This window comes from Caulobacter sp. 602-1, from assembly GCF_003931565.1.
In the GTDB taxonomy this organism is placed as follows: domain Bacteria; phylum Pseudomonadota; class Alphaproteobacteria; order Caulobacterales; family Caulobacteraceae; genus Caulobacter.
In genome coordinates this window covers 1-56,000 of record NZ_RRYI01000011.1, presented here as the reverse complement: position 1 = coordinate 56,000, position 56,000 = coordinate 1, and the positions used below count along the sequence as shown (strand labels likewise).

Annotated in this window: 55 protein-coding genes and 1 pseudogene; 40 read left to right on the top strand and 16 right to left on the bottom strand. The window is 68.4% G+C overall.

Going from position 1 to position 56,000, the window contains the following annotated elements:
• The first annotated feature begins 78 nt into the window (after positions 1 to 78).
• From EIK80_RS23455 to EIK80_RS23430, 7 genes and pseudogenes are all read left to right on the top strand, one after another.
• Positions 79 to 1,266, top strand: coding sequence for an amino acid aminotransferase (locus EIK80_RS23455; protein WP_125159430.1), 1,188 nt, complete (start codon positions 79 to 81; stop codon positions 1,264 to 1,266).
• On the top strand, positions 1,263 to 2,324 hold the full coding sequence (gene hppD / locus EIK80_RS23450) for a 4-hydroxyphenylpyruvate dioxygenase (protein WP_125159429.1): 1,062 nt from the start codon (positions 1,263 to 1,265) through the stop codon (positions 2,322 to 2,324). Before EIK80_RS23455 ends, hppD begins: the two co-directional genes overlap by 4 nt.
• Positions 2,321 to 2,452 (top strand): annotated as a pseudogene (locus tag EIK80_RS26765) (hypothetical protein); the annotation flags it as partial. The gene hppD and the pseudogene EIK80_RS26765, both read left to right, overlap by 4 nt.
• A gap of 24 nt (positions 2,453 to 2,476) precedes the next feature.
• A complete protein-coding gene (gene hmgA / locus EIK80_RS23445) occupies positions 2,477 to 3,754 on the top strand; it encodes a homogentisate 1,2-dioxygenase (RefSeq protein WP_125159428.1) in 1,278 nt (425 codons plus the stop codon).
• 26 nt (positions 3,755 to 3,780) lie between these two features.
• Positions 3,781 to 4,788 (top strand): fumarylacetoacetate hydrolase family protein, encoded by a 1,008-nt coding sequence (locus tag EIK80_RS23440; protein WP_125159427.1) that lies wholly within the window; start codon positions 3,781 to 3,783, stop codon positions 4,786 to 4,788.
• Positions 4,785 to 5,159 (top strand): Rieske (2Fe-2S) protein, encoded by a 375-nt coding sequence (locus EIK80_RS23435; protein ID WP_125159426.1) that lies wholly within the window; start codon positions 4,785 to 4,787, stop codon positions 5,157 to 5,159. Before EIK80_RS23440 ends, EIK80_RS23435 begins: the two co-directional genes overlap by 4 nt.
• Positions 5,160 to 5,233: 74 nt before the next feature.
• Positions 5,234 to 5,428, top strand: a complete 195-nt coding sequence (locus EIK80_RS23430) for a hypothetical protein (protein WP_125159425.1) — start codon at positions 5,234 to 5,236, stop codon at positions 5,426 to 5,428.
• Positions 5,429 to 5,599: 171 nt separating this feature from the next.
• On the opposite strand, the gene EIK80_RS23425 is transcribed toward EIK80_RS23430, so the two are convergent.
• The 3 genes from EIK80_RS23425 to EIK80_RS23415 all read right to left on the bottom strand — a co-directional run bounded on the left by EIK80_RS23425 (position 5,600) and on the right by EIK80_RS23415 (position 8,173).
• A complete protein-coding gene (locus tag EIK80_RS23425; RefSeq protein WP_125159424.1) occupies positions 5,600 to 6,082 on the bottom strand; it encodes a RidA family protein in 483 nt (160 codons plus the stop codon).
• Between the two features lie 82 nt (positions 6,083 to 6,164).
• On the bottom strand, positions 6,165 to 6,560 hold the full coding sequence (locus EIK80_RS23420) for a cytochrome c (protein WP_125159423.1): 396 nt from the start codon (positions 6,558 to 6,560) through the stop codon (positions 6,165 to 6,167).
• A gap of 14 nt (positions 6,561 to 6,574) precedes the next feature.
• Positions 6,575 to 8,173: a flavin monoamine oxidase family protein gene (locus tag EIK80_RS23415; RefSeq protein ID WP_125159422.1), complete on the bottom strand. Its 1,599-nt coding sequence runs from the start codon at positions 8,171 to 8,173 to the stop codon at positions 6,575 to 6,577.
• Between the two features lie 270 nt (positions 8,174 to 8,443).
• On the opposite strand from EIK80_RS23415, the gene EIK80_RS23410 reads away from it, so the two are divergent.
• Complete coding sequence (locus EIK80_RS23410; RefSeq protein WP_125159421.1) at positions 8,444 to 8,989, top strand: GNAT family N-acetyltransferase; 546 nt, start codon at positions 8,444 to 8,446, stop codon at positions 8,987 to 8,989.
• 60 nt (positions 8,990 to 9,049) lie between these two features.
• On the opposite strand, the gene EIK80_RS23405 is transcribed toward EIK80_RS23410, so the two are convergent.
• A complete protein-coding gene (locus tag EIK80_RS23405; protein ID WP_125159420.1) occupies positions 9,050 to 11,680 on the bottom strand; it encodes a TonB-dependent siderophore receptor in 2,631 nt (876 codons plus the stop codon).
• Between the two features lie 296 nt (positions 11,681 to 11,976).
• Positions 11,977 to 12,327 carry a hypothetical protein gene (locus tag EIK80_RS23400; RefSeq protein WP_125159419.1) on the bottom strand — a complete coding sequence of 117 codons (351 nt, stop codon included), beginning with the start codon at positions 12,325 to 12,327 and terminating at the stop codon, positions 11,977 to 11,979.
• A gap of 98 nt (positions 12,328 to 12,425) precedes the next feature.
• Between EIK80_RS23400 and EIK80_RS23395 the strand changes: the two genes are divergently transcribed.
• The 4 genes from EIK80_RS23395 to phaH all read left to right on the top strand — a co-directional run bounded on the left by EIK80_RS23395 (position 12,426) and on the right by phaH (position 16,332).
• Positions 12,426 to 13,409, top strand: coding sequence for a YafY family protein (locus tag EIK80_RS23395; protein ID WP_125159418.1), 984 nt, complete (start codon positions 12,426 to 12,428; stop codon positions 13,407 to 13,409).
• 10 nt (positions 13,410 to 13,419) lie between these two features.
• Positions 13,420 to 14,241: a 23S rRNA (adenine(2030)-N(6))-methyltransferase RlmJ gene (rlmJ, locus tag EIK80_RS23390; RefSeq protein WP_125159417.1), complete on the top strand. Its 822-nt coding sequence runs from the start codon at positions 13,420 to 13,422 to the stop codon at positions 14,239 to 14,241.
• A complete protein-coding gene (gene chrA, locus EIK80_RS23385) occupies positions 14,238 to 15,521 on the top strand; it encodes a chromate efflux transporter (protein ID WP_125159416.1) in 1,284 nt (427 codons plus the stop codon). The genes rlmJ and chrA overlap by 4 nt, the downstream gene beginning before the upstream one ends.
• A 91-nt stretch (positions 15,522 to 15,612) precedes the next feature.
• A complete protein-coding gene (gene phaH / locus EIK80_RS23380; RefSeq protein WP_125159415.1) occupies positions 15,613 to 16,332 on the top strand; it encodes a phasin PhaH in 720 nt (239 codons plus the stop codon).
• Here the strand turns inward: phaH and meaB are convergent.
• Together meaB and EIK80_RS23370 are read right to left on the bottom strand one after the other, a co-directional pair.
• Entirely contained in the window at positions 16,329 to 17,309 is a 981-nt protein-coding gene (gene meaB, locus EIK80_RS23375; RefSeq protein ID WP_125159414.1) for a methylmalonyl Co-A mutase-associated GTPase MeaB, read from the bottom strand. The genes phaH and meaB overlap by 4 nt on opposite strands.
• A 9-nt stretch (positions 17,310 to 17,318) precedes the next feature.
• Positions 17,319 to 17,636, bottom strand: a complete 318-nt coding sequence (locus EIK80_RS23370) for a YbjQ family protein (protein ID WP_125159413.1) — start codon at positions 17,634 to 17,636, stop codon at positions 17,319 to 17,321.
• A gap of 182 nt (positions 17,637 to 17,818) precedes the next feature.
• Here EIK80_RS23370 and EIK80_RS23365 point away from each other — a divergent pair, with 182 nt between their 5' ends.
• Entirely contained in the window at positions 17,819 to 18,283 is a 465-nt protein-coding gene (locus EIK80_RS23365) for a DUF4112 domain-containing protein (protein WP_125159515.1), read from the top strand.
• A 43-nt stretch (positions 18,284 to 18,326) separates the two neighbouring features.
• Positions 18,327 to 18,788 (top strand): DUF4112 domain-containing protein, encoded by a 462-nt coding sequence (locus EIK80_RS23360; protein ID WP_125159412.1) that lies wholly within the window; start codon positions 18,327 to 18,329, stop codon positions 18,786 to 18,788.
• Here EIK80_RS23360 and EIK80_RS23355 read toward each other — a convergent pair.
• Genes EIK80_RS23355 through EIK80_RS23345 form a run of 3 tightly spaced genes read right to left on the bottom strand, consistent with a single transcriptional unit; the run spans position 18,785 to position 22,950 of the window.
• Positions 18,785 to 19,360 (bottom strand): Uma2 family endonuclease, encoded by a 576-nt coding sequence (locus EIK80_RS23355; RefSeq protein ID WP_125159411.1) that lies wholly within the window; start codon positions 19,358 to 19,360, stop codon positions 18,785 to 18,787. The two genes, EIK80_RS23360 and EIK80_RS23355, sit on opposite strands and share 4 nt — an antisense overlap.
• A 44-nt stretch (positions 19,361 to 19,404) precedes the next feature.
• Entirely contained in the window at positions 19,405 to 21,555 is a 2,151-nt protein-coding gene (gene scpA, locus EIK80_RS23350; protein ID WP_125159410.1) for a methylmalonyl-CoA mutase, read from the bottom strand.
• Positions 21,556 to 21,558: 3 nt separating this feature from the next.
• The gene (locus EIK80_RS23345; RefSeq protein ID WP_125159514.1) at positions 21,559 to 22,950 is read right to left on the bottom strand and encodes a methylmalonyl-CoA mutase subunit beta; all 1,392 of its coding nucleotides are present in this window, start codon (positions 22,948 to 22,950) and stop codon (positions 21,559 to 21,561) included.
• A gap of 256 nt (positions 22,951 to 23,206) precedes the next feature.
• Here EIK80_RS23345 and EIK80_RS23340 point away from each other — a divergent pair, with 256 nt between their 5' ends.
• The 5 genes from EIK80_RS23340 (at position 23,207) to EIK80_RS23320 (ending at position 29,996) form a co-directional block, all read left to right on the top strand.
• Positions 23,207 to 24,214, top strand: coding sequence for a nitronate monooxygenase family protein (locus EIK80_RS23340; protein ID WP_125159409.1), 1,008 nt, complete (start codon positions 23,207 to 23,209; stop codon positions 24,212 to 24,214).
• Positions 24,215 to 24,308: 94 nt separating this feature from the next.
• On the top strand, positions 24,309 to 25,061 hold the full coding sequence (locus EIK80_RS23335) for a DUF2793 domain-containing protein (RefSeq protein WP_125159408.1): 753 nt from the start codon (positions 24,309 to 24,311) through the stop codon (positions 25,059 to 25,061).
• 241 nt (positions 25,062 to 25,302) lie between these two features.
• Positions 25,303 to 25,878 (top strand): TMEM165/GDT1 family protein, encoded by a 576-nt coding sequence (locus EIK80_RS23330; protein ID WP_125159407.1) that lies wholly within the window; start codon positions 25,303 to 25,305, stop codon positions 25,876 to 25,878.
• Positions 25,879 to 25,923: 45 nt separating this feature from the next.
• Positions 25,924 to 29,514 carry a hydantoinase B/oxoprolinase family protein gene (locus EIK80_RS23325; RefSeq protein WP_125159406.1) on the top strand — a complete coding sequence of 1,197 codons (3,591 nt, stop codon included), beginning with the start codon at positions 25,924 to 25,926 and terminating at the stop codon, positions 29,512 to 29,514.
• Positions 29,499 to 29,996 carry a low molecular weight protein-tyrosine-phosphatase gene (locus EIK80_RS23320; RefSeq protein WP_125159405.1) on the top strand — a complete coding sequence of 166 codons (498 nt, stop codon included), beginning with the start codon at positions 29,499 to 29,501 and terminating at the stop codon, positions 29,994 to 29,996. The genes EIK80_RS23325 and EIK80_RS23320 overlap by 16 nt, the downstream gene beginning before the upstream one ends.
• Here EIK80_RS23320 and EIK80_RS23315 read toward each other — a convergent pair.
• The 4 genes from EIK80_RS23315 to EIK80_RS23300 form a co-directional block, all read right to left on the bottom strand.
• The gene (locus tag EIK80_RS23315) at positions 29,993 to 30,478 is read right to left on the bottom strand and encodes a hypothetical protein (RefSeq protein WP_233586923.1); all 486 of its coding nucleotides are present in this window, start codon (positions 30,476 to 30,478) and stop codon (positions 29,993 to 29,995) included. The two genes, EIK80_RS23320 and EIK80_RS23315, sit on opposite strands and share 4 nt — an antisense overlap.
• A 144-nt stretch (positions 30,479 to 30,622) precedes the next feature.
• A complete protein-coding gene (locus EIK80_RS23310) occupies positions 30,623 to 31,261 on the bottom strand; it encodes a DUF1190 domain-containing protein (RefSeq protein WP_125159403.1) in 639 nt (212 codons plus the stop codon).
• 11 nt (positions 31,262 to 31,272) lie between these two features.
• Positions 31,273 to 31,686, bottom strand: coding sequence for a DUF350 domain-containing protein (locus tag EIK80_RS23305; RefSeq protein ID WP_125159402.1), 414 nt, complete (start codon positions 31,684 to 31,686; stop codon positions 31,273 to 31,275).
• 12 nt (positions 31,687 to 31,698) lie between these two features.
• The gene (locus tag EIK80_RS23300) at positions 31,699 to 32,346 is read right to left on the bottom strand and encodes a YjfK family protein (RefSeq protein WP_125159401.1); all 648 of its coding nucleotides are present in this window, start codon (positions 32,344 to 32,346) and stop codon (positions 31,699 to 31,701) included.
• A 214-nt stretch (positions 32,347 to 32,560) separates the two neighbouring features.
• Between EIK80_RS23300 and EIK80_RS23295 the strand changes: the two genes are divergently transcribed.
• Genes EIK80_RS23295 through EIK80_RS23285 form a run of 3 tightly spaced genes read left to right on the top strand, consistent with a single transcriptional unit; the run spans position 32,561 to position 35,178 of the window.
• Entirely contained in the window at positions 32,561 to 33,232 is a 672-nt protein-coding gene (locus tag EIK80_RS23295) for a YjfI family protein (RefSeq protein WP_125159400.1), read from the top strand.
• A gap of 24 nt (positions 33,233 to 33,256) precedes the next feature.
• Complete coding sequence (locus tag EIK80_RS23290; protein ID WP_125159399.1) at positions 33,257 to 34,015, top strand: PspA/IM30 family protein; 759 nt, start codon at positions 33,257 to 33,259, stop codon at positions 34,013 to 34,015.
• A complete protein-coding gene (locus EIK80_RS23285) occupies positions 34,015 to 35,178 on the top strand; it encodes a glutathionylspermidine synthase family protein (protein ID WP_125159398.1) in 1,164 nt (387 codons plus the stop codon). The genes EIK80_RS23290 and EIK80_RS23285 overlap by 1 nt, the downstream gene beginning before the upstream one ends.
• A 62-nt stretch (positions 35,179 to 35,240) precedes the next feature.
• Here EIK80_RS23285 and EIK80_RS23280 read toward each other — a convergent pair whose 3' ends face one another.
• Positions 35,241 to 35,978, bottom strand: coding sequence for a copper homeostasis protein CutC (locus tag EIK80_RS23280; RefSeq protein ID WP_125159397.1), 738 nt, complete (start codon positions 35,976 to 35,978; stop codon positions 35,241 to 35,243).
• 55 nt (positions 35,979 to 36,033) lie between these two features.
• Between EIK80_RS23280 and EIK80_RS23275 the strand changes: the two genes are divergently transcribed.
• The 9 genes from EIK80_RS23275 to EIK80_RS23235 all read left to right on the top strand — a co-directional run bounded on the left by EIK80_RS23275 (position 36,034) and on the right by EIK80_RS23235 (position 46,358).
• The gene (locus EIK80_RS23275) at positions 36,034 to 37,062 is read left to right on the top strand and encodes a N(4)-(beta-N-acetylglucosaminyl)-L-asparaginase (RefSeq protein ID WP_125159396.1); all 1,029 of its coding nucleotides are present in this window, start codon (positions 36,034 to 36,036) and stop codon (positions 37,060 to 37,062) included.
• Between the two features lie 64 nt (positions 37,063 to 37,126).
• Complete coding sequence (locus tag EIK80_RS23270) at positions 37,127 to 37,990, top strand: dienelactone hydrolase family protein (RefSeq protein WP_125159395.1); 864 nt, start codon at positions 37,127 to 37,129, stop codon at positions 37,988 to 37,990.
• A 214-nt stretch (positions 37,991 to 38,204) separates the two neighbouring features.
• A complete protein-coding gene (locus EIK80_RS23265) occupies positions 38,205 to 39,206 on the top strand; it encodes a purine nucleoside permease (protein ID WP_199743602.1) in 1,002 nt (333 codons plus the stop codon).
• 202 nt (positions 39,207 to 39,408) lie between these two features.
• Complete coding sequence (locus EIK80_RS23260; protein WP_370450257.1) at positions 39,409 to 39,777, top strand: MarR family winged helix-turn-helix transcriptional regulator; 369 nt, start codon at positions 39,409 to 39,411, stop codon at positions 39,775 to 39,777.
• Between the two features lie 12 nt (positions 39,778 to 39,789).
• The gene (locus tag EIK80_RS23255; protein ID WP_125159392.1) at positions 39,790 to 41,808 is read left to right on the top strand and encodes an FUSC family protein; all 2,019 of its coding nucleotides are present in this window, start codon (positions 39,790 to 39,792) and stop codon (positions 41,806 to 41,808) included.
• Positions 41,805 to 42,014, top strand: a complete 210-nt coding sequence (locus tag EIK80_RS23250) for a DUF1656 domain-containing protein (protein ID WP_125159391.1) — start codon at positions 41,805 to 41,807, stop codon at positions 42,012 to 42,014. The genes EIK80_RS23255 and EIK80_RS23250 overlap by 4 nt, the downstream gene beginning before the upstream one ends.
• Before the next feature lie 12 nt (positions 42,015 to 42,026).
• Entirely contained in the window at positions 42,027 to 42,908 is an 882-nt protein-coding gene (locus tag EIK80_RS23245) for an efflux RND transporter periplasmic adaptor subunit (protein ID WP_125159390.1), read from the top strand.
• A complete protein-coding gene (locus tag EIK80_RS23240) occupies positions 42,905 to 44,323 on the top strand; it encodes an efflux transporter outer membrane subunit (protein ID WP_125159389.1) in 1,419 nt (472 codons plus the stop codon). Before EIK80_RS23245 ends, EIK80_RS23240 begins: the two co-directional genes overlap by 4 nt.
• 55 nt (positions 44,324 to 44,378) lie before the next feature.
• Positions 44,379 to 46,358, top strand: coding sequence for a TonB-dependent receptor (locus EIK80_RS23235; RefSeq protein ID WP_125159388.1), 1,980 nt, complete (start codon positions 44,379 to 44,381; stop codon positions 46,356 to 46,358).
• On the opposite strand, the gene EIK80_RS23230 is transcribed toward EIK80_RS23235, so the two are convergent.
• Positions 46,355 to 47,101 (bottom strand): Crp/Fnr family transcriptional regulator, encoded by a 747-nt coding sequence (locus EIK80_RS23230; RefSeq protein ID WP_199743601.1) that lies wholly within the window; start codon positions 47,099 to 47,101, stop codon positions 46,355 to 46,357. The two genes, EIK80_RS23235 and EIK80_RS23230, sit on opposite strands and share 4 nt — an antisense overlap.
• A gap of 33 nt (positions 47,102 to 47,134) precedes the next feature.
• On the opposite strand from EIK80_RS23230, the gene EIK80_RS23225 reads away from it, so the two are divergent.
• The 9 genes from EIK80_RS23225 to EIK80_RS23185 all read left to right on the top strand — a co-directional run.
• The gene (locus tag EIK80_RS23225; protein WP_125159386.1) at positions 47,135 to 49,147 is read left to right on the top strand and encodes a toll/interleukin-1 receptor domain-containing protein; all 2,013 of its coding nucleotides are present in this window, start codon (positions 47,135 to 47,137) and stop codon (positions 49,145 to 49,147) included.
• 17 nt (positions 49,148 to 49,164) lie between these two features.
• Complete coding sequence (locus EIK80_RS23220) at positions 49,165 to 49,581, top strand: hypothetical protein (RefSeq protein ID WP_125159385.1); 417 nt, start codon at positions 49,165 to 49,167, stop codon at positions 49,579 to 49,581.
• A gap of 11 nt (positions 49,582 to 49,592) precedes the next feature.
• Positions 49,593 to 51,332 carry an adenylate/guanylate cyclase domain-containing protein gene (locus tag EIK80_RS23215; RefSeq protein ID WP_125159384.1) on the top strand — a complete coding sequence of 580 codons (1,740 nt, stop codon included), beginning with the start codon at positions 49,593 to 49,595 and terminating at the stop codon, positions 51,330 to 51,332.
• Positions 51,333 to 51,617: 285 nt separating this feature from the next.
• The gene (locus EIK80_RS23210; RefSeq protein WP_125159383.1) at positions 51,618 to 51,812 is read left to right on the top strand and encodes a hypothetical protein; all 195 of its coding nucleotides are present in this window, start codon (positions 51,618 to 51,620) and stop codon (positions 51,810 to 51,812) included.
• Positions 51,813 to 51,988: 176 nt separating this feature from the next.
• Complete coding sequence (locus EIK80_RS23205; protein ID WP_125159382.1) at positions 51,989 to 52,339, top strand: hypothetical protein; 351 nt, start codon at positions 51,989 to 51,991, stop codon at positions 52,337 to 52,339.
• Between the two features lie 78 nt (positions 52,340 to 52,417).
• Complete coding sequence (locus EIK80_RS23200; RefSeq protein WP_255414610.1) at positions 52,418 to 54,232, top strand: PAS domain-containing hybrid sensor histidine kinase/response regulator; 1,815 nt, start codon at positions 52,418 to 52,420, stop codon at positions 54,230 to 54,232.
• A 163-nt stretch (positions 54,233 to 54,395) separates the two neighbouring features.
• Positions 54,396 to 54,719: an STAS domain-containing protein gene (locus EIK80_RS23195; protein WP_158624752.1), complete on the top strand. Its 324-nt coding sequence runs from the start codon at positions 54,396 to 54,398 to the stop codon at positions 54,717 to 54,719.
• Entirely contained in the window at positions 54,719 to 55,084 is a 366-nt protein-coding gene (locus EIK80_RS23190; RefSeq protein ID WP_125159379.1) for a response regulator, read from the top strand. The genes EIK80_RS23195 and EIK80_RS23190 overlap by 1 nt, the downstream gene beginning before the upstream one ends.
• On the top strand, positions 55,081 to 56,000 hold a 920-nt coding region (locus tag EIK80_RS23185; protein ID WP_199743600.1), incomplete at its 3' end, for an Hpt domain-containing protein. The genes EIK80_RS23190 and EIK80_RS23185, both read left to right, overlap by 4 nt.

Sequence of the window (56,000 nt, the reverse complement as noted above, 5' to 3'; positions counted from 1 at the left end):
TTCATCAAGGTCATCATCGCCACGTTCTGACTTGGGTCCCGCGATAAGCTGCTTTCCGTCGTCCATCCGGAAAGCGCCATGACCTCCTCCGTATTCACGGGCCTGACGCCTCAGGCCCCGGACTCCCTGCTGTCGCTGATCGGCCTCTATCGCCGCGATCCGCGTCCGGGGAAGATCGACCTGGGCGTCGGCGTGTTCCGCGACGACCATGGCGCGACGCCGGTGCTGGAGGCGGTGAAGGCCGCCGAGCGGATCCTGTTGGATACGCAAGCCACCAAGTCCTACCTCGGTCCGGAGGGCGACATCGGCTTTCTGGACCTGCTGAAGCCGATCATCTTCGGGGACGCGGTCTCCCACGAGATGTTCGGCGTCCAGACGCCCGGCGGCACCGGCGCGGTGCGTCTGGCCTGTGAACTGCTGAAGGCCGCCAAGCCGGATATCCGCATGTTCATCGGGGCGGCGACCTGGCCCAACCACACCCAGATCCTGGACGAGCTGGGCATCGAGACCGTCACCTTCCGCCACTACGACCAGCGCGCTCAGCGCATCGGCTTCGACGACATGATGGCGGCGCTGGAGACCGCCCGGGCCGGTGACGCCGTGCTGATGCACGCCTGCTGTCACAACCCGTCGGGCGCCGACTACAGCCTGGAGCAATGGGCGGCGATCGCCGCGGTGGTGGCCCGCAAGGGGATCACGCCGCTGATCGACCTGGCCTATCAGGGCCTGGGCCTTGGCCTCGAGGAGGACGCGGCGGGCATGCGCCTCGTTCTGGCCGCGGCCGAGGATGGCCTGCTGGCCTATTCCTGCGACAAGAATTTCGGCCTCTATCGCGAGCGGGTCGGCGCGCTCTACACCCTGACTCGCGATGCCGCGACGCTCGATCTGGCGGCCAGCAACATCCGGGCCCTGGCGCGCACCAACTGGTCGATGCCGCCCGATCACGGCGCCGCCACGGTGCGTATCATCCTTGAATCCGAAGCCCTGACCACGCTCTGGACGTCGGAACTGGACGCCATGCGCGCGCGTGTCGCCGACTTGCGTCAACGTCTGGCGAAGGCGGTTCCGCTGCTGGCGCCGCTGGCCGGCCAGCACGGCCTGTTCGCCCTGCTGCCGCTGTCGCCGGCCCAGGTGGCGCGCCTGCGCGACGACCACGCGATCTACATGGCGGGTTCGGGCCGCATCAATCTGGCCGGCCTGACCGTTGACACCATCGACACATTCGCGCGGGCGCTGAACGCCTGCCTGCAGGGAGAACCGGCATGAGCGTGACTCAAGACAATCCCCTCGGCCTCGACGGCTTCGCCTTCGTCGAGTTCACCAGCCCCGACCCGGCCGCCATGAAGGCGCTGTTCGAGCAGATGGGCTTCGTCGCCGCCTCGACCCACCCGACCAAGGCCGTGACCCGCTACAAGCAGGGCCGCATCAACCTGCTGGTCAATGACGAGGCGACCGGCCAGGTGGCCGAGTTCCGCGCTGCCCACGGCCCTTCGGCCAATGGCATGGCGTTCGGCGTCGCCGATGTCGAGCAGGCCTATGCCGAGGCCCTGAAGCGCGGCGCCGTGGCGGCCGACGCCTCGGCCACGGTGCTGGGCGAGGGCGCGCGGGTGCTGGAAGGCATCGGCGGCTCGATGCTTTATCTGGTTCCTGGCGCGGACGCGGTGTTCGCCAGCTGGACCCCGGTGGCCGGTGCGACGGAAGCCGAAGCGGCCAATAATGTCGGCCTGGATCTGCTCGACCACCTGACCCACAACGTCAAGCGCGGCCAGATGCGCACCTGGTCGACCTTCTATCGCGACGTCTTCGGCTTCGAGGAGCAGAAGTATTTCGACATCAAGGGCCAGGCCACGGGCCTGTTCAGCCAGGCGATGATCGCGCCCGACAAGGCCATCCGCATCCCGCTGAACGAGAGCCAGGACGACAAGAGCCAGATCGAGGAGTTCATCCGCCAGTACAACGGCGAGGGCATCCAGCACTTGGCCCTGACCACGGACAATATCTACGACACCGTCGAGAAGCTGCGCGCCCGGGGCGTCAAGCTGCAGGACACCATCGAGACCTATTACGAGCTGGTCGACAAGCGCGTGCCCGGCCACGGCGAGGACCTGGAGCGCCTGAGGAAGAACCGCATCCTGCTGGACGGCAATGTCGGCGACGAGGGCCTGCTGCTGCAGATCTTCACCGAGAACCTGTTCGGCCCGATCTTCTTCGAGATCATCCAGCGCAAGGGCAACCAGGGCTTCGGCAACGGCAACTTCCAGGCCCTGTTCGAGAGCATCGAGCTGGACCAGATCCGCCGTGGGGTAATCACGGTGGAGGCTTGAGCCTAGGGCTCGAAATTACCGTTCGTTGTGACCCCGGCCGAAGCGTAGCGTAGAGCCGGGACCCAGGGGCGACCGCAGTGCGCCGGCCCCTGGGTCCCGGATCGTCCTTTCAGGGCGTCCGGGATGACAAGAAAATTGGGTTCGAAACGCACATGGACCTCCGCTACCAAACCGGCTTCGGCGCCCACTTCGCCACCGAGGCCGTGGCCGGCGCTTTGCCGGTGGGCCAGAACTCACCGCAGCGCGTGCCGTTCGGCCTCTATGCCGAGCAGCTGTCCGGCACGGCCTTCACCGCGCCGCGCCACGAGAACAAGCGCAGCTGGCTTTACCGCCTGCGGCCAAGCGCCGGGCATGGGCCGTATCAACCCTATGCCCAGGACAGGCTGGTTTCGGCGTTCCACGGCCCGGTGACGCCGAACCGCCTGCGCTGGAGCCCGCTGGAGATCCCGGCGGCCCCGACCGACTTCGTCGATGGCCTGGTCACCCTGGCCGGCAACGCGGATGCGGCGACGCTGAACGGCCTCGGCGTGCATCTCTATCTCGCCAACACGTCGATGAAGAACCGGGTGTTCTACAACGCCGACGGCGAGCTTCTGCTCGTGCCGCAGTTGGGCGTGCTGACCCTGGTCACCGAACTGGGCGTGCTGACGGCGGGCCCTGGCCAGATCGCCGTGATCCCGCGCGGCGTGCGGTTCCGCGTCGAGGTCGGCGGCCCCTCGCGCGGCTATGTCTGCGAGAACTATGGCGCGGCGTTCAAGCTGCCGGACCTGGGGCCGATCGGCTCCAACGGCCTGGCCAATCCGCGTGACTTCGAGACGCCCGTGGCGGCGTTCGAGGACGTCGATGAAGCGACCCTGGTGATCCAGAAGTTCCAGGGGGCGCTGTGGGCCGCCGCGTGGGATCACAGCCCGCTGGACGTGGTGGCCTGGCACGGCAATCTCGCGCCGTACCGCTACGACCTGTCGCGCTTCAACACGATCAACACCGTCAGCTTCGACCACCCCGATCCGTCGATCTTCACGGTCCTGACCTCGCCCAGCAACACGCCGGGGACGGCCAATTGCGACTTCGTGATCTTCCCGCCGCGCTGGATGGTGGCCGAGCACACGTTCCGACCGCCCTGGTTCCATCGCAATGTGATGAGCGAGTTCATGGGCCTGGTCCACGGCGCTTATGACGCCAAGGAGGGCGGCTTTTCGCCGGGCGGCGCGAGCCTGCACAACTGCATGAGCGACCACGGGCCCGACGTCGCCAGCCACACGAAGGCGACCGAGGCCGAGCTGGGACCGCACAAGATCGACGGGACCATGGCCTTCATGTTCGAGAGCCGCTGGGTGATCCGGCCGACGAAGTTCGCTCTGGAGACTTCCGCGCTTCAGGGTGACTATGACGCCTGCTGGACGGGTTTCCCCAAGGCCCGCCTGCCTTAACTAGAACTGGGAAAGAGGAAGCGTCGATGAAGCTCGCGTCTCTCAAGGGCGGCCGTGACGGCAGGCTTGTGGTGGTCTCTAACGACCTGGCCTGGTTCACCGACGCCGGGACCATCGCGCCGACGCTGCAGGCCGCGCTGGACGACTGGGCGCGTTGCGGGCCGATGCTGCAAGGGCTGGCCGACAGCCTCGAGCACGGTTCGGTGCCGAAGGAGCGCTTCCACGAGCACGACGCCCTGAGCCCGCTGCCGCGCGCGTTCCAGTGGGTCGACGGCTCGGCCTATGTGAACCACGTCCAGCTGGTGCGTCAGGCGCGCGGCGCCGAGATGCCCGAGAGCTTCTGGACCGATCCCCTGATGTACCAGGGCGCGTCGGACGGTTTCCTGGCCCCGCGCGACACCATCCCCCTGGCCGACGCCAGTTGGGGCTGCGATCTGGAAGGCGAGGTCGCCGTGATCGTCGACGACGTGCCGCTGGGCGCGACCCGCGAGGAGGCCCTGGCGGCCATCCGCCTGGTCATGCTCTGCAACGACGTCTCCCTGCGCAACCTGATCCCCGGCGAACTGGCCAAGGGCTTTGGTTTCGTACAGTCCAAGCCGGCCAGCGCCTTCTCGCCGGTGGCGGTGTCGCCCGACGCGCTGGGCGAGGCCTGGAGGGACGGCAAGCTTCACGGCGCCCTGCTGGTCGAGCTGGACGGCCAGGATTTCGGCAAGGCCGACGCTGGCGTCGACATGACCTTCGACTTCGGGACCCTGGTGGCCCACGCCGCCAAGACCCGGTCGTTGAGCGCTGGCACGATCGTGGGCTCGGGCACCGTGTCGAACCGTGGCGAGGACGGCGGTCCCGGCAAGCCGATCAGCGAGGGCGGCCTGGGCTATTCGTGCCTCGCCGAACTACGCACGGTCGAGACCATCCTGACGGGCGCGCCGAAGACGCCATTCCTGCTGGGCGACGACACTATCCGCATCGAGATGAAGGACGCCAAGGGTCATTCGATCTTCGGCGCCATCGAGCAGACGGTCGAGCGGGTTTGAGCCAAGACGTCGCGACTGTCGGTCGGATCTGGGAAACGCGGGCCGGGATCAATCTCGGTCCGCTGGACCTGATCGCCGATGGGGCGGCGCGAAACTATGTGCTGCAGATCGGCGAGGCCCGCTTTCACGGCTTCGTGGTGCGCCGGGGCGAGGCGGTGTTCGGCTATGTCGACCGCTGCCCCCACGCCGGCCTGCCGTTGGCTCAGAAACTGGACCAGTACCTGACGCCGGACGGCGGCTTGATCGCCTGCTCCTGGCACGGGGCGGTGTTCACTGTGGAAGAGGGGGCCTGCGTCGGCGGCCCGTGCGTCGGCGCCAGGCTGTCGCCCTGGCCGGTCGAAGCGCGCGAGGGGCGGATCGTCACGGCCTGAGGGTTAACCCTGTTTGGTCAGGTCCGCTTAAGGCTTGCCGACCAGATTGCCATCGATCACCAGAGGAATGCGCCGTGCAGGTTTCCGCCGCCAACGCCGCCCAATATACGCCACGTCCGGCGGCTTCGAGCGAGGCCGCCGCGGCGATCGTCGACCTGACCCAGCTGGCGGTGGCCCAGACCAACGCCAAGGCCACCGCCGCGGCCGGCGCGGCGCTGAGCCAGGCCACCGGCGAATTGACGGGCGTGCTGGTGAACATCTCGGCCTGAGCCGAGCTCCAGACAAAAGAACGGCCGCCTTCCAGGAGAAGAAGGCGGCCGAGTCATTGGGAGGAAACGCCCGAAAGGGCTGATTTCCATATAGACGTTTGAATTGCGTTTGACAACGTTGTCACGAAATTAATTTCGCGTAACGATGAAATTGGAACGCTCGGGCCGGCCCTACTTCTTCTTGGCCGCCTGGACCTCGATCTCGACCAGCATGCCGTCGGCGACCAGCGAGGTGATCTGGCTGGTGATGCGCGAGGGCTTGTTGGGCTGCGTCGCGGTGCCGAAGTAGGTCTTGTAGCCCTCCATCATGCCGGCGAAGTCCATCTTGCCGCCCTTGGCCGGATCGCCGACCAGCAGGACCCGCATCATCACGACGTCTGCCATGGTTGCGCCCTGCGTCTTCAGGGCGGCCTCGATACGGCCCAGCACGCCCAGGGTCTGGGTCTTGGTGTCTCCGAACTTGGCCACGCCCGTGGCCTTTTCATCGATCACCGGCGGGGTCATGCCGCTGACATAGATGGTGTCGTAGCCGGCCGGCACCGTGACGACGCTGGCGATGGCCGACTTGGGATCGCCACCGCGGACGATCTCCTGGGCGTGGGCGGCGCCGGCGAGGGCGGCGATGCCGGCGGCGAGGGCGATGAGGCGTTTCATGAGGTCTTCTCCCTGTGGAATTCAAACATTGACGCGTGACGGGCGCCGAAACCGGTATCCACTTTCGGCTGTCACGCTTCGGTTAGTGAGCCTGCAGGCCGCGCGCCTTGGCGGCGGCCTTGGCGGCGTTGCGGGCGGCCACGACGTCGCTGGGCTTGATGGCCGAGGCCTTGTTGCCCCACGAACCGCGGACATAGGTCAGGATGGCCGCCAGGTCGGCGTCGGTCAGGTCGTCCTTGAAGGCCGGCATGCCCGCGCGGCCATTTAGCACCGTGGTTATGACGATCTTCGGATCGCCCTGGACGAGCGGCGAGCCGGCCAGGGGCGGAAAGGCGCCCTTGACGCCCTTGCCGGTGGCCTGGTGACAGGCCGAGCAGTTGTCCATGAACTGCGATTGCGGCGTGGCGGCCGAGGCGAGCGCCGGCGCGGCGATCGTCGCGACCAGCGCCAAGGCGGCGAAACGGAAGAATCTGATCATCATCTTTTCTGGTCTCAGGCTTGCGACACGCGGGCGTGGATCTTGCCGATCTGCTGCCAGGCGGATTCGATGGCTCCGGCCTGCCAGCCGCCAAGATAGCTGAGGTGCTCGCCGGCCAGGTACAGGCGGCCGTCAGGCTCGCACAGCGTCGGATAGCTGTTCTTGCGGCCGTCCTCGCCCCACTCGGCCCAGCCGCCCAGATTGTACTCGGCCAGGTGCCAGCAGAAGGAGAAGGCGTTGTCGAAGTTCTCGGCGTATTCCGGGAAGATCTTCTGGCCCGCCGCGACGGCGTAGGCCGCGCGATCAGCCGGGTTCTTGGCGCTGATCCGGGCGGCCTCGCCGCCGAACATGTAGTAGCCCAGCAGCACGCCCTTCTGCCCCTGCCAGCCGTAAGAGGGCAGGGTGATCGAATTGATCGCCGTGTCGGTATAGACGTGGCCGCCGTAGATGTGGTGCTTCTCTTCCCAGAAGCGCGTCTTCATCTGCAGGCCGATCTTGTTGACCGGCGCGTAGGAGACCCCCTCCATCGCCGCCTTGAACGGCGCCGAGGCGTCCAGGTCGATCTGCTTCAGCACGCTGAGCGGGATGGTGCACAGGCAGTAGTCGGCAGTGACCTCGGTCTTCTTGCCGTCTGCGCCCTTGTACGAGACCGTCACGCCGGTGGGCGACTGCTTGATCTTCTCGACCACGGCGCCATAGCGGATCATCGGTCCGACCTGCTTCTCGAAGGCCTTGGCGATCTGGTCCATGCCGCCGATCGGCTGCAGCATGGTGCGCTGCTGCTCATAGCCGGTGACCGAGCTCAGCACCCGCCAGGCGTTGCTGTCGAGCACGTCCTTGAAGGCGAAGGGCGGCAGTTCCTTGCCGGGGCCGGGGTTTACGCCCGCGCCAGGATGGACTGAAAAGCCGCGGCCTTCCGTGCCCTTGTAGGCCAGGTCCTTGGACAGGCGGCCTTCGTTGACGACGTAGGCGATGAACTTCTCGCGGTCGAGGCCCGACAGGGGAGCGTCCAACTGGCCCTGGCTGGCGGCCTTGGCGACCAGTTCGGCAGTGTAGCCGCGGATGTCGGCGGCGATCTCACCCTTGCGGACCGGCTTGCCGGCCAGCGCGCCCGCGCCTTTCTCGAAATAGACGTACGACGCGTCGTTATCGTTGACGAAGCTCTCCAGCGGCACGCCGAATTTCTTGGTGTAGTGCAGGGTCGAGCGGTGGTGATACGGGATCCGCCACGGGCCGTGGTTGATGTAGTGGCCCTCGTCGAACTCGCAGGTCTGCTCATGGCCGATCAGGTCGGTGTGCTTGAAGCCCTTGCGCGCCGTCTGGCAGCGACCGCCCGCGAACGAGCGCGCCTCCAGCACCTGCACCTGATAGCCGGCCTTGCTCAGCTCGTAGGCGGCGGTCATGCCCGCCAGGCCCGCGCCCAGGATGACGATCTTGGTGTTCTTGGCGCCGCCGGTCAGCTCGGGGGGGAGCTCGGTGGCCGAGGCCATGCCGTAGCCCAGCGCCTCCATGCCCGACAGCACCAGCGACATGCCGCCGACCGCGGCCAGGCTTTCGAAGAACCGACGCCGTGTAAGCACGCCACCCGAAGAAGACGCGTCCAATCCACTCATAACCATCCCCGCCTGTTCGTTATCGGCCGGCGTCCCGGGACGTCGAGCTCGAGGCCGGCGGACCCTGCACGCCGGAACGCCGCCATCTCGAAATTACGGCCTCGCTGGCGCAATCCGTTTTCAGTCGAGACGGAGACTGACATGTTAGTCGCCTCGCCATTGGGCGCCTGGGGCGGCCGATGGGCGATCGGTGGGCGAGGGCGAAACATTGTCCGACGTCATGCCGAATCCCTGTTTTCCGGGGCCTGGCCGCGCCGTGATGGAGTCGTGATGAATTCGTCCCAACCCAACCTTCTTCTGCGCCTGGCGCGTCCCGAGGACATGCCGGTCCTGTCAGCCCTCATGGACCGCGCGATCGGCGAGCTGCTGGGAGCGTTCCTGCCGCCGGAGGGGGTGAAGGCCTCGTTCGAAATCATGGGCCTGGACACTCAGCTGATCGCCGACGGCGCCTATTTCGTCGTGGAGGATGGCGAGGCGATCGCCGGTTGCGGCGGCTGGAGCCGGCGCGCCACCCTGTTCGGCGGCGACCACTCGGCGGGGCGCGACGCGGCCTTTCTGGATCCGAAGACCGACGCGGCGCGGGTGCGGGCGATGTACACCCATCCCGACCATACGCGCAAAGGCGTCGGCCGGCTGATCCTGGACGCCTGCGAAGCCGCCGCCCGCGCCGCGGGCTTTTCGCGCGTCGAGATGGCCGCGACCATGGGCGGCGCGCCGCTGTACCGCGCGTGCGGCTATCATGAGATCGAGCCGTTCGAGGCGGAGACTTCGACCGGCTACCGCGTGCCGCTGATCCGAATGGGAAAGGCGCTGTAGTCGGAAAAGCAAAAGGGCCGGGGATGAGCCCGGCCCTTCGCATGGCGCGATGTCCCGATCCTAGAAGGTCGCGGACACCTTGGCGTACCAGAAGCCGCCCTGCCAATCGACGATCGAATCCGAGCGATACAGGCGGCCGTTGGTGGCCGACTCGCCGGTCTTGTCCGGATCGGGGTAGTTGGCGAAGAGGTTCCGGGCGCCGATGGCGACCGAATAGTTTTCGGTGGCCTGGTACGACAGCTCCAGGTCGACGAAGGTCTCCGGATCCCACTTCTGGACGATCGGATTGGCGACGCTGAACATGTTTTTGTAGGGGCCCCAGATGTTCAGGCGGCCGGTGGCCTTGAACTTGTCGATCTGGTGCGTGGCCGAAACCACCGAGCGCCAACGGGGTTGGGCGTGCTCGAAGTCGAACACGCCTTCGGCGTCGAAGAAGTTCGCCGAGAAGACCTTCTGGACCTTGAACTTGTTGTAGTTGCCGCTGACCGTGAAGTTGGTCGACTGACCGTTCTCCCAGCTCTTGCGGTAGGTGGCGACGACGTCGACGCCGGTGGTCTTGGAGTCAAAGGCGTTCTGGTAGAACTGCACCTGACCGATGGTGTCCGCGCCCGGTACGCTGGCCGCGACGAGGGCGGCCCGGATGGTCGGGGTCACCGTGATCGGCGTGGTGGCGTAGAACTGGTCGTTGATCTTGATGCTGTAGGCGTCGACGGTCAGCGACAGGCCATCCATGATCGAGGCCGTGAAGCCGATGGCCAGATTGACCGATTTTTCGGGCTTCAACTCCTTTGCGCCCATGAACTGGGCCACGGGATTGGTGGCCGGGAACAGGCCCGAGGCGATGATGGCGCCGTTCTCGACGCGGGTTGAGACGTTGGTCGTGAACAGCTGACCCGGCGTCGGAGCGCGGAAGCCCGTACCGGCCGAGGCGCGGATCCCGAAGTTCGGGGTGATCTGGTACTGCGTGGCCACCTTGCCGTTCCAGGTCGACCCGAAATCGGAGAAGTGTTCGCCGCGGAGGGCCAGGTCGAAGAACCAGGCTTCGGTGATGTTGGCCGAACCTTCGACATAGCCTGCGTAGGAGTCGCGGGTCAGCTTGCCCGAATAGGACGGGGGCGAGCCCGGTGCGCCGTTCGAGCCAACCGCCAGGGCGTTGTACACCGGATCGATGCCGGCGAAGCCGTCCGACGCGTCTGACAGGTAGTTGGCGCAGTTCAGGCCGGCCGTGGTCGGCAGAGCCGCGCCCGCGGCCGTGGCCGTATGGGTCGTGGCGTTACAGAACTTGAATGGATCGGGCACGGCCCAAGTGCCCGCCACGTAGGATGGGACGTCGCCCGGTTTGATCTCGTAGCCTTCCTTGCGGTATTCGGCGCCGAAGTTGATCGTGACCGGCGTATGGAAGCCCATGCCGCCCCAGTCATAGGCGAAGTCGGCGTTGGCGGCCGATTCCGACGAGATCAGCGTGCCGACATAGAACGAGTGCGGCGAGGCCGCGCCCATCGACGGGTTGACCGTGTCCCACAGGGTGTAACGAAGCTCGTCGTTCCCGTAACGGCCGCTGAAGTCGTACGACAGGCCGCTGGAAAGCTCGCCCTTAATGCCGCCGGTTAGGCTGTAGTCGGTGATGTCGCCGCCGAACATCGGCGTGAACCCGCCCGGGAAGATCGAGCTGAACTGGAACAGCGAGCCGTCCTGCTGGCGGATGGGCGTAGCGTTGACCGCGTTGCTGACCGGCGGACGATAGTTGAAGTATTCGGTGGCGCTGCTCTTCGAATAGTTGGCGAAGGCGTATAGCGAGACCTTGTCGGTCAGGTCATAGCCCGCGTTGACGACCGCGCGCGTGGCCTCGGCGTCGGGTTGGCCCCACTTCTGCACGTAGTCATGGATCAGGGCGGCGTAGGACGGGTTGGCCGCGGCGTAGCTGGTCACACAGAAGCCAGCCGATTGGTTCGGGATGCCGACGTTGCAATATTGCCGGCCACGATTGACCTGATTCTGACTGGTGTATTCGACGGTAGCGTTGACGAAGCCCTTTTCGCCGATGGGCAGGCCGATATTGCCCGTGACCAGGACGTCCTCGCCGTCGCCCAGATAGTATTGGCCATATTGGGCCGTGAGCGAGCCGCCGCTGGGACTGTCCTTCAGCTGGAAGTCGATGACCCCCGCGATGGCGTCCGAGCCGTATTGGGCGCCCGCGCCGTCGCGGGTCACCACCACGTTCTTCAGAGCCGAGGCGGGGATTGTCGCGGCGTCCGGCGCCTGGGAGCCGGTGCCGCCGATGCTGACCAGCGCCGAGCGGTGGCGACGCTTGGAGTTGACCATGAACAGGGTTTTGTCGGTCGGCAGGCCGCGCAGGCTGGCGGGGCGGATGAAGGTGGCGCCGTCGGAAATGGGTTCGCGAGCCAGGGTGTAGGACGGGACCAGGGTCTTCAGAATGTCGTTAGTGTCGGTGAACGTGGAGGCTTTGATGTCGTTCTCGCTGAACGAGTCCACGGGAACCGCCGAGTCCAGAACGGTCCGGGGTTTGCCGCGGGCGGTGACGACCACGACATCGAGTTCGGAAGTCGGATCGGGGGGCGTAACCGCCGCCGGTGGTGTCGCGTCCGCCGCAAAAGCGGATGCCGAGTATCCAAAAGTAACCGATAGCGCAGAAATACCCGCCAACAAGGCAGGTTTGAAACGCCGAGTCATTAATAGCCCCCTCTTTGTCTTTATGGACGCGTGATGATTCCCTTCTCCATGGTGTTTTTCTCCCCGTTCTTATTGGTTTTGACGCGGGTACTAAAAATATATCGGGTACTGTCCGATCTATTCATGGGGGTCGAAGTCGCCGATTTCGGCAATGGGGCGTTGAAATAAATCGGCAACACAAAGGCCGGCGCCCAGCGGGCGCCGTTTTGCGCGGCGGCGGATCACGGATTTTGAGCAGATCGGCGCCGCTTTTTCGCGCGTGGAGGCGGTTTGGAGGCGGGGGGGGGCGGTGTGGTTCAGGCGACGAGGCGCATCGGCTCGGCCATTTCGTCGGTCTCTTCGGTCTCGAACAGGTCGAAAGCTTCCTCCCAGGCGGACATCCGGGAATCGCGCAGTTCGGCGTCGTCGGTGACGCGGACGATCTGATCTTCGCGATCGTTCCACACCAGGCCGATGTCTGTGACCCGCTCGGCGTCGCGGCCCAGCAGCAGGAAGATGTCGGCCCGCGCCGCGCGCTCATGGCTGATCCGGCGCAGGGTGCGGCCGCCGCCCAGGTCGCGATGGATGTCGGCGAAGTCTAGCACGGCCGAGATCATGGCCTGGTTCACGGGCGCGGTCGCCCAGGGGGAGCAAGCAAAGCGCGACATACAAGGCTCCTTCGGGGCTTCTCCAGTCTCGACATCCGCAGAATGCGCGGGTCTTGCGACAGAAACGGACGTAAGATACGCGTCTGCTTGAGGAACGCATGAGACACGAAAAAGCGACGCGCCTGCTGGACTTGGCCCGCATGTTGGCGGGCTCGGCCGAAGGCCTGACCCTGGACGAGATGGCCCAGGCCCTGGATGTCGGGCGCCGCACCGCCGAGCGGATGCGCGACGCCGTCTGGGCCGCGTTTCCGCAGATGGAGGCGATCGACGATCCGCCGACCAAGCGCTTTCGCATTCCCTCGGGTCTGGACAGTCTGTTCCAGACCCCGACCGCCGAGGAGCTGGCGGCCCTGCGCACGGCCGCGGACTCGCTGCGCGCCTCGGGCGCCGACAGCCGCGCGGCCTCGCTCTATGCCCTGGAGGCCAAGCTGCTGTCCGCCCTGCGCGGCTCGGCCCGCCGGCGAGTGGCTCCGGACGTCGAGGCGCTGGTCCAGGCCGAGATGATCGCCGTCCACGCCGGCCCGCGTCCCTTCGAGGAAGCATCGGTGCTGGCGACCATCCGTACGGCGATCAAGGGGCTCCAGGCCCTGTCGTTCCGCTATGAAGGCGGCAGCACGCCGGGGCGTACGCGCGAGGTGACGCCGCTGGGCGTTCTCTTCGGCCGCAGCAACTATCTCGTGGCGCTGGAGGGTAAGAACGGCAAGCCGCGTTCCTGGCGCCTGGACCGCATGACCGATCTGAAAGTGGTCGACAAGCCCGCCCCGCCGCCCGAGGGCTTCTCCCTGCAGGCCTTCGCCGACGAGAGCTTCGGCATCTATCACGACGAGATCCAGGATGTGGTGCTGCGCATCAAGCCAAAGGGGGCCGAGGACGCCTTGCGCTGGCGTTTCCACCCCACCCAGAAGGTGAGCCAGGAGGCGGACGGCTCGGTGACGGTCACCTTCCGCGCCGGCGGCATGCGCGAGCTGGCTTGGCACCTGTTCACCTGGGGGGACTCCGTCGAGATCATCGCGCCTCAGGCGTTGAAGGATAAGATGCTCGAGGAGCTTCGGGAGGCTGGTCGCGCCCACGGGGCGTGGTAGGGACGGGGCCATGAACTACCGCCACGCCTTCCACGCCGGCAACTTCGCCGACCTGCACAAGCACGCGATCCTGCTGGCCATGCTCTCGGCCCTGCAGGGGGAGAGCGAGGCGCTGTCGGTGATCGACACCCACGCCGGGGCGGGGGGCTACGACCTCGCCGGCGAGATGGCGCGCCGTTCGGGCGAGGCCCAGGCGGGGATCTTCCGGCTGAAGGCGGCGAGCGACGCGCCGCCGGTGTTCGGCCCCTTGCTGAAGGCGGTCGCGCGCAGGAACGGCGGACGCGATGGCGATCTCTATCCCGGCTCGCCGCTGCTTATGGCCCGCGCCCTGCGCAAGGCCGACCGCTACGCCGGCTGTGAGCTGCGACCCGACGATGTGGCGCTGCTCCGCGAGAGCCTGGCGCCCTATGCCAACGCCCAGGCTCTGGAGGCCGATGGCTTCACGGCCGCCGTCAATCAGGCCGGCAAGGGCGGTCGCGCCTTCGTGGTCATCGATCCGCCCTTCGAGCGGCCCGACGACTACGATCGGATCGTCGCCACCACCCGCGCCGTCCTGGCCCGTTCGAAAGACGCGGCCCTGGCCATCTGGCTGCCGGTCAAGGACCTGGAGACCTTCGACGCCTTCCTGCGCGGGATGGAAACCGTCACGAACGATCTGCTAGTGGCGGAACTCCGCCTCCGGCCGCTGACGGATCCCATGAAGATGAACGGCTGCGCGATGGTGATGATCGGCGCGCCAGCCAGCGTCGACGGCGCGGCCAGCGCCGCCGGCGACTGGATCGCCGCGCGCCTGGGCGAGACCGGCGGCCGCTCGCGCGTCTGGCGGACGTGAGCAGCGCGCCGCCCAGCTTCGGCGAGGCCGTTCGTGTCTGGCTTAAGGTCGGGCTGCTGGGCTTCGGCGGTCCCGCCGGACAGATCGCCCTGCTGCATCGAGAGGTCGTCGAGACCCGTGACTGGATCGACGACGACGAGTTCGCCCGCGCCCTGAGCTTCTGCATGCTGCTGCCCGGCCCCGAGGCGCAGCAGCTGGCCACGTGGCTGGGCTGGCGGATACACGGCGTTCGCGGCGGCGTGGCGGCGGGCCTGTTGTTCGTGCTGCCCGGCCTGGCGGTCATGCTGGGTCTTTCTGCGCTCTATGTCGTCCATGGCCGTTCGGACTGGGCCGGGCCGGTGCTGCTGGGCCTGAAGGCGGCGGTGGTGGCCCTCGTTCTGCAAGCCCTGCTGAAGATCGGTCGGCGCACGATCAAGGACCGCTCCGCCGCCTCGGCGGCCATCGCGGCCTTCGCGATGATGGCCTTCACGACCCTGCCATTCCCGCTGGTGATCATCTGCGCCGGCGCCCTGGGCTGGCTGACCGCCAAGGGCGGGGAGGGGGCGCTCCCGCCGCCCGCCGCGCCCCCGAAAGGCCAGGCGAAGACGGCGCTGGCCTGCCTGGCGCTGTGGCTGGCGCCGATCGCCTTGGCTTGGTGGATCGCGCCCGGCTCCGTCCTGGCCTGGATGGGTCTGACCTTCGGCGGCCTCGCGGCGATCAGCTTTGGCGGCGCCTATGCGGCTCTGGCCTATATTGGGCAGACGGCCTCGGCCCTGGGCTGGCTGTCGGCGCCGCAGATGCTGGACGGCCTGGGTCTCGCCGAGACCACGCCGGGACCGCTGATCCTCGTCTTCGTGTTCGTCGGCTTCGTCGGCGCCTTCCAGACCGCGCCGGTCGAGTGGGCCTGGGTCCTGGCCGTGCTGGGCGGACTGATGGCCGCCTGGACCACCTTCGCGCCGTCGTTCCTGTGGATCTTCGCCGGCGGGCCGCTGTTCGAGCGCTGGGGCCGTCGGCCGAGACCCGCGCGGGCCTTGGCCATGATCTCGGCCGCCGCTGTCGGCGTGATCGGCCAACTGGCCCTGTGGTTCGCCATCCACCTGCTGTTCCGCGGCGGGCAGACGATGGAGGTGGCGGGGCTGTTCCGCCTGATGCTGCCGGACGTCGGCAGCCTCGACCTCGCGGCGCTGGGCCTGACCGTCCTCGCCCTGACGCTGACCTTCGCCACGCGCCTGCCGATGCTGGCCATGATCGCCGTCATGGTCTCGGCGGGCGTGCTCTTGAAGGTGGTCGGAGCAAGTTGACCTAAGGTCAGCATTTTTGCGCTTGCGAACGAACTTTCCGTGTTATGCTGCATTGCAATAGATCGTGATTGCCAGCCTAGCGGAGCGCGCCATGGTTTCGATCTTCCCCTTCCTTCCCGACTACACGACCGACAAGGCAGCGCCCGAGACCGCGCCTCGCCTGATGGTCGGCGCGGCCTCGCCGCTCTGGCTGATGTTCGGCGGCGCTGCCGCGGCCGGCGCGACCTACTGGTGGTGGGCCAATCGCTGGCGCGAGGCGGTCAATCTCGAGTCGCTGATGGCCCTGGCCCCCGAGCCCGTCGCTCCGCCTCTGGAGGCCGAGCCTGAAGCGCCGACCGAGCCGGTGCTGGAAACTGTCGCCGAACCCATCGTCGAGGCGGTCGCCCTGGCCGCCGAGACCGCCGAAACCGTCCTCGACGCCACGCAGGAAATCATCGAGGCCGCCGCCGAGCCGATCGTCGAGGCCACGGTCGCCGCCAACGAGGACGCGGCCGGGGTGGTGTCCGAGGCCGTATCCGAGCCGGTCGCCGCGGCCGAACCGATCGTGGCCGAGGCCGTGGACGCCGTCGTCGAAGCCGTCGAGGCGGCGCCCGCCGCGGTGGCGGCCTCGCTCGACGACCTGACCAAGCTGGTCGGCGTGGGACCCAAGCTGGCGGCGTCGCTGGCCGACCTGGGGGTCACCAAGTTCAGCCAGATCGCGGCCTGGACCCCGGACGAACTGGCCTCTTACGACCAGTTGCTGAACCTGAAGGGACGCGCCGAACGTGAGGCCTGGATCGCCCAGGCCAAGCGCTTTTCGACGGACGCCTAAAGCCCGAAAGCGGCCAACAGCCGGTCCGCCGCAGCCGAGGCCGGAACCTCGCCGGCGCGCACGGCTGTCTCGAGGTCCGGGATCAGAGCCGCGACGGCCGGATCGGTCTTGAAGGCGTCCTCCAGTCGGTCGCGGACCATGGCCCACATCCAGCGGGTGTCCTGGTCGGCCCGGCGCGCGGCGCGCGCGCCGTTCGCTGTCATGATGTCGCGATGACGCTGGATCTGCCGCCAGAGTCCGTCCAGGCCCTGGCCCGTCAGGCCGGAGGCCGTCAGCACGGGCGGCGTCCAGTCCTGGTGGGCGGGCGTGAGGATATGCAGGGCGTTGCGATAGTCGCGCGCCGAGCGCTCGGCCTTCTGGGGATCGGCGTCGGCTTTGTTGATCAGCAGCAGGTCGGCCAGCTCGATCAGGCCCTTCTTGATGCCCTGCAGTTCGTCCCCGCCGCCGGGGATCAGCACGGCCATGAAGATGTCGACCATGTCGGCCACCGCCGTCTCGGATTGCCCGACGCCGACGGTCTCGACGATGACGATATCGAAGCCGGCCGCCTCGCACAGCAACATCGCCTCGCGGGTCTTGCGCGTCACGCCCCCCAGGGCGCCGCCGGACGGTGATGGGCGGATATAGGCGTTGGGCTGGACGCTGAGCCGCTCCATCCGGGTCTTGTCGCCCAGGATCGAGCCGCCATGGCGCCCGGACGACGGATCGACCGCCAGCACAGCCACCTTGTGGCCGGCCTCGACGAGGTCGCAGCCGAAGCGTTCGATGGTCGTCGACTTGCCGGCGCCCGGCACGCCCGTGATCCCGATCCTCTGGGCGCGGCCGGTCAGGGGCATCAGGCGCGAGAGCAGGGCGCGCGCGGCGGTCTGGTGGTCGGTCCGGCGGCTCTCGACCAGGGTGATGGCGCGCGCCAGGGCGGCGCGGTCGCCGGCGACCAGGCGCTGCTCCAGCTTATCGATGTCTAGGGCGGGATTCACCCGTTCCGCTTAGAGGACGACGGCCGTCCCGGAAACCGAAACCATCATCATCTGGGCGTTAGGGCCGACGGTGTTGTAGTCGAGATCCACCGCCAGGATGGCGTTGGCGCCGACCTTCTCGGCTTCCTTCACTAGGGCCTTCATGGCGTCCTCGCGAGCGCGAGCCAGCACGCGTTCGTACGACTTGGAATGGCCGCCGATGAAGTCGCGGATGGCCGCCATCAGGTCGAGCACGACGTTCGCGCCCAGGATCGACTGGGCGTAGATCGCGCCCTTGTACTCCTGAACAGGGCGCCCCTCGATGAACGGCGTGGTCGTGATCAGCATCCGGGAATCCTGGCGCGGCATTTGGTTAACTTAGGCGCAAACGCCGCCATTCGCGAGGGGCTCCCCCGAAAAGCGAGACTTTCCATAACGCCGTTCGCCCGGTGAGGGAATCTGGCGGGTCGGCCCTTCCTGCGCGGCCGTGCTTCGTGCAGATTGCCGGCGTTTACCGCGTCCGGAGCCCCCTGGTGATCTTCGCGAAATCGCATGTCGAGCTGCACAACATCCGCAACAATGTGGAGCGGGTGAAGAAGCTGTCCGACAACGTCGTGGGCGTCGGTCCGCTGGGTATCGGCCTGGACGGGCTGCTCACCTGGATCCCAGGTGCGGGTGAGCTGTACAGCCTGGGCGCCGGCAGCCTGATCGTGTTCGACGCCGTGCGCGCGCGCGCCGCGCCGATGATCGTCATACAGATCTGCGCCATCATCCTGATCGACACGGTGGCCGGAGCGGTCCCCGTGGCGGGCAAGGCGATTGACGTGCTGTTCACCGGCCACAAGTGGTCGGCCGACATGCTGACCAAACACATGGACGACACGATCTATTTCGAGGGCTCGCGCAAGGACGTGCAGGGCACCCAGGAGTATCGTGACCTGCTGGCCCGCATCCAGGCGGGCAAGGAAAGGCGCCGGGTCGTCTTCCTGGGCTAGGCGACCTTCACAACCAACTGACGAGCGGAGCGTTCAGGGAAGCATGACCGACGACATCTCCGTCTCGTCCGACTACGCGGACAGCCATGCGGGCCGCCGCGCCAAGGCCCATCGCGCCTGGCGATCGGCGGAGAGCATCAAGCGCATCTCCGATCGGCTGATCGGCATCGGCCCCATCGGCCTGGGGCTGGACGGGGTGCTGGCCTGGGTGCCGGGCGCGGGCCTGGTCTACGGCCTCGGCGCGGGCGGTCTCTTGATGTTCCACGCCGTACAAGGCGGCGCAGCGGCGGGAACCCTGCTGCGCATGGCCGCCTATCTGGCGATCGACAACGCCTCGGACACTGTGCCGGGCCTGGGCTGGGCGATCGACACCCTGTTCCCCGGCCACCTGATGGCCGCCAAGGCGCTCCAGAAAGACATCGAGTCCCGCCACGGCCTGCCGGAGGAGATCGCCTTCGAGCGCTCGCAGAAGCGGCGCGGGCTGTTCGGCCGCAAGAAGGGTTAGCGGATAGGCGGCAGGTCGGCGAGGCGCAGAGAGACGCTGGGCAGGGCCAGGGAGGTCACCGTATCCTCGGCGACATGGCGCGCGATATCACGATATAGGCCATCGACCGGATCGCGATGGATGGTGATCGTGTCGGTGTTCACGTCCACGACCCAATAGTCTCGCACGCCGTGTTCAGCATAGAGCTCGGCCTTGAACGCGAGGTCGCTTCGGATCGACGACTGAGCCACCTCGATGACGAGGCCGACATTCGTTCCATCCACGGCCCGTAGCGGAAGATCAGCGTCGTAGAGATAAAGGTCGGGATCCGGTGCATTGGTTGGCGAAAGCCGCAGCGTTGATTCCACCATCACCTGCACGGCCTCTCCGGCCGACAGAATGAAGCGCCTGGCGATCTGCATTTTCACGCGTGAATGCAGGTCACCTTCAGGCGCCATCTCGACCAGAGCTCCATCGATTAACTCGACGCGAGCGCTCTCATCGAGGATGCCGGCCTCCTGCATGCGCAGCACATCGTCCAGCGTGAAGCGGTGCTGTTGCGAGGTCTCCAACGCTCGGACGAGGGCGTTCATGAGAGCTAGCGTACCATGCGGGCGACTACCCGCACAGCACTTCGCTAAGCCGCTTCCTGCGTGTAGCCCAGTTGGCGGTTCAACTTGTCCAGCAGCTCGATCGCCGCCTCGGCGATGACGGTGCCGGGCGGGAAGATCGCCGCCGCCCCCGCGTCGCGGAGAGCCTGGAAGTCCTGAGGCGGGATGACGCCGCCCACGACCATCAGGATGTCGTCGCGGCCCTGCTTGGCCAGCTCCGCCTTCAGCTCCGGCGCCAGGGTCAGGTGGCCGGCGGCGAGGGAGCTGGCGCCCACGACGTGGACGTCGTTCTCCACCGCCTGGCGGGCGGCCTCGGCGGGAGTCTGGAAGAGGGGCCCGATGTCGACGTCGAAGCCGAGATCGGCGAACGCCGTGGCGATGACCTTCTGGCCCCGATCATGGCCGTCCTGGCCCATCTTGGCGATCAGGATGCGCGGGCGGCGACCATCGGCCTGCTCGAAGGCTTCGACCATGGCCTTGGCGCGGGCCGTCGTCGGATCGTTTCCGGCCTCCTTCATATAGACCCCCTGGATCGACTTGATCTCGGCGCGATGGCGGCCGAACACCTTCTCCATCGCCAGGCTGATCTCGCCGACCGTGGCCTTGGCGCGGGCCGCGTCGACGGCCAGCGCCAGCAGGTTGCCGGTCCCGCGCGCACCGTCCTCCAGCGCCTTCAGGGCCCGTTCGGTCTCGGCCGGATCGCGTTCGGCCTTCAGGCGGGCCAGCTTTTCCAGCTGCTGGGCGCGCACCGTGGCGTTGTCGACCTTCAACATCGGGATGTCGTCGGCGACGTCGGGCTTGTAGCGGTTGACGCCGACCACGCTCTGGCGATTGGCGTCGATACGGGCCTGGGTCTTGGCGGCGGCTTCCTCGATGCGCAGCTTGGGAATGCCCTGCTCGATGGCCTTGGCCATGCCGCCGGCCGCCTCGACCTCCTCGATGTGGGCCAGCGCCTTCTGAGCCAGCTCATACGTGAGACGTTCAACGTAGTAGCTGCCGCCCCACGGGTCGGCGACGCGGGTCGTGCCGCTTTCCATCTGCAAAAAGAGCTGGGTGTTGCGGGCGATGCGGGCCGAGAAGTCGGTCGGCAGGGCCAGGGCCTCGTCCAGGGCGTTGGTGTGCAGGCTCTGGGTCTGGCCGTTCACGGCGGCCATGGCCTCGACGCAGGTGCGCGAGACGTTGTTGAACACGTCCTGTGCGGCCAGCGACCAGCCGGAGGTCTGGCTGTGGGTGCGCAGGGAGAGCGAGCGGTCGTCCTTCGGCTCGAACTCGCGCTTCATCAGCCGGGCCCAGAGCAGGCGCGCGGCCCGCATCTTGGCGACCTCCATGAAGTAGTTCATGCCGATGGCCCAGAAGAACGACAGGCGCGGCGCGAAGGTGTCGATGCTCATGCCCGCGGCGACGCCGGCCCGGGCGTATTCGACGCCGTCGGCCAGGGTGTAGGCCAGCTCCAGGTCGGCCGTCGCGCCGGCCTCCTGCATGTGATAGCCGCTGATCGAGATCGAGTTGAACTTGGGCATGTTCGCCGAGGTAAAGGCGAAGATGTCCGAGATGATCCGCATCGAGGGCGCGGGCGGATAGATGTAGGTGTTCCGCACCATGAACTCTTTGAGGATGTCGTTCTGGATCGTCCCCGACAGCTTGTCGGGCGTGACGCCCTGCTCCTCGGCCGCCACGATGTAGAGCGCCAGGATCGGCAGCACCGCGCCGTTCATGGTCATCGACACGCTCATCTTGTCGAGCGGTATGCCCGAGAACAGAGTGCGCATGTCCAGGATCGAGTCGATGGCCACGCCGGCCATGCCGACATCGCCCTTCACCCGCTCGTGGTCGCTGTCATAGCCGCGGTGGGTGGCGAGGTCGAAAGCCACCGACAGGCCCATCTGACCCGCGGCCAAGTTGCGGCGGTAGAAGGCGTTGCTGTCCTCGGCGGTCGAGAAGCCCGCGTACTGACGAACGGTCCACGGGTTGGTCACGTACATGGTCGGGTAGGGGCCCCGCACATAGGGCGCGACGCCCGGATAGCCGCCCAGGAAGTCGAGGCCCGCTACGTCGTCGGCGTCGAACGCCGGGGCGACCGCGACGCCCTCGGGCGTGTTCCAGGCCGCGCCTTCCGGAGCGGGCGCCGAAGCGACCTCGGCGAAGTCGATCGTGGTGAAGTCCGGGAACTTGCTCATGGCTTACGCTCCCTCGAAGGCGGCGGCGAAGCGCACCGGCGTCAGGGCCGGGCAGTGGCTGTCTGGGCCCGGCAGGCGGACGTCGGGGCCGGCGACGGCGAAGGCGGCCGGATCGGGCGTCTCGACCTCCGGGACCTTGTCGTCGGCGTTGGGGAACACCGTGACGCCGAGGATCTTGCGGGACTTGTCGGCGAAGGCGGCTTCCTGCGCCGCACGGGTCCTGGCCACCGCGTCGGCGACGAGGCCGTTCTCCAGCGCCTTTATGATCCCGCCTGCGCCCTCGATGGTCTGGAAATAGTCCCAGGCGGCGCGGGCCAACTGGTCGGTCAGGCTGTCCAGGTACCACGCTCCCCCGGCCGGGTCGGCGACACGGCCCAGATTGCTCTCTTCCATCAGCACCAGTTGGGTGTTGCGGGCCTGGCGGCGGGCAAAGGCGGTGGGCAGGCCGATGGCGTCGGTGAAGGCGTCCAGCAGGATGGCGTCGGCCCCGCCGACGGCTCCCGCGAAACCGGCCGAGGTCAGGCGCAGCAGGTTGGTCCAGGCGTCGGCCTTGGCCAGCATCCGACGGGAGGAGCGGGCCTCGATCCTTGGCGTGACGCTGACGCCGCAGGCCTGGGTCAGTCGCGCCCACATCGCCTTGGCGGCGCGGACCTTGGCGACGCCGGTGAAATATTCCCCGTCGAGGCTGACGCCCAGCACGATCCGACCGAAGGCGTCCTCCAGGGTCAGACCCGAGCGCACCAGGGCCTTGGCGTAGGCCAGGGCGCTGGCGGTCATCACGGCCAGTTCCTCGGTGTTCGAGCCGCCAGCCTCATGCGCGGCGCGGCCGGTGGCCAGGAACAGGCTGGCCTTGGCGTAGGTTCCGGCCAGGCGCGAGGCGACCGTGGCGGCGTTGAAGACGTGGCTCTCGATCGGGCCGGGGCTGACGCCGGCGACCGCGAAGGCGGTCAGGGGATCCAGGTGAAAGGCCAGCGGCGCGTTGGGCGCGGCCTTGGCCAGAGCGCCCAGCCAGTCAGCCGCCTTCGGGCCCAGGAAGCCGGCGTCCAGGGCGACGGGGGCCAGGTCCAGCAGCACGCCCGACAGCGCCTTGGCCAGGTCGTCCGCCGAGCCGACGGCGACGCCGTCCACGCCTGTGGGATCGAGCCGCAGCAGCACCGAGGCCGCGCCGCCCTCGAGGTCGACCATGATGTCCTTGGCCGTGCGGAGCGGATTGGGATGGGCGGCGCGCATGCGCAGGTCCCAGGGGCGTTCGGGATCACGCGCGCGCAGGTCGCGGGCCACGGCGACGCCGTCCTGGGCGGTGTAGAGCGGCTGGATCGTCAGGCCATCGGGCGTCGTGACGGTCAGGGCGTCATCAAAGCTCTGACCTTTCAAGGTCTTTTCGACCAGGGCCATCCAGCGAGCGCGGGTCGCCGCGTCGCCTTGGGCGCCAAATTCCTCGGCCAGGGGCGTCGTCGCGACGGTCAAAGCGTCTGTCTCCTGCGGTGCAGCATTTTTTTGTCTTTTGGACGGTGATGCGCTCCTGCCGTTAGGGCCGTCAAGCCTTGCGCCAAGTCTTCTCTTCGCCTTGCATCGGAGCCAAACGCGCGTTTAATCTGATCGGTGATCACATATTCGGCGTCTCAAGCCGAACTCCAAAGGGGAGCCTTTCATGGCCTTGCCGCCTATCCTGCGTGACCGTCTGCGCCTGCCGGTCATCGCCTCGCCGCTGTTCATCATCAGCAATCCAGATCTGGTGATCGCCCAGTGCAAGGCCGGCATTGTCGGCTCGTTCCCGTCGCTGAACGCCCGCCCGATCTCGCAGCTGGACGAGTGGCTGCACCGCATCACCGAGGAGTTGGCCGCCCACGACAAGGCCCATCCTGAAGCGCCCAGCGCGCCGTTCGCGGTGAACCAGATCGTCCACAAGACCAACAACCGGCTCGAGGAGGACATCGAGCTGTGCGTGAAGCACAAGGTCCCGGTGGTCATCACCTCGCTGGGCGCGCGGGAGGATCTCAACGCGGCGATCCACTCGTACGGCGGCATCACCCTGCACGACGTCATTACCGATCGCTTCGCCCGCAAGGCCATCGAGAAGGGCGCCGACGGCCTGATCCCGGTCGCGGCGGGCGCTGGCGGCCACGCCGGCACCCTGTCGCCGTTCGCCCTGATCCAGGAGATCCGCCAGTGGTTCGACGGCCCGGTGGCGCTGTCGGGCTCCATCGCCTGCGGTCGCTCGATCCTGGCCGCCCAGGCCATGGGCGCGGACCTGGCCTATATCGGCTCGGCCTTCATCGCGACCGAAGAAGCCAACGCCATCGAGGGTTACAAGCAGGGCATCGTCGAGGGCCGCGCCGACGGCATCGTCTATTCGAACCTGTTCACCGGCGTGCACGGCAACTACCTGCGGGCGTCGATCGTCGCCGCGGGCCTGGACCCCGACAACCTGCCGGTCAGCGACCCGTCCAAGATGAGCTTCGGCTCGGGCGGCAATCAGGAGGCCAAGGCCTGGCGTGACATCTGGGGCTCGGGCCAGGGCATCGGCGCGATCGACAAGGTGCTGCCGGCCGCCGAACTCATCGCGCGCTTCGCCGAGGAGTACGAGCAGGCTAAGGCCGAACTGGCGGCCAAGACGGCGCTGACGTCCGGAAATCATTTGGCTTTCGCCGCCGAATAGGCGGGCGAGGCATGGGGACGGAGCTGTGTCCGTCCCCGGCCTTCGCGGCGGCGTGATGCTGGGAGCGACTTCAACCCGCTCTCGGAGCCGCCTCATGCCCGATCCTGTTTTCAGCGACGTCACGCCTCGCCTCGGTCTGCCCTATGTAGTCGCCGCCCAGGCGCAGAAACACATCCCCATCAACGAGAGCCTCGCCCGGCTCGATGGTCTGGTGCAACTGGCCGTCGAGAGCCGGTCGGTCTCGGCCCAGCCGGCCAGTCCAGTCGCCGGCGGCGTCTGGATCCTGCCGGCCAGCGCGACGGGCGCGGCCTGGGCGGGCCAGCCGTCCGGCGGCCTGATGCGCTTCGAGGCCGGGGGTTGGGAGCCGCTCGCGCAGGCCGAGGGCGTGCTGGCCTGGGTCAAGGACGAGAACCAGATGGTCGCCTTCGACGGCGCGACCTGGACTCCGCTGTCGGCGACGTTTCGCGCCACGACCGTCGCCCAGACGCCGGGTCTCGCCAGCACCCGCCTGGAGATCCTTGAGCAGGAAGTGACCCTGTCGGGCGCGTCGACCGCGACGGGCATCGCCATACCCAACCGCGCCATCGTGCTGGCCGTATCGACCCGCACCACGGTCGCGGTGACCGGGGCGGCCTCGTACAACTGCGGCGTCTCGGGCGATGCGAGCAAGTTCGGCGGCTCGCTGGGCGTGGCCAAGAATTCCAGCAACATCGGCGTGGTGGGGCCGACCGCCTACTACGCCGACACCCCGGTGCTGATCAGCGCCGTCGGCGGCAGCTTCGTCACGGGAAAGGTGCGGGTCGCCATCCACGTTCTGAGGTTCGACGCGCCCGCCGCGGTCGCCTGATACGTTGACCTGGCGCGTTGACGGCGGGGGGCGGAGCGGCTAAACGCGCCTCACCTTTGGGGAGTAGCCGCCCGCATCTATCAGCGGGCCCCGCCGTCAACACACTTGCTTCTTCGGGAGCATGGCGCGGGGAAGGGAAGCGACTTCAAGCTTCCTTGGCGAGACCAATGGCGCCGATTTTCATCCGGGCCGGGTGGACGTCGACGCTATTGGCATGCGCCCGGCCCGGAGGACTATTTCAGTGGAAGCCCTGCTCGTCTCGACCCTGGTCGTGGCCATCGCCGAAATCGGCGACAAGACCCAGCTCCTGGCCATCATCCTGGCCACGCGGTTCAAGAAACCCATTCCGATCATTCTTGGCATCCTGGTCGCCACCCTGGCCAACCACGCCCTGGCCGCGACTGCCGGCTACTGGGTGTCGGACTTCCTGAGCGGGGCCTGGTTCAAGTGGGCCATCGCTATTTCGTTCATCGCCATGGCCGCCTGGGCCCTGATCCCGGACAAGGCCGATGACGAGGAAGGTCAGAGCGCCGGTCGCTACGGCGTGTTCGTGACCACGGCCATCGCCTTCTTCCTGGTCGAGATGGGCGACAAGACCCAGATCGCCACCGTCGCCCTGGGCGCGAAGTTCCACTCGATCTTCTGGGTCGCCTCGGGCACCACCCTCGGCATGATGCTGGCCAATGTCCCGGCCGTCTATCTGGGTGAGGCGGCGACCAAGGTCGTGCCGCTGAAGTACGTGCGGATGGGCGCGGCGCTGATCTTCCTGCTGCTGGGCCTCTGGCAGGTGGCCGAGCTTACGGGACTGTTGAAGTAGGCGTCGCAGCGGCTATGAGGGGCGGAGCAAGGAGTTCCGCCCCTCATGACTCAAGATCCGCGCGGCTGGGAATTCTGGATCGACCGGGGCGGCACCTTCACCGACATCGTCGCGCGGCGGCCCGACGGCGCGTTGGTCACCCACAAGCTGCTGTCGGAAAATCCCGAGCACTATGCCGACGCCGCCGTCGCGGGCGTTCGGGCGCTGCTCCCCGAGGGGGCGGTCATCGATGCGGTGAAGATGGGCACCACCGTCGCCACCAACGCCCTGCTCGAGCGCAAGGGCGAGCCTTCGGTTCTGGCGATCACGACGGGTCACGCCGACGCCTTGCGGATCGGCTACCAGGCGCGGCCCAAGCTGTTCGAGCGCCACATCGTCAAGCCGGAAGCGCTCTACGACCGCGTCGTCGAGATTGACGAGCGGATGAGCGTCGAGGGGCAGACGCTGCGGCCACTGGACGAGGGCGCGGCGCGGGCGAGCCTGCAAGCAGCTTTCGACGAAGGCTTCCGCGCCATCGCCATCGTGCTGCTGCACGGCTTCCGCTTCACCGACCACGAGGCGCGGGTCGCCGCGATCGCGCGCGAGATCGGCTTCACCCAGGTGTCGGTCAGCCATGAGGTCAGCCCGCTGATGAAGCTGGTCGGGCGCGGCGACACGACGGTGGTCGACGCCTACCTGTCGCCGATCCTGCGCCGCTATGTCGACCAGGTGGCCGATGCGCTGGGCCATGACACCCGGCTGCTGTTCATGCAGTCGAATGGCGGGCTGACCGACGCTCGGGCCTTCCGAGGCAAGGACGCCATTCTGTCCGGCCCGGCGGGCGGCGTGGTCGGCATGGCGCGGACGGCGGGCGAGGCCAGCTTTGATCGTGTCATCGGCTTCGACATGGGCGGCACCTCGACCGATGTCTGCCACTATGCCGGCCAGTACGAGCGGGCCTTCGAGACCGTGGTGGCCGGCGTGCGGATGCGCGCCCCGATGATGAACATCCATACCGTGGCGGCCGGCGGGGGCTCGATCTGTTCGTTCGACGGCGCGCGGCTGCGCGTGGGCCCGGCCTCGGCCGGCGCGGTCCCGGGACCGGCGGCCTATCGTCGGGGCGGACCGCTGACCGTCACCGACTGCAACGTCATGCTGGGCAAGCTGCGGCCGGAGTTCTTCCCCAAGGTGTTCGGCCCCAACGCCGACCAGCCGCTGGACGCCGAGGCCGTCGCGCGCGGCTTCGAGGTCGTGAGCGCCCAGATCGAAGTGGCGACCGGCAAGGCGATGACCGCTCAGGAAGTCGCCGAGGGCTTCGTCACCATCGCCGTCGAGAACATGGCCAAGGCCGTGCGGCAGATCTCCATCCAGCGCGGCCACGACGTCACCCGCTATGTCCTGGCCTGTTTCGGCGGGGCGGGCGGGCAGCACGCCTGTCTGGTGGCCGACGCCCTGGGCATGACCAAGGTGATGATCCACCCGTTCGCGGGTGTCCTCTCGGCCTACGGCATGGGCTTGGCCGACCTGCGCCTGATCCGCGAGGAGACGGTGGAGCGGCCGTTGGATGCGACCGGCGATCTGCCTGACCGCGCCAAGGCGCTGGCGACTGAGGCCGAAGCCGCCCTGCGCGCGCAGGACGTGCCGATGGCCTCGGTCGAGACCGTCGCCAGCCTGCGGGTGAAATACGCCGGGACGGATACGCCTCTGGTCACGCCATTCGGCGACGCGGACTCCATTCGCGAAGACTTCGAAGCGCTGCATCAACGCCGCTTCGGTTTCACCTCGCCGACGACGCCTTTGGTGGTCGAAACGCTGTCGGTCGAGGCGATCGGTCATTCGGACGCTGGTTCAGCGCCGGATCTTGAGGCCGGCCCGTCCAAGGACGAACCCACGCCGCTGGCCACCGTCGAAACGCGGATGGCGGGCGCCAATCGTACGACGCCGGTCTTCGACCGCGAAGCCCTGGCCGTCGGCGCCGAGGTCCTGGGCCCCGCCATCATTCGCGAAGCCACCGGCACGACGGTCGTCGAGCCCGGCTGGCGCGCCACGGTCGACGCCCGCCTGAACCTGATCCTCGACCGCGTCGTCGCCCTGCCGGCCCGCAAGGCCATCGGGACCGAGGCCGACCCGGTCATGCTGGAGGTGTTCAACAATCTCTTCATGGCCGTGGCCGAGGAGATGGGTTTCGCCCTGCAGAACACGGCCTATTCGGTGAACATCAAGGAGCGGCTCGACTTCTCCTGCGCCCTGTTCGACCGTGACGGAAACCTGATCGCCAACGCTCCGCACATGCCGGTGCACCTGGGTTCGATGGGCGATAGCGTGCGGGCGATCCGTGACGCGCGCGAGGGCGACGGCCGGGGCCCGCGGCCCGGCGACGTCTACATGCTGAACGCCCCCTACAAGGGCGGCACCCACCTGCCGGATGTGACGGTGGTCATGCCGGTGTTCGACAAAAGCCAAGCCCTGCTGTTCTACGTCGCCGCGCGCGGGCACCAGGGCGATATCGGCGGCATCACGCCGGGCTCGATGCCGCCGACCAGCAGGACGGTCGAGGAAGAGGGCGTCCTGATCGAGAACTTCCTGCTGGCCGAGGGCGGGCGGTTCCTGGAGGCGGAGACGCGGGCTTTGCTCGCCTCGGGCAAGTGGCCGGCGCGCAATCCCGACCAGAACATCGGCGACCTCAAGGCCCAGATCGCCGCCTGCGCCCGCGGCGCCGAGGCGCTGACCTCCATGGTCGCCGAGTTCGGCCAGGAGGTCGTCGAGGCCTATATGGCCCATGTCCAGGACAATGCCGAGGAAGCCGTCCGCCGCGTGCTGGCGACCCTGAAGGGCGGGGCGTTCGCCTATGAACTGGACGACGGTTCGGTTGTGAAGGTGACCGTCACGGTCGACCAGCGGACTCGCGCCGCCCGCGTCGACTTCACCGGCACCAGCGACCAGGTCCCGACCAACTTCAACGCCCCGGCCTCGATCTGTCGCGCGGCGGCGCTCTACGTCTTCCGCACCTTGGTCGACGACGAGATCCCGATGAACGACGGCTGCTTGCGGCCGGTCGAGTTGGTCATTCCCGAGGGCTCGATGCTGCGGCCGCGCCATCCGGCGGCAGTGGTGGCCGGCAATGTCGAGACGAGCCAAGTGGTGGTCGACGCCCTCTATGGCGCCTTGGGCGTGATGGCTGGGGCGCAGGGAACGATGAACAACTTTACCTTCGGCGACGAGCGGCGACAGTACTACGAGACCATCTGCGGCGGCTCGGGCGCGGGGCCGGACTTCGCCGGGACCGACGCGGTCCAGACCCACATGACCAACAGCCGCCTGACCGATCCCGAGGTGCTGGAGACCCGCTATCCGGTGCTGGTCGAGGCGTTCTCGATCCGGCGCGGGTCTGGCGGGCAGGGCGCCCATCGCGGCGGCGACGGCGTGGTGCGCAGGATCGGCTTCCGCGAGCCGATGACCGCGACCTTGCTGTCCAACCGCCGCCGCGTGCCGCCGTTCGGCCTTCAGGGCGGCGGCCCGGGCGCGGTCGGCAAGGCGTGGGTCGAGCGCGCCGACGGAACGATCCGGCCGATGGCGGCCACCGATCTCGTGGAGGTCGGCGCGGGGGACGCCATCGTCATCGAGACGCCGGGCGGCGGTGGTTGGGGAGACGTCTGATGGCCAAGGCTTCCGTGCTGTTCGTCTGCATGGGCAACATCTGTCGCTCGCCCCTGGCCGAGGGCGCTTTCCGGGTCGAAGCCGAGCGCCTGGGCCTGGAGGTCACGGTCGACAGCGCCGGGACGGGCGACTGGCACAAGGGCGATCCGCCGGATCCGCGGGCGATCGCGGTGGCGCGGCGCAACGGCGTCGACATCGGCGGCCTGAAGGCGCGCCAGGTGAAGCCCGACGACTTCCGCACCTTCACCCACATCTACGCCCTGGATCACGACAACCTGCGCGGCCTGATGCGAGTCGCGCCGCCCGACTCGACCGCGGAGGTCGGGCTGTTGCTCGATCTGGTGGAGGGCCATCGCGGCCGGGCCGTCGCCGATCCCTACTACGGCGACGACGCCGGGTTCGACGTGACTTGGAGCGACGTCGTGCTGGCGGCCCAAGCCCTGGCGCGGCGGCTGGCGCACGAGGGCTGGTCTCGAAGCTAGTGCAGCGTCGGTCGGTGCGCGTGCGAAACCGCCACCGCTGGCTCGTCGAACCGCATCGGCAGGGCCATGCCGTCATTGGCCAGCGCCGTATTCAGGAACCGCGCCATCACCGTCACGCTCTCGGGCGTGATCACCAGGCCCTCGATCAGTCGACCGGCGATCTCTGGCGAGGCGGGGCAGACCCCGCAGGCGGTGATCAGGCGTTGCTCGTCGTCGGCGTAGCCCTTGCAGCAGGGCGCGGAGACGCAGAGCGGCCGGCGGACCTGGCCCTCTATGGCGCTCATCATGAGGATGAAGGCGGCGGCCACGCGGGGCGAGACCAAGGCGCCGGCCTTCTTCGACAGGCGTTGACCGGGCTCCTCGCCCAGCACGCGGGCGGTGACCCATTGGCGCAGCATCCAGAGCAGGATCCGCTCGCCTTCGGCAAGGCCGACCGGGCCGCAGTGATTCAGGTGGGTCTCTGAGAAAGGGTCGGGCCGCACGCCGGAAATCTCCTCGCCGGGCAGGGGGCCGACACCCGCCATGGCGAACCGATCTCGGTGAGCGGCCCGACGCGTTCTTGCGAACACATCGCAACTAGACGGGAAGTGTAGTTGCGAGTCAATCGCAAAAATATATCGGCCGACCTAGCCGCCGAAGCCGCCCTTATAGCTGCCGCTGTGGGCGTAGCTGCGACCGCCGCCGAAGCCGCCGCGCGAGACCACGGAGGTGCGAGTCTGGACCTTGGGCGGCGCATTGCGGATCGCGTCCGGCGGGTCGATGCTCTCGCGACTGATGACCGTGCGGCCGGTGCTGTAGTCACGGCCCAGGCGTCCGCCCCAGGTCGAGTAGTAACCGCCGCCATAGCGGTCGTCCTGGCGATAGAGGCCGGTGCCGCGATAGCCGCCGCCGTCCAGCATCCGGCCGATCACGAAGCCGGCCAGCAGGGGCGTGAAGAAGTTGCCGCCGTTGTTGTAGCTGCGCGGCACGCAGTTGCCGGCGCCATAGACCTCCTCGCACGAGGCGCGGGCCTCGAAGCGCGGGGCGTCCTTGGCGTCGTCCTTCTGGGCGGCGGCGTAGGAGGTGTCGCACTGGGCGTCGGAGACCTCGTTGGCCGCCTTGCACTCTTCCAGGGTCTTGTAGCTGAAGGCCTCGACCTGCTCGCCCTTGTTGGGATCCCAGCTGGCCTGGCCCGCGGGTTCGTCGCACCCGGACAGGGTCAGGGCTGTGGCGCCGGCCAGCATGGTGGTCAGCTTCAGCGAGCTCGAGCGTTTGCGCGGGGTCATCGCTCAGGTCCTCAGGAGGTCATGCAGGCGGCGTTGAGCAGGCCGACCACGATGGAGATGCCGGCCAGGTAGACGCCGATCGCGATCTCGTTGTTTTCAACGCGGACCTGGACGTCGCGCAGGGCGACCAGACGCACGATGCTGAAGGCGGAGATTTGAACGACGCCGGCCACCGTGGCCCAGGCGGCGAACTCCGGCAGGCTGACCGTGTGGCTGAGCGCCGAGGCCAGGGGCAGGGCGTAGCCGACCAGCGCACCTGCCAGGGCGATGGCGGCCGTCACGTTGCCGGCCCGGATCAACGCTTTCTCGTTGTAGGGCGTGATCCACTGGTAGATGTACTTGAAGGCGATGGTGAACAGGCCCGCCACGACGAAGGCGAGCAGAAACGCCGTCGCGCCGTCCTGGAATCCGGTGAAGTCGAACATCGCGTTGGCCCCTCAGGCTCGGAACTCGCCCACCGACAGCGGCAGGCCGATCATCGTCTCGTGGCTCACGTCCTTGCTGTCCTCGGGCTCCAGCGTGAGCGCCAGCAGGAGTTCGCGCCCGTCGCCGCCGGCGAGGTCGCGGTTGAACAGCATGGTGGTCTGGAACAGCCGTCGGTCGGGCCGTGAGGCGTCGCGGTCGTAATAGACGTCCTCCCAGAGGGTCACGGGATCCTGCTCGGCGGCCTCGTCGCCGAACCACAGGCGGGTGTAGGCGGGCAGGCTCTCGGGCTGGAACGTGCGGGCGCGCAGGCGCTGGGTCCAGAGGTCGCGGTCGGCGCGGTCGGCGGGATACTCGCTGGCCCATGGGACGAAGACAGTGAAGTCGTTGGCCTTCTGACCCTCGCGGTCGTCCGAGACGACCTGGAAAAGGATCTCGTCATCCGTATAGAAGCGGTGCACGAACGCGCCATCGTTCAGCTGGATCAGGCCCTGGGCGGTGATCTCCAGCGTGTCGCGGTCGAGGGCGAACTTGGTCTCGGCTCCGAACCGGCGCCAGGCCAGCGGATCCAGCACCACGGTCCGGCCGATCGTGACATTGCGGATCACGGGCAGGGCGGGCTTGGCCTCGCCGCCTTTGTTGCCGAAAAGCTTTCCGAACATCGCGGTGCGCGTGCCCTCAAAAACCTGCTCGGGCCGCTTATCTGACAAGCGACGCCGAATTGCCCGACGGCGCGCTTGCCCCGGCCCTGTTCAAGGAACAAGGTCGGGCCCAGGCGCACTGAGCGTGGCGAGCCGCGCTCGGGGGTGAACTAATGCGCAGCATGACGCTGAACGACGCCTTGTCAAGCGTACATGTTATGCGTACATGTAACGCATGCCTGCCAAACCGACCCGAAGCGCCCAGGCCGCTGAAAGAACCCGAGCGTGGCGCGAAGCCCGTCGGAACGCTGGCTTCGTGAAGATCGAAGTCTGGGCGCCGGCGGCGTGCAAGCCCGACATCCTTTCGGCCGTCCAAGCCATCGTCGTCGAGTCGGTCCGCGGGCCGACCCTGGCAACCAACCCCCATCCTCCCAAGGGCGTCAGACACATGGACTCCGTTATCGACACCGCCTGGACGATCCACAACTTGCGCGACGCGCTGGTGGAAAGCGCCCTCGTGCGCGAGGGCGAGTTGACCGCCACCGTCGTCGAGGGCGTCGAGCCCGTGCTTCAGGTCACGATGCACGAGTTCGGCGATCTGCCGATCTATGTCAGCGGCGGCGAGCTGCAACTGGTCGTATCGACCCTGTTGTGGCCCTGCGACGAGCAGAACGACCGCGCCGCCTTCAACGAGTTCCTGCTCAAGGCCCAGAAGATCGTGCCGCTGTCGAATTTCGGCATCACCAGCGTCGACGGTCGTGACTATTACGAGCTGATGGGCGAGATCTCGTCCAAGACCACCCTGCAGACGCTGATCATCGAGCTGCGCACCCTGGCCGACAACGCCATCGCCGCCGCCAGCGACCTGCGCGACACCTTCGAAAAAAGCCGCGCGACGGCCGCCTAAGAATTCGGACCTGGAGACTTACTGATGTCGATCTGGAGCAAGCTCTCGGCCCTGTTCCGTGGGACCGCGCATGACGGCGCGCAGACCATCGTGGACGCCAACGCCCTGAGGATCCTGGACCAGGAAATCCGCGACGCCGACAACGCCCAGGGCAAGGCCCGGGACGAGCTGGCCAAGCTGGTCGCTCGCCGCCGTTCGCTGGAGACCGAGGTCGCCCAGCTGACCGACCAGTCGCGCAAGTATGAGTCCTCGGCCCGCGCGGCGATGAACAAGGGCGACCAGGCCCTGGCCCTGGAAGTCGCCCAGCGCATCGCCGACCTCGAGAAGGACGCGGGCCAGAAGGCCACGCAGATGACCGAGCTGCGCACGGCCGAGGAAAAGCTGCGCACGATCATCGCCCAGACCGACACCAAGGTCGAAGCCCTGCGCCGCGAAATCGAGATCGTGAAGGTCAACGAGAGCGTCCAGAGGGCTCAGGCCGCCGTGATCTCGCGTTCGGGCTCGGCCAGCGGCGTCGTCGGCTCGGCGGCCGACAGTCTCAAGCGCATCAAGGAGCGCCAGTCGGTCCGCGAGGAGCAGTTCCGCCTGCACAGCGAGTCGGAAGATCGCAAGACCGGCGCGGATCTGGACGCCAAGCTGGCGGCCGCCGGCATCCTGCCGGGCGGCGGCGGCGCCGAGGACGTGCTGGCCCGCCTGATGGCCCCGAAGGACGAGGCGCTGCCAGCCCCGATGCTGGCCATCGAGGACAAGGTGAAGGTCAATAAGGGCGGTTCGGACGCCTGATGCGCCGTCTCACCCTGACGCCTCGGCCCGACTGGAAGTCCAAGGCCGAGGCGGTCGGCTTCACTTGGCATCACGCCGACGGTCGTCGCTATTGGGACGAACGGGCCGCCTACGCCTTCACGCTGGAGGAGGTCGAGGGCCATCTGGAGCCCGCGACCGAGGCGCTGCACAAGCTGTGTCTGGATCTGGTCGACGACGCGGTGAAGAGCGACGCCCTGATGGCGCGACTGCAGATCCCGGAAGCCTCGCGCGATTTGGTCGCCGCCTCGTGGAAGGCGCGCGACCCGTCGCTCTACGGACGCTTCGACTTCTTCTACGACGGGGCCGAGCCGCCCAAACTCTACGAGTACAACGCCGACACCCCGACCAGCATCTATGAGGCCGGCGTGTTCCAGTGGTTGTGGCTTGAGGATCTGATCCAGCAGGGTCTGCTCCCGGAGAGCACGGACCAGTTCAACAGCCTGCACGACCAGTTGGCCGACCGCTTCAAGGCGATCTTCCCGAACGGCGGCTTCGTCCACTTCGCCAGCGATCCCGACTTCGTTGAGGACCGCCAGACCGTTCGGTTCCTGGAGGACATGGCCAGGCTGGCGGGCCTGGAGCCGAAGTTCGTGCCGATGACGCAGATCGGCCTCGACGCCGACGGCCGCTTCGTCGACCAGGACAACTACATCGTCGGCGCGATGTTCAAGCTGTACCCCTGGGAAGACATGCTGCGCGAGCCTTACGCGGCCAATATCGCGGCCTCCAAGACCTTGTTCCTGGAGCCGCCGTGGAAGGCGGTGCTGTCGAACAAGGCGCTGCTGCCTCTGCTATGGGAGCGCCATCCGGGCCACCCGAACCTGCTCGAGACCTATTTCGACGATGATTCCAGGGTCGAGCGGTTAGGAAGCAGCTACGCCCGCAAGCCGCTGTTCAGCCGCGAGGGCGCCAATGTCGAGCTCTGGAAGGACGGCCGCAAGGGCCGGGTGCTGGACCAGGGTTATGGCGAGGAAGGCTGGATCCGCCAGGAACTTAAAGCCCCGCCCAAGTTCGGCGTGAACTATCCGGTGGTGGGCTCCTGGGTGATCGGCGACCAGCCCGCCGGCATCGGCGTGCGCGAGGACCGCGGCCGGGTGACGCGGGACCGCTCGCGGTTCATCCCTCATATCATCGAAGGCTAGGGGCCGAACCTCGACCGCGACAAGCTCAGGGGCAGGACAAGGCGTGGTGCTCGCCATCTGTTTCAGAGATCGCGGAGGATCCGCGCCGCTTCCGCGACGGCTGCCTCATCTGTGTCCCGCAGCTCCGGCGGCACGAAGCCCATCTCGCTGAGCCTTGATCCCGGAGCCGCTCCCGGAATCTGACCTCCAAACGAGCCGTGCACCTCGCGCACGCCGGTCCGCCGCACCAGTTCGGCCACGTTCGATGGTCGCACGCCCGCGCCGGCCAGGATGCCGATGCGTCCGTCGGCCTGTCGCACCAGTTCGGCGATCCGTTCCGCGCCCGCCTGCGCTGTCAGGGCGCCGCCAGAGGTCAGCACCCGCTCGAAGCCGAGGGCGATCGCGGCTTCCAAGGCCACGGACTGTTCGGGAACGAGGTCGAACGCGCGATGCAGGCTCAGGCCCAGCCCCTGACTGTGCTCGACCAGCATTTCCAACGCGTCCAGGTCCAGCTGGCCATCGGGCAGGTTGGCCCCGATGACGACGCCCGCGAGGCCGTATTCTCGCACCGCGTCGATATCCCGCCGCATGTGATCCAGATCGCCGGCGTCGTAGCAGAAGTCGCCATTCCGTGGGCGGATCATCGGATAGATCGGGATCGGCGCTTTCGCCGCTTGAGCCATCAGGCCGGGCGCCGGGGTCAGGCCCTGTAGCGCCAGCGCCGCGCAAAGTTCGATCCGATCCGCGCCGCCGGCGATCGCCGCCGCCAGTCCGGCGGGCGTGTCGACACAGACTTCCAGAAGAATGCGGTCGGCGGTCATGGTCCTGCTCCAGGTCGTGCTAGGGATTCGCGCGATCTTGTTGGAGCACACGAGCATGATGAATCGTAGAGGCCTGATCGGCGCCTCCCTGGTCGGATCGGCGATGCTGGGCGCCAAGGCGTCCGCCGCGGAGGGCGGCGTCAAGCTGGACGGGCCGTGCGTCATCTCCACGTGGGACTTCGGCGTGGCCGCCAACCAGGCCGCCTGGGCGGTGCTGTCCAAGGGCGGTCGGGCGCTGGACGCCGTCGAGGCCGGCGCGCGCGTGCCCGAGCAGGACCTGAAGAACCACAGCGTCGGTCGCGCTGGCTATCCCGACCGCGACGGCCATGTCTCGCTGGACGCCTGCATCATGGACGAGCTGGGCAACTGCGGCGCGGTCGCGGCCCTGGAGCACATCGCCCACCCGATCTCGGTCGCGCGAAAGGTCATGGAGAAGACCCCGCACGTGATGCTGGTCGGGGCCGGCGCCCTGCAGTTCGCGCTGGAGCAAGGCTTCCCGCGCGAGGAACTGCTGACCCCGGAATCCAGGATCGCCTGGGAGGCCTGGAAGAAGGACGCCAAGTACGAACCCAAGGCCAATAGCGAGGTCGGCGACTACGGCAAGACCTCCGGCCAGCTGGGCACGCCGGGCGGGGCCAACAACCACGACACCATCGGCATGCTGGCCATCGACGCCAAGGGAAACATCGCCGGCGCCTGCACCACCAGCGGCATGGCCTGGAAGATGCGCGGCCGGGTGGGGGACAGCCCGATCATCGGCGCGGGCCTCTATGTCGACAACGAGGTCGGCGGCGCCACCTCGACCGGGGTTGGCGAGGAAGTGATCCGCAATGTCGGCAGCTTCCTGGTCGTGGAGCTGATGCGCCAGGGCCGCTCCCCAGAGGCCGCCTGCCGCGAGGCCGTCGAGCGCATCCTGAAGAAAAAGCCGAACGCCAAGGAATTCCAGGTTGGCTTCCTGGCCGTCAACAAGCAGGGCGAGGTCGGAGCCTGGGCGATCCAGAGCGGCTTCAGCTACGCCCTGTGCGACGGCAAGAAGCAGGACCTGCTGCTGCCCGGCAAAGCCACGTACCAACTCACCTCCTAAAGAGGGTAGGCGGCGGCAGAACGTGGTTATAGCGTGCCGGCCCAAACATTCGGAGGAGACCGCCATGTGCGATGACGACATCCATCCAGGCCTCGTGCACGACCCCCGCCTTTCGCGTCGCGCCTTCGGTCTGCTGACGGTCGCGGCCACCGGCGCCGCCACGGTCGCCCGCGCCGATGACACGGTCGAGGAAAAGGACGTCGAGGTGAAGACGCCGGATGGCGTGGCCGACGCGGCGCTCTTCTATCCGAAGGCCAAGGGCAAGTACCCGGCGGTGCTGCTGTGGCCCGACGTCATGAGCCTGCGGCCGGTGTTCCGCGACATGGGCCGCCGCCTAGCCGCGGCCGGCTATGTGGTGCTGGTCCCCAACCTCTATTACCGCGTCAAGAAGGCGCCGGTGGTCGAGGGGACGTTCAACTTCGCCAACCCCGACGATCGCGCCAAGCTGACGCCGCTGCGCGCCTCGGTGACCACGGAGGGCACGTTCAAGGACGCGGCCGCCTACATCGCCTTCCTCGACGCGCAGGCCAAGACCGACAAGGCCAAGAAGGCCGGCGTGCAGGGCTACTGCATGGGCGGTCCGCTGTCGTTCCGCACGGCCGGCGCGGTCCCGGGCCGCATTGGCGCGGTGGCCAGCTTCCACGGCGGCGGTCTGGTCACGGACAAGGAGGACAGCCCGCACCTGCTGATCCCCAAAACCCAGTCCGCATACCTGATCGAGATCGCCGACAACGACGACAAGCAGGACCCGACCGCCAAGGACAAGCTGAAGTCCGCCTTCGAGGCCGCCAAGCGGCCGGCCCAGGTCGAGGTCTTCGCCGGCGCCGCTCACGGTTGGACGGTGAAAGGCAGCCAAGTCTACAACGAGGCCGCCGCCGAGACGGCCTGGAGCAACCTGCTGGCGCTGTACAAGAAGGCGCTGGCCTAGGAACGTCGCGTCGCGCCTCTCTCGCCGGACGGGGGAGGGAGGCGCGATGAACAGCCTCGAAATCGCGCAGAGAAAAGGCAGGACCTGTCCTCACGACTGGAACTCCGCCGCCCCGTCGTCGTGGGCGTTGACGCATCCGGACGATGCATCGATAGCGTCGAGCCATGACCGACACCGCCGCCCGACAGGACGCCCAGATCGCCGGAGCCAACGCGTGAGACTGCTGGCCGCCGTTCTCGCCGCGCTTGCCCTCGCGGGCGGCGCCAGGGCGCAGGTTCCCGCCACCGCCCCGATCAAGGTCAAGGTCTTCGTCGCCGCCATGTTCGAGATCGGCGAGAACACCGGCGACCGCGCCGGCGAGTTCCAGCCCTGGTACGAGCGCTATTGGCGCCAGAGCGCGCCCAAGATCGTCAAGGGCGCTCTGAAGCCCGTCTACTGCAACCCCGACGGGGTCTGCGGCTCGACCCTGGGTATGGGCAAGGTCAATGCGTCGGCCTCGATGCAGGCCATCCTGCTGGATCCGGCCTACGACTTTTCACAGACCTATTTCGTCCTCAGCGGCGTCGGCGGGACGCCGCCTTCGCGCGGGACGATCGGCGACGTTTCCTGGGCGACCTGGCTGGTCGACTATGACCTCGGCCATCGCTGGGCGCCCGAAGAGAACACGCCCGGCGCGCCGACCTTCATGCCGCGCGCCGGCTACGAGGAGTATCGCCGCTTCAAGCTCGACCCGATCCTGGTCGGCTGGGCCGTGCGGTTGTCCAGGGGCGCTCCCATGCAGGACAGCGACGACGCCCGCCGCTACCGCATGCGCTATGCCGACGCCCGGGCGCGCGCGGCGCCCTCCGTCATGGTCGGCACGCACATGACCGGCGACACATTCTTCCACGGTCCCGGCCTGTCGAAGGAGGCCCAGTCCATCGCCAAGCTCTACGGCGCCGACGACTATGTGATCACCGAGATGGAGGCCGCCGCTCTGGCCCTGGTGATCAAGCGCCAATGGGGAACTGGGCGCATCTTGAGCCTGCGCGGGGCGGTCAACTTCGACCAGGGCGCGCCGGGTGAAACAACCCTGCAGCATCTCGACCCGGCGCCTGGGCAAACAGCCGGCGGCTTCGCCGAGACCGTCGCCAATATCGGCGTGGTCGGCGCGCGCGTCGTGGACCACATCGTCGCCGACTGGCCGCGCTGGCGGGATGGCCCACCGCCCCTCTGAGCCGCCTCCCAATGAGCGGCGCAAGACTCGAGCGGCGCCGCCCTTGCGATGAGATAGGTAGGATGCTATCTAATTTAGATAGGAAGCTACCTATTTAATCGATCGTTGTTCCATGATCTCCATTCGCACCCTTGATGAACGCGCCTTCGCCCAGGGCCTGCTGCGCCTGGCGCGGATCTATCGGCGGGAGGTCAATCGCGCCCTGGCCGCGCATGGCATTTCGGACGCCAAGGCGATGCCGGTGCTGCACATCGCCCGCGCGGGCGGCGGCATGCGCCAGGGCATGCTGGCCGAGGAGATCGGGGTGGAGGGGCCGTCCCTGGTCCGGATTCTCGATCAGTTGAGCCAGGCGGGTCTGGTCGAGCGCCGCGACGATCCCTCCGACAAGCGGGCCAAGACGCTGCACCTCACATCCGAGGGCCAGGCGCTGGCGGCGGTGGTCGAGGATGCCGTGCAGGTGGTCCGGGCTCAACTGCTGGCCGACGTCGGCGACGCCGATCTCGCCGCCGCCGTACGGACCTTCACCGCGTTCGAAGCCGCCTTGAACGCGGCTGCCGGGCAAGGGGCGTAGAGCGCTTCCACCATGTTCCCCAAGTTCGATCGGCATACGCTGCTGTTCTCGGCGAACAGCTTCGCGGCGGCGATGCTCGCCCTCTATATCGGCTTCGCTCTGGGCCTTCCGCGCCCCTACTGGGCGATGACCACGGCCTATATCGTCAGCCAGCCGCTGGCGGGGGCCGTGCGCTCCAAGGCGCTGTACCGCGTGCTGGGCACCGTGCTCGGCGCGGCCGCCGCCGTCGCCCTCGTGCCCAATCTCGTCAACGCGCCGGTGCTGCTGTGCCTGGCCCTGGCCCTGTGGGTCGGCGGCTGTCTGACCATCTCGCTGCTGGACCGCACCCCGCGTAGCTACCTCCTGATGCTGTCCGGCTACACGGCCGCGATCATCGGCTTTCCCAGCGTCAATCAGCCAGGCGCGATCTTCGATGTCGCCGTCTCGCGGGTGATCGAGATCGGCCTGGGCATTCTCTGCGCCACCCTGATTCACAGCCTGGTCTTCCCGCGTCCGGTCGGGACGGTGCTGAAGCAGCGCCTCTCCACCTGGCTGGGGGAGGCCGACCGCTGGGCGCTGGACGTGCTGCATGGCGAGGACGGCGAGGCTATCGCCCGCGACCGCCGCCACCTAGCCGCCGCCGCCAGCGAGATCCAGATGCTGGCCGTCCACCTGCCGTTCGACACCTCGCGCCTGCGCGAGACCACCGGCGTAGTCCGAGCCCTACACGAGCGCATGCTGGTGCTGATCCCGCTGCTGTCGGGCCTAGCCGACCGCATGGAGGCCCTGCGTGAGGTTCGCGACGACCGCGTCCGCGCCGCTCTGAACGCGGTCACGGCCTGGATCGAGGCCGGTTCGCCCCGCGACCGGGGTCTCGACCTGATCGAGCGCCTGGACAAGCTGGCCGCCCACCGCCGCGGCTCGGCGTGGTCGGCCCTGCTGATCGAGAGCCTGCTGGCGCGCCTGTCGGCGACCGTCCGAGCCCTGGCCGAGGGCCACGCCCTGATGGCCCGCTTCGACGATCCCGACGCGCCGCTGTCGCCCGGCCTGGAGGCCTCGACCCGCGCCAAGGGGCAGCGCGCGATGCACGCCGATCTGCCGCTGGCCTTGCTGTCGGGCGGGGCGGCGGCGATCGCCATCCTGCTGTCCTGCGCGACCTGGATCCTGGCCGGCTGGGGCGACGGCGCCGCCGCCCCGGTCATGGCGGCCGTGTTCTGCTGCTTCTTCGCGGCGATGGATGATCCGGTGCCGGCCATCAAGAGCTTCGGCGTCTACACCCTGCTCTCCCTGCCGCTGTCGGCGATCTACATGTTCGCCATCTTGCCCGCGATCGACGGCTTTCCGTTGCTGGTCCTGACCATGGCCCCGCCGCTGCTGTTCCTGGGCCTCTACATCCCCGACCCGCGCCGGGCAGGCGCGGCCCTGGCGGTATTGATGGGCTTCTCCAACGCCCTGGCCTTGCAGGAGACGTTCAGCGCCGACTTCGCGAGCTTCCTGAACGGCAATCTGGGCCAGTTCGTCGGCCTGTTGTTCGCGATCATCGTCACGGCCGGCTTGCGGTCGATGGGCGTGGACGCCAGCGCCCGGCGCCTGCTGGTCCGCACCTGGAAGAGCCTGGCCCGCCTGGCCCGCGCCCGTCAGGCGCCCGAGGCGGCCGCCTTCGCCGCCATCCTGGTCGACCGCCTGGGTATCCTGACCCCCAAGCTGGCCGAGGCCGGCGCGCGCCACGACTTCGTCGGCGTCGACGCCCTGCGCGACCTGCGGGTTGGCATGAACCTGGTCGCCGTCCAGGCGGCTCGGCCGGACCTACCGCCCGAGGGCAAGGACCGGCTGGACGCCGCGCTCGACGGCGTCGGCGACCACTTCGCCGCCCTGGCCGCCGGAGCGGCCCGGAAACCCAGCGACGAGCTGCTGGCCCGTATCGACGCGGCCCTGCGCGGGCTGTCGATCGCCTCGGCCGCTTCGGCGGTGCAGGGCGTGTCGGGCCTGGTCGGCCTGCGCCGCAACCTCTTCCCCGAGGCTCCGGCCTTCGTTCCGGAGATCGCCCGATGATCGGTGAGTTCGCTATCGACGGGGTCTTCCTGTCGTCCGTCCTGGTCTCGGCCGTGATCGCGCTGGCCGCCTCGTTCGTGCTGCGCCGCGTGCTGTCGAAGGTCGGGGCCTACCGCTTGGTCTGGCATCCGGCGCTGTTCGACACCGCCCTGTTCGTCATCCTCTGGGCCGTCGTCGTGACGGTTCCTTCGCCCCTGAAATTCTGAAGTTCGGACCGCATGCCTCCGTTGAAGACCGTTCTACCGACCACAGCCCGCGCCGCCGTCACCGGCGTCGTCGTCATCGCCGCCCTGGTTGGCGGCAAGGCGCTGTGGACCCACTACCAGGTCGATCCCTGGACCCGCGACGGCCGCGTCCGGGCCGATGTCGTGCAGGTAGCTCCCGACGTCTCGGGCCTGGTCACCCGCGTCGACGCCGTCAACGACCAGACGGTCAAGGCCGGCCAACCGCTGTTCTATGTCGACCGCGAGCGCTACGCCCTGGCCTTGCGTCAGGCCGACGCCGCCGTCGAGGCCCAGCGTGCGACCCTCGCTCAGGCCCGTCGAGAACTGGCGCGCAACCGAACCCTCGGCGAACTGGTGGCCGGCGAGGTCACCGAGCAGAGCCTGTCCAAGGTCGAACAGAGCCAGGCGGCCCTCTTCCAGGCCCTGGCCGCCCGCGATGTCGCGGCCCTGAACCTGGAACGTACGGTGGTGGCGGCTCCCACTGACGGCTTCCTGTCGGACCTCACCCTGCGCGCCGGCGACTACGTCACCGCAGGCAAGCCGGTCCTGGCCCTGATCGACAGCCGCTCGTTCCGGGTCGAGGGCTATTTCGAGGAGACCAAGCTGTCGTCCTTGCGCATCGGCCAGCCGGTGACCGTCAAGGTCATGGGCGACGATCGACCGTTGAAGGGCCACATCCAGTCGATCGCCGCCGGCATCGAGGATCGCGACCGGGCCGCCAGCGGCAACCTGCTGCCCAACGTCAACCCCACCTTCAGCTGGGTTCGCCTGGCCCAGCGCGTGCCGGTGCGGGTAGCCTTGGACCAAACCCCGCGCGATCTGCGCCTGATCGCCGGCCGAACCGCCACCGTCGCGGTCGTGGGAGCCGGTCGATGAGCCCGCTGAAAGTCCTGGCGGTCGCCGGCTCGCTGCTGGCCTTGACCGCTTGCACGGCGGTCGGGCCGAACTACAAACTGCCCGCCGAGGCCAAGATCAACGCCCCGACGGCCCAGGGGCCGTTCCTGGGCGCGGCCTCGAAGGCGGTCAGCCAGGCCCCGGTCCCGGCCGGCTGGTGGAAGCTCTATGACGACCCGGTTCTGAACAGCTTGGTCGAAGAGGCCTTGAGGGCCAACACCGACCTGCGCGTCGCCGCCGCCAACCTGGCGCGGTCCCAGGCCATCGCCGGCGAGGCCGACGACGCGGGCGGCTTCAAGCTCGGCGCCTCGGCGGGCGCTATGCATTCTCGGGAGTCGGGCGAGCAGTACCTGCTGACCGAACAGCTGCCGGTCGAGAACCTGGCCGACGCAGGGGTGAAGGTCTCCTATCAAGTCGACCTAGTGGGTCGGATCAGGCGCGCCGCCGAGGCCGCCCATGCCGACGCCGAGGCCAGCCAGGCGGCCCTCGACCTGGCCCGCGTCAGCGTCGCCGCCGACGTCGCCCGCGCCTATGTCGAGGCCTGCGCCAACGGCCACGAACTGGCTGTCGCCCAGCACGCGGTCGACCTGCAGTCGCGCAGCCTGGACGTCACTCGCAAGCTGATGAGGGCGGGCAGGGGGACGGCCGTCGATCTGTCCCGCGCCCAGGCCCAGCTGGATCTCTCCCGCGCCAGCCTGCCGACCTACCAGAGCCGGCGACGCGCGGCGCTCTACAGGCTGGCGACCCTGACCGGAAAGCCGCCGGCCGAGTTTCCCAAGGCGGTCGAGGCCTGCGTTCATCCGCCGATCCTGACCCAGCCGATCCCGGTCGGCGACGGGGCGGCCCTGCTGAAGCGCCGCCCCGACGTGCGCCAGGCCGAACGAACCTTGGCCGGCGCCACGGCCCGGATCGGCGTCGCCACGGCCGCGCTCTATCCGAACGTCACCCTGGGCCTCGGCGCGGGCTCGACGGGCCTGCTGGCCGACATCGGCCAGGCGCCGGCCAACCGCTGGGGCCTGACCTCGCTGATCACCTGGACCCTGCCGGGCGAGGCCGAACGGGCTCGCATCCGCCAAGCCGAGGCTGGCGCGGACGGCGCGCTGGCCCGGTTCGATGGGGTGGTTCTGAATGCCCTGCGCGAGACCGAGACCAGCCTGGACGCCTACGCCCACGACCTGCGGCGCCAGGCGGCTCTGAGGGCGGCCCGCGACCAGGCCGTCCTCGCCGAGACCCAGGCCCAGACGCTCTACCGCGCCGGCCGCAGCCCCTACCTGGCCGGCCTCGACGCCCAGCGCGTCCTGGCCCAGTCGGAAGCGGCCCTGGCGACGGCCGACAGCCAGGTGGCCACCGACCAGGTCAACCTGTTCCTGGCCCTGGGCGGCGGCTGGGAACGATAGCGGCGCGGTGCGGCTTTGGGCTAAGCATAACCCTCCGCCACAGTAGAGTTCGCCCGTGCCGTTTGACGTCCCGCCGCCCTCGGTTTCCACGGTCGTCGTCGAGCCGCCGCGGCTGCTGCCGCTGGCCGGGCAGGAGGCCTTCTCGACAGCCTACTATGACGGCGCCGAGCTGGGGGCCCAGGCGCGGCTGGACGATGTCTTGAAGACAACGCCCGGCGTGTCGCTGTTCCGCCGCACCGGCAGCGACGCGGCCAACCCGACCATCCAGGGGCTTTCCCTGCGGGGTGTCGCGCCGTCCGGCGCGGGCCGGGCGCTGGTCACCTTGGACGGAGCGCCGCAGAATGATCCGTTCGGCGGCTGGGTGATCTGGACCGCGCTCCCGGGCGAGGGCCTGTCCGGCGCCACGGTCGTGCGCGGCGCGGGGGCGGGACCCTACGGGGCCGGCGCCCTGACCGGCGTGGTGGCCCTGCGCGAACGGGCGGCCGGTGGCGGCCTGACCAGCTTCACGGCCGAGGCCCGCGAGCGCGACGGTTGGCGCGTGGCCGGGACCTTCGGAACCCAGCACCTGCTGCTGACCGCCAGCGGCTCGCGCACCGACGGCTATCGCCCCGTCCGGGGCGCGGCGGCCGGCGCGGCCGATGCGCCGACGACGCTTGAGGACGGCTCGATCGCCGCCCGGGTGCAAGGCGACCTCGGCGGCGCGCGCTGGGCGATCCGCGCGGGCGCCTTCCAAGAGAGGCGAGACGCGGGCCTGGTCGGCGCGCGGTCGAACGCCACCGGCGCCTCCTTGGCCGTGACCGTGGCCGGCGACGACTGGCGCGTACAGGCCTGGGCGCGCCGGAGCGATCTCGAAAACACCTCCGTCGCCGTCGCCGCCGGCCGCGTCGGCGCGACCCCCGCCAACGATCAGTATTCGACCCCGGCCAGCGGCTATGGCCTCAACGCCGCCTGGCAGGGCGCGCTGGGGGAATGGACGTGGGAGCTAGGCGGCGACGCCCGCATGACCGAGGGTGAGACTCACGAGCGCTTCCGCTACATGGCCGGCGTCTTCACCCGCCAGCGCGCGGCCGGCGGCCGGACCCTGGTGGGCGGGGGCTATGCCGAGGCCGCCTGGAACCGACCGGATTTCTCCCTGGTCGCCGGCGCGCGGCTGGACGGCTGGCGCGCCTATGACGGCGTCCGGCGCGAGCGGGACACGGCCACCGGAGCCTTGACCGTGGACGCCCCGCCGGCCAACGCCTCGGGCGCGACGCCGACGGGGCGCATCGGCTTGCGTTGGCGCTTGGCGGGCGAGACCTGGGCGCGGGCGGCGGCCTATGCCGGGTTCCGCCCCCCGACGCTCAACGAATTGCATCGCCCGTTCCGGGTCGGCAACGATATCACGGAGGCCAACGCCGCCCTGAAGCCCGAGACCCTTTACGGCGTAGAGACCGGCCTGTCCGGCGCGGGCGCCGTGACGTGGAACCTCGGCGTCTTCTACAATCAGGTCCGGGACCCGATCACCAACGTCACTATCGGCATCGGCCCGGGGACCTTTCCGATCGCCGGTTTCATCCCGGCGGGCGGCGTGCTCCGGCAGCGCCAGAACGCCGGCCAGATCAACGCCTATGGTCTGGAAGCCGACGTCGCCGCCGACCTGTCGCCTGCCTGGACCGTGCGCGCCGCCCTCTCGGCGACCCACGCCCGCATCGACGGCGGCGCGGCGGCGGCTCAGCTGACCGACAAGCGCCCCGCCCAGGCCCCGGCGCTGACGGTCACCGCGGGCGCGCGCTGGCGGCCGCTGGAGCGCCTCCGGTTCGACGCCGACCTGCGCTACGAGAGCAAGCGGTTCGAGGACGATCTGAACCAGCGGGCGCTGAAGGCCGGGACCAGTCTGGACCTGCGCGCCGGCTGGATGCTGTCGCCGAGCACCGAGGTTTATCTGGCCGCGGACAACGCCCTCGACGCCAACCTCGCGGTTGGTCAGACAGCGGACGGCGTCACCAGCTATTCCGCACCGCGCACGATCTATATCGGCTTCGCCCTGAGACTTTAGACCTCGCCGCCGATCCGCTCGATCTCGGCGGCCAGGGCCGCCAGGTCCAGGACATGCAAGGTGCGGCCGGTCTGGCGGACGATCTCCAGGCTGGCCAGGCGATTGAGCTCGCGGGTGACCGGTTCGCGCTGGCTGCCCAGCAGGGCGGCGAGCTCGGCGTGGGTGGGGCAGGGGTGGATGACGCCGGTCTGGCCGTCCTCGCTATTGGCTGCGGCCAGGCGCAGGATCTCGATATCGACGCGGCAGGCGACCGAGACGGCGGTCAATTCGAACAAGCGGTCCGTCAGCGAACGGGTCAGTCCGGCCATGTCTTCCAGCAGCGCCCGCATGAAGCGCGGCGAGTCCTCGAACAGGCGCCGGACCAGACTCTGGGGCAGGCGGGCGAGACGGGAATCCTCGATCGCGACGATGTTGGCCGAGCGCGGCAGGCCGTCTATTGCCGAGATCTCGCCGAAATAGCCACCGGGAGTGATCCGGCGATAGCCGACCTCGCGCCCCGACTTGGCGTACTGGTTGGCCAGTAGCAGGCCGTCCAGCAGCAGATAGACGCCGCCGTCCTGGTCGCGGCGCTGCAGAATCATCTCGCCCTTGCCGTAGGATCGCTGCTCGATCGACGGCGCCAGGGCCTCGATCTCTTCGCGCGACATGTGCCGGAAGATCTTGTTGGCGCGATAGTCTTTGGACGGCTGCTCGAACATCGTATGGCTGATGGCGCGGGGGGGCGATGATGGAATCACGGTCATCGGGTACGCTCCTGCCGTCGAGTGGGGCGACGCATGAATAGCCGACAGCGGTACAAGGCCTTTATCAGCTATAGTCACCGCGACCGCAAAGCCGCCGAGTGGCTGCATCGGGCGCTTGAGACCTATCGCGCGCCGCGCGCCCTGGCGAGCGCCGACCGGTCCTTGCGTCCCATATTCCGCGATCGGGACGAGCTGAGCGCATCGGCCAACCTCAACCAGGTCATTCGCGATGCGCTGGACCTGTCCGACGCGCTGATCGTGCTGTGCTCGTCCGCCTCCGCCGCCTCGCGGTGGGTGGACCAGGAGGTGGCCTACTTCCTGACGGGCGGAGGCCCCGAACGAATCCTCTGCGTGATCACGCCCGATACGCCGCCCACGACCGCGCTGGGCGAAATCCTGCCGCCTTCGCTGCGTGCGGCCTTGCCGGCGGGCGTCGAGCCGCTGGCCGTCGATCTGCGGCCCGACGCCGACGGCAAGCGCCTGGCCCGGTTGAAGATCGCCGCCCGCCTGCTCGGTGTCAGCCTCGACCGGCTGGTGCAGCGCGACGCGCGTCGCCGTCTGCGGGTTATGGCGGCGTTCACCACCGTGGCGATGGCCGTGACCGTGGGCATGGGCGCCATGACCGTGGTCACGCTGAAGTCGCGCCAGATCGCCCGTGAGCAGCGCGACGAGACCGAGGCGCTGGTGGCCTACATGCTGGGCGACCTGCGCCAGCAACTGGAGCCCGTAGGTCGCCTTGATCTGCTGGACGGGGTCAGCGCCAAGGTGCTGGCCTACTACGGCAAGTCGCGCACGGACCGCCTCGACGACAAGGCCCTGGCCCAGCGCGCCAAGGCCCAGACCCTGCTGGGCACGATCCGCGAGCAGCGCGGCGACCTGGCCGGCGCGGAGGACGCCTTCGGTCAGGCGGCGGCGACCACCCACGCCCTGGCGGCGCGCGATCCCAAGAACGGCGACCGCATCTTCGACGAGGCCCAGAACGTCTTCTGGCTGGCCTACGTGCAGTGGCGGCGCGGCGATTTCTTGAAGGCCGAGGAAGGCCTCAAGCACTACGACGAACTGGCACAGCGCCTGGTCAAGCTGGATCCCAACCGCGCGGAATGGCGGGTCGAGGTCGGTTACGCCCGCAGCAATCTCGGCACGCTGCTGTTCGAACGGGGACGGCCCGAGGAAGCCCTGGCGGCCTTCCGCGGCGCCTTGGAGGTGTTTGGCGCGGAACTGGCCCGGGCGCCAAACGACAAGACCCGCATCGCCGACGCGACCAACAGCCAGGCTTGGGCGGCCGACTCCCTGCTGCGCCTGGGCCGGCCTCGCGAGGCCTTCGTCGAGCGCGAGCGGGCCGCCAACCTGCTGGCGCGGGCGGCGGCGGCCGATCCGGCCGACAAGCGCCTGGCGGCCAAGGACGTGGCGATGCAGCTGGCGCTGGCGCGGCTGGAAGTGGATCTGGGGCGCCTGGCGCAGGCCCGCGCGCGATCGGAGGCCAGCCTGCGCCGCCTCCATACCCTGTCGGCCCTGGACCCCAGCAATGCGCGCTGGCGTGAGTATCTGGTGGTCGGGCAACTGGACGCGGTCGAGATCGCCTGCTGGTCGGGCCATCTGGCCGAAGCCCGCGCAGCGTACGCGGGGGCGGCGGCCAGCCTTGCCGAGCTGAACGCCAGCGAGAAGGAGAAGGTCTGGCGGGCCGACCTGGAAGGGCGTCTCGCCAGACAGGCGATCATCCTGGCGCAGGAGGGCGGCGACCCGGGGAGGTCGCGCGACCTGGCGGCGGCGCTCCTGACGGCGCTGAAGGCCGGCAAGCCGGAGGAGACCGCCGAGCTGGAAGGCTTCGCGCGGTTCGCCCAGGGCCAGGCTTCGGAGGCGGTGTCCGTGTTGAGCCCCAAGCTGGCGTCGATGTCGCTGGCCAGTCGCGACGTCCTGGCGCGCGCCTATCTGGCGACGGGGGCGCGCAGCCAAGCTGGAAGCATCGTGCGCCTACTCAAAAAACAAGGCTACGAACACCCCGCCTTCCTTGCTTTTTGGCGAGATTCGCCTTCTGGTGGAATTTGAAGTCGGGAGAGAGTTAAATGAGCGAATCTGAACCTGAAAAGATCGTCAAACTGGTCATCGGCCTCGACGAACACTACAATTTTATGAATTTCGTCGATCCAGCCATGCCTACTCGGCTGAAACTGGACTTGACCGAGCGCTGCCTGCTCGTGTTTACGCTCAGCGATCAACTGATCAACGCCGGCTGGAGCTTCCAGCGTCGTCCGATCGAGATCGACCGTGACTACGGGGTGAATTTCTCCAGCTTTGTCTGGGTTCCCTACGGCATTGACGGCGAGGACAGCCCGCGCTCGCGCTTCAAGATCATCTACGAGTGCGCGCGGATGGGCGAGTATACCTACAGCCTTTTGATGATGGACTCGCATGGCCAGCTGATCAATCTCGATCCGGTCATCGAGAATGGCACGGGCCACATCGAGGGTAGCAAGGCCTGACCGTCGAGGCGGTGTTCGACCGCGAGCAAGTCGCCGCGCTGATCCGGCGCGGCGAGATTCTGGCCGCCTACGATATCGCCCATGCCGCCCTCGAGGCGGGGGAAGACGCGCGTGAGATCGCCTACACCGCTGTGCTCTGTCTGGCGCGCGCCGGGGCCGTCGATTTCGCGCGGGCCGAATATGTGCGCCTTGGCCTGGCCGACGCGGACGACCATGCGGACGCCGTCGCCTTGGGCGCGCGCCTTCTGAAGGATGTCGCCCTGGCGGCGCGCGGACCGCGCCGTATCGCTTTCGCCAAGGCCTCGCTCCGCCGATACGAGGCCTTGTCCCGCCGCTTCGGCGGGCTCTACGGCGCCGTCAACGCCGCGACCCTCGCCCTTGTGGCCGGCGACCGCGCCGGAGCCGCCGCGCGCGCCTCGGCGGTGCTGGCGACGCCGCCCACGCCGGGCCTGGAAGGCGAGGGCGCCTACTATGACGCCGCCAGCCGCGCCGAGGCCTGGTTTCTGATCGGCGACCAGGACGCCGCGCGCGAGACCCTGGCGGCCGCCATGGCGTCCGCGCCCTCAGCCTACGCCGCCCACGCCTCGACCCTGCGTCAACTGGAGATGCTGTGCCGCGAGACCGGCGTGGATCCCGATTGGCTGGCGCCCTTCCGGCCGCCGCTCTGCGCGCACTTCACCGGTCACATCACCAGCCTGCCCGAAGACGCGTTGCGCCAGCGTATCGACCGCGTGCTACGCGAGCAGCGCGTCGGTTTCGCCTATGGCGGCCTTGCGGCAGGCGCGGACATCCTCTTCGCCGAGGCGCTGCTGGACGCTGGCGGCGAACTGCATGTCGTCCTGCCCGTGAGCCTCGCCTCGTTCGTAGAGGTGTCGGTGGCGCCGTTTGGCGAGGACTGGGTCCCGCGCTTCGAACGCTGTCTCGCGCGCGCCACCTCGATCCGCTACGCCTCTCAGGACCCCTATCGCGGCGATGAGCAGGTCTTCGCCTATTCCAGCCAGTTCGCCATGGGTTGCGCGGTATTGCGCGCCGAGACCCTGTCGACCGAGGCGATCCAGCTGGCCGTCTGGGACGGGTACGTCGCGCCCGGCCCGGCCGGCGTCTCGGCGGACATGGCCTATTGGCGGGGCAGCGAAAGGCGGCTCGCGGTCATCGAGGTGCAGCGTCCGCCGCCCTGTCCGTCACGCTGGGCGGCGCCGTCGGCGAGGGACGAGCGGCGGGCGATGAAGGCCATGCTGTTCGCCGACGTCCAGGGCTTCGGCGCACTCCGCGACGACCAGATCCCGGCCTTCATCGAGGGCGTGATGGGGCGCATGGCCGAGACGGTCGAGGGGCTGGCCGAGCCGCCGTGTCACATCGAGACCTGGGGCGACGGGCTGTTCCTTGTCTTCGACCGGCCGATCGACGCGGCCCTGGCGGCGCTGGCGCTGCTGGAGGCCCATCGGACGCTGGACCTGAAGGCCCTGGGCCTGCCGCGCGGCCTTGGCCTGCGCATAGGCGGCCACTACGGCCCCGTCCATCTGCGGACCAATCCGTTGACCAAGGCTCCGGCGGTGATCGGCGCCCACGTCGTGGTGGCCGCCCGTATCGAGCCGGACGTCGCGCCGGGCTCGGCTTATGTCAGCGAAGCCCTCGCCGGGGCGTTGGCGACCTTTCACGGCGACCGCGTTCGCTGTGGCTATGTCGGCCGCACCCAGGGGCGCAAGGGCTTCCCGGCGACTCCGATCTTCAGCCTGTCGCGTGCGCTCTAGACGCGCTCAAGCGCTCAACGATCGCACGCCTAGGGCGCGATGGCCGCAATTGTAAACCTTCCCGGGAAAACCGTAATTTTTCCCGATGTGCATATCCGCACATCCATGTCGCCCCTCCACGAACATGGTTCAGCCGTCGACCGCGACAGGCAGCAACCCATTCCCTGGATCAAGCCCATCGCAGGCCGCGTGAACCGACTGGGGACCCGGCCACCCGCCGGCTGGGTCCTCTTTTTCGAAGCCTCAGCCAGGTCGGAGATCCGACCTCAAAACAGGAGCCGCGCCGTGCAATTCGACGAAGTTCTCTCCGACACCCCTTCCAATCCGGAAACCGGCCGGACCTTCCTGCGCCACGCCCTGCGCGTTTGGGCCCGCGAAAACGGCGTGGCCGACGACCGACTGCCCGACGTGGTCCACAACATCCTGGACTTCGCGGTCGGCTCTCTCCGCGGCCAGCCTCAACAGGGCCTGGGCGCCTGATCTTCCGCCTTTCAGCGACGCGACCTCGTCGTTCCCGATGTGTGGGGCATTGGGGACGACGGGCCGAGGGAAGCCCGCGTGCGCGGAGCGCATGGCCTCCGTCGCGAAGGACCTGAGCGGCGGGGCCGCTCGGGTCCTCCTTAACATCTGATCCCGCAACGCACCGGAACCGAGACATGCTGGCCTTGCTGAGCCTTTTCGACAGCCCGATCGTTCGCCTCCTCGCGGAAATCCTCGCTGTGGCGCTGTTGCCGACGGTGGCGTTCCTGGTTCTACGGCTGCTGGGCGCCGAGACGCGCCTGGCCCAGTCACGGCAAATCGCCAGCGACCTCGCGGCCGATCGCGATCGCATCCTGGCCGAGCTGGCCCTGAGCCGCGAGCGCCTGGCCGAGACCCGTCAGGCGGCGGGCCGGGCCCAGGCCGAGGCCGCGGAGCGCGAAGTGCGGCTCAAGGCGTTGGCCGATGCCCGTTACGAGCTCGGCGAGCGTCGGACGATCGTCGACAGCTTCCGCGACGTCGGACTCTGACGGGCCGCCAACCCGACGTTAACGCCACGGGGCGCTATCTATTAGCGAGCGCGGGCTGGGCCGCGCGGGGGCGGCGCGTTGAACTGTCTTTGGAGCCTGGAACGGGACGGTCGCATTCAGCACATGAATGACGCTGCGGCGACGTTCGCCGGCGCCACCCTGATCGAGGCGCGCGGAAAGCCCTGGCGCGACTACTGGCCTGAGCAGAACCGCTTCTCCGTCGACCGCGCGTTGGCCTCGGCCGCCGAGGGGCGGGTGGCCCGGTTCCGGACGTTCGACGCCCGCGGCGGCGCGGCCCGCACCTATCACGACACCACGATCGCTCCGGTCTGCGACGCGGACGGCGCGGTGACCGCGTTGGTCGCCGTTTCGCACGACGCAACCGCCGAGGTGGAGGCCGAGGCGCTGATGCGGTCGGTCGTCCAGTCGCTCCCGTCGCCCCTGATGGTCAGGTCGGCGCGGAGCCGCCGCTACGTGCTGTGGAACCGCGCGGCGGAAGCCCTCTTTGGCGTCGACGCCGACGACGCCTTGGGGCGCACGCCCGAGGAGCTGTTCGATCCGGACTTGGCCAGGGCCGTCGCGGTCGGCGATCCGGACGCTCTGCGGATGGGCGAGACCCACATCGCCGCTGGCGTCGTCATGCCGCCAGCGCTGGGCGGCGGTGTGTTCGACATTAAGTCGCTGGCCACCTTCGACGACCAGGGACCGCGCCACGTCATCTGCCTGGGCGAGGAGATCACCGAGCGGCTGGAGCAGGCCAAGGCCCTGCGCGTGGCGCTGGACGCCGCCGAACGCGCCAGTCAGGCCAAGAGCGCCTTCCTGGCCAATATGAGCCACGAAGTCCGCACGCCGTTGCACGGCATCGTCGCTGGAGCGGACATACTGGCCCGCGCCGCCCTCGACCCGAAGGCGCGCGAGCTGGTCGACATGATCCGCGGCTCCGGCCGGACGCTGGAGCGCCTGCTCGACGACCTGCTGGACGTCGTGCAGATCGAGGGCGACCGCGTCCGCATCGTCGATGGGCCGTTCCATCTGGGAGAACTTCTCCGGTCTATCGCGGCGATGGCGCAACTGAGTCTGGGCGAGATCGAGGCCAAGTTCTCGCTCGTCCTGCCGCCGGAGCTGGACGGCGAACTGATCGGCGACGGCGTGCGCCTGGGTCAGGTGATCGGCAACCTGGTGCGCAACGCGATCAAGTTCACCGAACGCGGCGCCATCACGCTGACGGCGACTCTCGGGGCGGGAGATCGCGTCCGCTTCGAGGTCGCCGACACTGGCATCGGCTTCGACACCGCCGAGAAGGCGCGTCTGTTCGAGCGCTTCCAGCAGGCCGACGCCTCGATCACTCGCCAGTTTGGCGGCATGGGTCTGGGATTGTCGATCTCTAGCGACCTAGTGTCGCTGATGGGTGGGGTCCTGGACTGCGAGAGCGCGCCGGGCCACGGCGCGCGGTTCTGGTTCGAGCTCTCGCTGCCGCCCTCGGTCGCCGGCGGCGCGCAAGGATCGAGCCCGGCGGCTGCGGAGCGGACGCTAAGGGTCCTCGTCGCCGACGACCACCCGGCCAATCGTCGTATCGTGGAGCTGATGCTGGCCGAGGCCGCCGAGGTGACCTGCGTCGAAAACGGTCTCGAGGCCGTGCGCGCCTACCTCGTCGAGCGGCCCGACGTGGTGCTGATGGACATGCAGATGCCCGTCATGGACGGTCTCTCGGCGGTAAGCGAGATCCGTCGCCTGGAAGTCGCCGGCGGCCAGGAGCGCCGGCCGATCTTCATGCTGACGGCCAACGCTGGCGACGAGCATGTCCGCGCCAGCCTGGCGGCCGGAGCTGATCGTCACCTGCAGAAGCCGATCACCGCCGCCAGCCTGTTCGGCGCCCTGCAGGCCGTGCTGTAGGCGATCGACCGTATCGCATGCGCGAAGAACCGCGCGTTGTGGACATAATGTCGCAGCCCTTGGGGTTGCCGAGTTTACCTTAATTTAAGCCTGGCAACTGCACCTTAGGTGGCAGGTATAGTTCCGTTCATTTGACGGTCTATATTTGTGCGCGGGGGCGACAGTGTCAGACGAGTTTCAAGATTCGGTTGTCCGATTTTCGGGTAACGTTAGTATCTCAAATATTGCGGATGCGCACGGTATTTTGCTCGCGGCTCTCGAGCAGAACAATTCCATCACAATTGAAATCGACGACCTCGAAGAAGTGGATTTGACCTTCGTTCAGCTGATCGAGTCTGCTCGGCGCTCAGCCGCGGAAGGTGAACGCTCGATCGCGTTGAGAAAGGCCGCGCAAGGCGCGGTCCTGCAGGTCCTGCAGCGAGGTGGTTTCCTGGATCCCGAAGAGCGGGATCGGACGAACTTCTGGCTTCAAGGGGCGAACCAATAATGACTGCGATCCTCACCGTCGATGACTCGGCCTCCATTCGCGCGGCTATCAAGATCGCCCTGACCGGCGAAGGCTACAGCGTCACCGAGGCCGCCCATGGGGCCGAGGGCCTGGATAAGGCCTCGGCGGGCGGCTTCGACCTGATCGTCACCGACCTGAACATGCCGATCATGGACGGACTGACCATGATCCGCGAGCTGAGGCAGCGCCCGGCCGGCGCGGGCGTGCCGATCCTGTTCCTGACCACCGAATCCGACGCCGACGTGAAGGCTCAGGCCAAGGCGGCCGGCGCGACCGGCTGGCTGACCAAGCCCTTCGATCCCGAACAACTGGTGCGGGTCGTCAAGAAGGTGCTCGCCAAATGAGCGGCCTCGATCCCATCGAGACGTTCCGCCAGGAGGCCCAGGAGCTGCTGGAGCAGGTCGAACAGGGTCTGCTCGACTTGGCGCGTCGTCCGGGGGATCGCGCGCTCATCGACACCATCTTCCGGGGGCTGCACACCTTGAAGGGCTCCGGGGCCATGTTCGGCTTCGACGCCCTGGCCGCTTTCACCCACCACTGCGAGACCGCCTTCGACCGCGTCCGCAAGGGCGAGGTGCCGGCTTCGCCGAGCCTGGTCTCGGCGGTCCTGGCCGCCCAGGACCACATGCGGGCTCTCGCCGAAGGCGCGCCCGTCGTCGACGGCGCCGGCGAAGCGCTGCTGGCCGACCTGCAGGCGGCCATCGACGGCGGCGAGGCGGCTCCGATCGCCGCGCCGGCCGAGCCGGGCCTCAACACCTTCAAGATCCGTTTCAGCCTGCCGGCCGACGCCCTGATCAATGGGGCGCGCCCGTTGCCGCTGTTGGACGAGCTGCGCGACCTGGGCGATACCCGCGTGCGGGTCATTACCGACGACGTCCCGCCGCTGGCCCAGCTGGCCCCAACCGAGTGCCGACTGGCCTGGGAAGTGCTGCTGACCACCAAGCACGACCGGGACGCCATCGACGACGTCTTCATCTTCGTGATCGACGAGATGACGCTGGAGGTCGAGGATCTGACGGCCGCCGCCGTCGAAAAACCCGAGGTCGTCGAAGCCGTCATCGCCCAGGAAGAGGCCGCGCCCGTCGCCGCCAACGCCCCGGCCGAAGCTGGCCGCGTCGCCTCGCAAGATGCGCGAGGAAAGTCCGGCGACACCGTCCGCGTTCCGGCCGAGCGCCTGGACGAACTGATGGACCGGGTGGGCGAGCTGGTCATCGCCCAGTCGCGCCTCAAGCAACTGGCCGCCTCGTCGTCCGACGTCGC

Bases quoted from the DNA above. Each gene is read 5' to 3' on its own strand.
- EIK80_RS23455 (WP_125159430.1), top strand. From the start codon at position 79: ATGACCTCCTCCGTATTCACGGGCCTGACGCCTCAGGCCCCGGACTCC.
- hppD (WP_125159429.1), top strand. From the start codon at position 1,263: ATGAGCGTGACTCAAGACAATCCCCTCGGCCTCGACGGCTTCGCCTTC.
- hmgA (WP_125159428.1), top strand. From the start codon at position 2,477: ATGGACCTCCGCTACCAAACCGGCTTCGGCGCCCACTTCGCCACCGAG.
- EIK80_RS23440 (WP_125159427.1), top strand. From the start codon at position 3,781: ATGAAGCTCGCGTCTCTCAAGGGCGGCCGTGACGGCAGGCTTGTGGTG.
- EIK80_RS23425 (WP_125159424.1), bottom strand. From the start codon at position 6,082: ATGAAACGCCTCATCGCCCTCGCCGCCGGCATCGCCGCCCTCGCCGGC.
- EIK80_RS23420 (WP_125159423.1), bottom strand. From the start codon at position 6,560: ATGATCAGATTCTTCCGTTTCGCCGCCTTGGCGCTGGTCGCGACGATC.
- EIK80_RS23415 (WP_125159422.1), bottom strand. From the start codon at position 8,173: ATGAGTGGATTGGACGCGTCTTCTTCGGGTGGCGTGCTTACACGGCGT.
- EIK80_RS23410 (WP_125159421.1), top strand. From the start codon at position 8,444: ATGAATTCGTCCCAACCCAACCTTCTTCTGCGCCTGGCGCGTCCCGAG.
- EIK80_RS23405 (WP_125159420.1), bottom strand. From the start codon at position 11,680: ATGACTCGGCGTTTCAAACCTGCCTTGTTGGCGGGTATTTCTGCGCTA.
- EIK80_RS23400 (WP_125159419.1), bottom strand. From the start codon at position 12,327: ATGTCGCGCTTTGCTTGCTCCCCCTGGGCGACCGCGCCCGTGAACCAG.
- EIK80_RS23395 (WP_125159418.1), top strand. From the start codon at position 12,426: ATGAGACACGAAAAAGCGACGCGCCTGCTGGACTTGGCCCGCATGTTG.
- rlmJ (WP_125159417.1), top strand. From the start codon at position 13,420: ATGAACTACCGCCACGCCTTCCACGCCGGCAACTTCGCCGACCTGCAC.
- phaH (WP_125159415.1), top strand. From the start codon at position 15,613: ATGGTTTCGATCTTCCCCTTCCTTCCCGACTACACGACCGACAAGGCA.
- EIK80_RS23370 (WP_125159413.1), bottom strand. From the start codon at position 17,636: ATGCTGATCACGACCACGCCGTTCATCGAGGGGCGCCCTGTTCAGGAG.
- EIK80_RS23360 (WP_125159412.1), top strand. From the start codon at position 18,327: ATGACCGACGACATCTCCGTCTCGTCCGACTACGCGGACAGCCATGCG.
- EIK80_RS23355 (WP_125159411.1), bottom strand. From the start codon at position 19,360: ATGAACGCCCTCGTCCGAGCGTTGGAGACCTCGCAACAGCACCGCTTC.
- scpA (WP_125159410.1), bottom strand. From the start codon at position 21,555: ATGAGCAAGTTCCCGGACTTCACCACGATCGACTTCGCCGAGGTCGCT.
- EIK80_RS23345 (WP_125159514.1), bottom strand. From the start codon at position 22,950: ATGGCCCTGGTCGAAAAGACCTTGAAAGGTCAGAGCTTTGATGACGCC.
- EIK80_RS23340 (WP_125159409.1), top strand. From the start codon at position 23,207: ATGGCCTTGCCGCCTATCCTGCGTGACCGTCTGCGCCTGCCGGTCATC.
- EIK80_RS23335 (WP_125159408.1), top strand. From the start codon at position 24,309: ATGCCCGATCCTGTTTTCAGCGACGTCACGCCTCGCCTCGGTCTGCCC.
- EIK80_RS23325 (WP_125159406.1), top strand. From the start codon at position 25,924: ATGACTCAAGATCCGCGCGGCTGGGAATTCTGGATCGACCGGGGCGGC.
- EIK80_RS23310 (WP_125159403.1), bottom strand. From the start codon at position 31,261: ATGACCCCGCGCAAACGCTCGAGCTCGCTGAAGCTGACCACCATGCTG.
- EIK80_RS23305 (WP_125159402.1), bottom strand. From the start codon at position 31,686: ATGTTCGACTTCACCGGATTCCAGGACGGCGCGACGGCGTTTCTGCTC.
- EIK80_RS23300 (WP_125159401.1), bottom strand. From the start codon at position 32,346: ATGTTCGGAAAGCTTTTCGGCAACAAAGGCGGCGAGGCCAAGCCCGCC.
- EIK80_RS23295 (WP_125159400.1), top strand. From the start codon at position 32,561: ATGCCTGCCAAACCGACCCGAAGCGCCCAGGCCGCTGAAAGAACCCGA.
- EIK80_RS23290 (WP_125159399.1), top strand. From the start codon at position 33,257: ATGTCGATCTGGAGCAAGCTCTCGGCCCTGTTCCGTGGGACCGCGCAT.
- EIK80_RS23285 (WP_125159398.1), top strand. From the start codon at position 34,015: ATGCGCCGTCTCACCCTGACGCCTCGGCCCGACTGGAAGTCCAAGGCC.
- EIK80_RS23280 (WP_125159397.1), bottom strand. From the start codon at position 35,978: ATGACCGCCGACCGCATTCTTCTGGAAGTCTGTGTCGACACGCCCGCC.
- EIK80_RS23275 (WP_125159396.1), top strand. From the start codon at position 36,034: ATGATGAATCGTAGAGGCCTGATCGGCGCCTCCCTGGTCGGATCGGCG.
- EIK80_RS23270 (WP_125159395.1), top strand. From the start codon at position 37,127: ATGTGCGATGACGACATCCATCCAGGCCTCGTGCACGACCCCCGCCTT.
- EIK80_RS23255 (WP_125159392.1), top strand. From the start codon at position 39,790: ATGTTCCCCAAGTTCGATCGGCATACGCTGCTGTTCTCGGCGAACAGC.
- EIK80_RS23250 (WP_125159391.1), top strand. From the start codon at position 41,805: ATGATCGGTGAGTTCGCTATCGACGGGGTCTTCCTGTCGTCCGTCCTG.
- EIK80_RS23245 (WP_125159390.1), top strand. From the start codon at position 42,027: ATGCCTCCGTTGAAGACCGTTCTACCGACCACAGCCCGCGCCGCCGTC.
- EIK80_RS23240 (WP_125159389.1), top strand. From the start codon at position 42,905: ATGAGCCCGCTGAAAGTCCTGGCGGTCGCCGGCTCGCTGCTGGCCTTG.
- EIK80_RS23230 (WP_199743601.1), bottom strand. From the start codon at position 47,101: ATGACCGTGATTCCATCATCGCCCCCCCGCGCCATCAGCCATACGATG.
- EIK80_RS23225 (WP_125159386.1), top strand. From the start codon at position 47,135: ATGAATAGCCGACAGCGGTACAAGGCCTTTATCAGCTATAGTCACCGC.
- EIK80_RS23220 (WP_125159385.1), top strand. From the start codon at position 49,165: ATGAGCGAATCTGAACCTGAAAAGATCGTCAAACTGGTCATCGGCCTC.
- EIK80_RS23205 (WP_125159382.1), top strand. From the start codon at position 51,989: ATGCTGGCCTTGCTGAGCCTTTTCGACAGCCCGATCGTTCGCCTCCTC.
- EIK80_RS23190 (WP_125159379.1), top strand. From the start codon at position 54,719: ATGACTGCGATCCTCACCGTCGATGACTCGGCCTCCATTCGCGCGGCT.